General features: G+C 71.9%; 52 protein-coding genes and 1 pseudogene (2 of these 53 only partly in view). 23 read left to right on the top strand and 30 right to left on the bottom strand.

The features are described 5' to 3' along the window. From ACZ5K7_RS26540 to ACZ5K7_RS26525, 4 genes are all read left to right on the top strand, one after another. Nucleotides 1–1,184: the 3' portion of a serine/threonine protein kinase gene (locus ACZ5K7_RS26540; protein WP_468916869.1), read on the top strand. 469 nt of this gene lie to the left of the window's left edge; only the last 1,184 of its 1,653 coding nucleotides appear in the window; its start codon lies off the left edge, out of view; its stop codon occupies nt 1,182–1,184. A gap of 150 nt (nt 1,185–1,334) precedes the next feature. After that, nucleotides 1,335–2,408 carry a hypothetical protein gene (locus ACZ5K7_RS26535; protein WP_468916867.1) on the top strand — a complete coding sequence of 358 codons (1,074 nt, stop codon included), beginning with the start codon at nt 1,335–1,337 and terminating at the stop codon, nt 2,406–2,408. 63 nt (nt 2,409–2,471) lie between these two features. Beyond that, on the top strand, nt 2,472–2,897 hold the full coding sequence (locus tag ACZ5K7_RS26530) for an SsgA family sporulation/cell division regulator (protein ID WP_468916865.1): 426 nt from the start codon (nt 2,472–2,474) through the stop codon (nt 2,895–2,897). An 89-nt stretch (nt 2,898–2,986) separates the two neighbouring features. Next, nucleotides 2,987–3,655: a DUF2238 domain-containing protein gene (locus ACZ5K7_RS26525; protein WP_468916864.1), complete on the top strand. Its 669-nt coding sequence runs from the start codon at nt 2,987–2,989 to the stop codon at nt 3,653–3,655. On the opposite strand, the gene ACZ5K7_RS26520 is transcribed toward ACZ5K7_RS26525, so the two are convergent. Both ACZ5K7_RS26520 and ACZ5K7_RS26515 read right to left on the bottom strand, forming a co-directional pair. After that, the gene (locus ACZ5K7_RS26520) at nt 3,640–4,125 is read right to left on the bottom strand and encodes a DUF6328 family protein (protein WP_468916862.1); all 486 of its coding nucleotides are present in this window, start codon (nt 4,123–4,125) and stop codon (nt 3,640–3,642) included. The two genes, ACZ5K7_RS26525 and ACZ5K7_RS26520, sit on opposite strands and share 16 nt — an antisense overlap. 84 nt (nt 4,126–4,209) lie before the next feature. Continuing rightward, nucleotides 4,210–5,193 (bottom strand): aldo/keto reductase, encoded by a 984-nt coding sequence (locus ACZ5K7_RS26515; protein ID WP_450973481.1) that lies wholly within the window; start codon nt 5,191–5,193, stop codon nt 4,210–4,212. Between the two features lie 138 nt (nt 5,194–5,331). Between ACZ5K7_RS26515 and ACZ5K7_RS26510 the strand changes: the two genes are divergently transcribed. Then, complete coding sequence (locus ACZ5K7_RS26510; protein ID WP_468916859.1) at nt 5,332–7,038, top strand: cholesterol oxidase substrate-binding domain-containing protein; 1,707 nt, start codon at nt 5,332–5,334, stop codon at nt 7,036–7,038. Nucleotides 7,039–7,155: 117 nt separating this feature from the next. Here ACZ5K7_RS26510 and ACZ5K7_RS26505 read toward each other — a convergent pair whose 3' ends face one another. After that, a complete protein-coding gene (locus tag ACZ5K7_RS26505; protein ID WP_468916856.1) occupies nt 7,156–8,043 on the bottom strand; it encodes an SDR family oxidoreductase in 888 nt (295 codons plus the stop codon). A gap of 135 nt (nt 8,044–8,178) precedes the next feature. On the opposite strand from ACZ5K7_RS26505, the gene ACZ5K7_RS26500 reads away from it, so the two are divergent. Then, on the top strand, nt 8,179–9,075 hold the full coding sequence (locus ACZ5K7_RS26500; RefSeq protein WP_468916853.1) for a LysR family transcriptional regulator: 897 nt from the start codon (nt 8,179–8,181) through the stop codon (nt 9,073–9,075). Here ACZ5K7_RS26500 and ACZ5K7_RS26495 read toward each other — a convergent pair. The 3 genes from ACZ5K7_RS26495 to ACZ5K7_RS26485 form a co-directional block, all read right to left on the bottom strand. Next, on the bottom strand, nt 9,072–9,677 hold the full coding sequence (locus tag ACZ5K7_RS26495) for a TetR/AcrR family transcriptional regulator (protein ID WP_468916850.1): 606 nt from the start codon (nt 9,675–9,677) through the stop codon (nt 9,072–9,074). The genes ACZ5K7_RS26500 and ACZ5K7_RS26495 overlap by 4 nt on opposite strands. Beyond that, nucleotides 9,674–11,167, bottom strand: a complete 1,494-nt coding sequence (locus ACZ5K7_RS26490; RefSeq protein ID WP_468916848.1) for an MFS transporter — start codon at nt 11,165–11,167, stop codon at nt 9,674–9,676. Before ACZ5K7_RS26490 ends, ACZ5K7_RS26495 begins: the two co-directional genes overlap by 4 nt. Before the next feature lie 97 nt (nt 11,168–11,264). Beyond that, on the bottom strand, nt 11,265–12,458 hold the full coding sequence (locus ACZ5K7_RS26485) for an FAD-dependent monooxygenase (protein ID WP_468916845.1): 1,194 nt from the start codon (nt 12,456–12,458) through the stop codon (nt 11,265–11,267). A 342-nt stretch (nt 12,459–12,800) separates the two neighbouring features. Between ACZ5K7_RS26485 and melC1 the strand changes: the two genes are divergently transcribed. Both melC1 and melC2 read left to right on the top strand, forming a co-directional pair. Next, entirely contained in the window at nt 12,801–13,232 is a 432-nt protein-coding gene (gene melC1, locus ACZ5K7_RS26480; RefSeq protein WP_468916842.1) for an apotyrosinase chaperone MelC1, read from the top strand. A gap of 36 nt (nt 13,233–13,268) precedes the next feature. Continuing rightward, nucleotides 13,269–14,090, top strand: coding sequence for a tyrosinase MelC2 (gene melC2 / locus ACZ5K7_RS26475; RefSeq protein WP_351707715.1), 822 nt, complete (start codon nt 13,269–13,271; stop codon nt 14,088–14,090). A gap of 58 nt (nt 14,091–14,148) precedes the next feature. Here the strand turns inward: melC2 and ACZ5K7_RS26470 are convergent, their stop codons facing one another. Both ACZ5K7_RS26470 and ACZ5K7_RS26465 read right to left on the bottom strand, forming a co-directional pair. Next, nucleotides 14,149–14,850 carry a ribonuclease H family protein gene (locus ACZ5K7_RS26470; protein ID WP_351707712.1) on the bottom strand — a complete coding sequence of 234 codons (702 nt, stop codon included), beginning with the start codon at nt 14,848–14,850 and terminating at the stop codon, nt 14,149–14,151. Nucleotides 14,851–14,897: 47 nt separating this feature from the next. Beyond that, entirely contained in the window at nt 14,898–15,692 is a 795-nt protein-coding gene (locus ACZ5K7_RS26465) for a VOC family protein (protein ID WP_468916837.1), read from the bottom strand. A 150-nt stretch (nt 15,693–15,842) separates the two neighbouring features. On the opposite strand from ACZ5K7_RS26465, the gene ACZ5K7_RS26460 reads away from it, so the two are divergent. The 4 genes from ACZ5K7_RS26460 to ACZ5K7_RS26445 all read left to right on the top strand — a co-directional run bounded on the left by ACZ5K7_RS26460 (nt 15,843) and on the right by ACZ5K7_RS26445 (nt 20,527). After that, entirely contained in the window at nt 15,843–16,850 is a 1,008-nt protein-coding gene (locus tag ACZ5K7_RS26460; protein ID WP_468916934.1) for a zinc-binding alcohol dehydrogenase family protein, read from the top strand. Nucleotides 16,851–17,078: 228 nt separating this feature from the next. Further along, the gene (locus tag ACZ5K7_RS26455; RefSeq protein WP_351707706.1) at nt 17,079–18,521 is read left to right on the top strand and encodes a family 2B encapsulin nanocompartment shell protein; all 1,443 of its coding nucleotides are present in this window, start codon (nt 17,079–17,081) and stop codon (nt 18,519–18,521) included. 20 nt (nt 18,522–18,541) lie between these two features. Next, entirely contained in the window at nt 18,542–19,594 is a 1,053-nt protein-coding gene (locus ACZ5K7_RS26450; RefSeq protein WP_468916835.1) for a family 2 encapsulin nanocompartment cargo protein terpene cyclase, read from the top strand. Between the two features lie 48 nt (nt 19,595–19,642). Next, entirely contained in the window at nt 19,643–20,527 is an 885-nt protein-coding gene (locus tag ACZ5K7_RS26445) for a geranyl diphosphate 2-C-methyltransferase (RefSeq protein WP_468916832.1), read from the top strand. Nucleotides 20,528–20,587: 60 nt separating this feature from the next. On the opposite strand, the gene ACZ5K7_RS26440 is transcribed toward ACZ5K7_RS26445, so the two are convergent. Next, complete coding sequence (locus tag ACZ5K7_RS26440; protein ID WP_468916830.1) at nt 20,588–21,070, bottom strand: VOC family protein; 483 nt, start codon at nt 21,068–21,070, stop codon at nt 20,588–20,590. A 182-nt stretch (nt 21,071–21,252) separates the two neighbouring features. Between ACZ5K7_RS26440 and ACZ5K7_RS26435 the strand changes: the two genes are divergently transcribed. Further along, complete coding sequence (locus ACZ5K7_RS26435) at nt 21,253–22,458, top strand: epoxide hydrolase family protein (protein ID WP_468916827.1); 1,206 nt, start codon at nt 21,253–21,255, stop codon at nt 22,456–22,458. A gap of 7 nt (nt 22,459–22,465) precedes the next feature. Here the strand turns inward: ACZ5K7_RS26435 and ACZ5K7_RS26430 are convergent, their stop codons facing one another. Further along, nucleotides 22,466–22,825: a helix-turn-helix domain-containing protein gene (locus tag ACZ5K7_RS26430; protein WP_351707690.1), complete on the bottom strand. Its 360-nt coding sequence runs from the start codon at nt 22,823–22,825 to the stop codon at nt 22,466–22,468. Between the two features lie 55 nt (nt 22,826–22,880). On the opposite strand from ACZ5K7_RS26430, the gene ACZ5K7_RS26425 reads away from it, so the two are divergent. Together ACZ5K7_RS26425 and ACZ5K7_RS26420 are read left to right on the top strand one after the other, a co-directional pair. Continuing rightward, nucleotides 22,881–23,693, top strand: a complete 813-nt coding sequence (locus tag ACZ5K7_RS26425) for a class I SAM-dependent methyltransferase (RefSeq protein WP_468916824.1) — start codon at nt 22,881–22,883, stop codon at nt 23,691–23,693. A 204-nt stretch (nt 23,694–23,897) separates the two neighbouring features. Continuing rightward, nucleotides 23,898–24,785: an RNA polymerase sigma factor SigF gene (locus ACZ5K7_RS26420; protein WP_450973486.1), complete on the top strand. Its 888-nt coding sequence runs from the start codon at nt 23,898–23,900 to the stop codon at nt 24,783–24,785. Nucleotides 24,786–24,916: 131 nt separating this feature from the next. Here the strand turns inward: ACZ5K7_RS26420 and ACZ5K7_RS26415 are convergent, their stop codons facing one another. Next, a complete protein-coding gene (locus tag ACZ5K7_RS26415; protein ID WP_351707684.1) occupies nt 24,917–25,369 on the bottom strand; it encodes an ATP-binding protein in 453 nt (150 codons plus the stop codon). Nucleotides 25,370–25,807: 438 nt separating this feature from the next. Then, nucleotides 25,808–27,091 (bottom strand): annotated as a pseudogene (locus tag ACZ5K7_RS26410) (DUF6777 domain-containing protein); the annotation flags it as partial. 169 nt (nt 27,092–27,260) lie between these two features. Here ACZ5K7_RS26410 and ACZ5K7_RS26405 point away from each other — a divergent pair. Then, a complete protein-coding gene (locus tag ACZ5K7_RS26405) occupies nt 27,261–28,559 on the top strand; it encodes a streptophobe family protein (protein WP_468916820.1) in 1,299 nt (432 codons plus the stop codon). Between the two features lie 3 nt (nt 28,560–28,562). Here ACZ5K7_RS26405 and ACZ5K7_RS26400 read toward each other — a convergent pair whose 3' ends face one another. The 3 genes from ACZ5K7_RS26400 to ACZ5K7_RS26390 all read right to left on the bottom strand — a co-directional run bounded on the left by ACZ5K7_RS26400 (nt 28,563) and on the right by ACZ5K7_RS26390 (nt 32,044). Next, nucleotides 28,563–29,162 carry a hypothetical protein gene (locus ACZ5K7_RS26400; protein WP_468916817.1) on the bottom strand — a complete coding sequence of 200 codons (600 nt, stop codon included), beginning with the start codon at nt 29,160–29,162 and terminating at the stop codon, nt 28,563–28,565. An 8-nt stretch (nt 29,163–29,170) separates the two neighbouring features. Further along, nucleotides 29,171–31,510 (bottom strand): FHA domain-containing protein, encoded by a 2,340-nt coding sequence (locus ACZ5K7_RS26395; protein WP_351707673.1) that lies wholly within the window; start codon nt 31,508–31,510, stop codon nt 29,171–29,173. Between the two features lie 123 nt (nt 31,511–31,633). Continuing rightward, nucleotides 31,634–32,044 (bottom strand): hypothetical protein, encoded by a 411-nt coding sequence (locus ACZ5K7_RS26390; RefSeq protein ID WP_351707670.1) that lies wholly within the window; start codon nt 32,042–32,044, stop codon nt 31,634–31,636. Nucleotides 32,045–32,354: 310 nt separating this feature from the next. Here ACZ5K7_RS26390 and ACZ5K7_RS26385 point away from each other — a divergent pair, with 310 nt between their 5' ends. After that, complete coding sequence (locus tag ACZ5K7_RS26385) at nt 32,355–32,738, top strand: nuclear transport factor 2 family protein (RefSeq protein ID WP_351707667.1); 384 nt, start codon at nt 32,355–32,357, stop codon at nt 32,736–32,738. A 76-nt stretch (nt 32,739–32,814) separates the two neighbouring features. Further along, nucleotides 32,815–33,102, top strand: coding sequence for a DUF1905 domain-containing protein (locus ACZ5K7_RS26380; RefSeq protein WP_351707664.1), 288 nt, complete (start codon nt 32,815–32,817; stop codon nt 33,100–33,102). Nucleotides 33,103–33,114: 12 nt separating this feature from the next. Here ACZ5K7_RS26380 and mgrA read toward each other — a convergent pair whose 3' ends face one another. After that, a complete protein-coding gene (mgrA, locus tag ACZ5K7_RS26375) occupies nt 33,115–34,107 on the bottom strand; it encodes an L-glyceraldehyde 3-phosphate reductase (RefSeq protein ID WP_351707661.1) in 993 nt (330 codons plus the stop codon). A 110-nt stretch (nt 34,108–34,217) separates the two neighbouring features. Between mgrA and ACZ5K7_RS26370 the strand changes: the two genes are divergently transcribed. From ACZ5K7_RS26370 to ACZ5K7_RS26360, 3 genes are read left to right on the top strand one after another with little or no spacing between them, the layout of a single operon-like run. Continuing rightward, nucleotides 34,218–35,132: a LysR family transcriptional regulator gene (locus ACZ5K7_RS26370; protein WP_351707658.1), complete on the top strand. Its 915-nt coding sequence runs from the start codon at nt 34,218–34,220 to the stop codon at nt 35,130–35,132. Nucleotides 35,133–35,192: 60 nt separating this feature from the next. After that, nucleotides 35,193–36,686: a carotenoid oxygenase family protein gene (locus tag ACZ5K7_RS26365; RefSeq protein WP_468916811.1), complete on the top strand. Its 1,494-nt coding sequence runs from the start codon at nt 35,193–35,195 to the stop codon at nt 36,684–36,686. 27 nt (nt 36,687–36,713) lie between these two features. Further along, a complete protein-coding gene (locus ACZ5K7_RS26360) occupies nt 36,714–37,229 on the top strand; it encodes a mycothiol transferase (protein ID WP_468916808.1) in 516 nt (171 codons plus the stop codon). On the opposite strand, the gene ACZ5K7_RS26355 is transcribed toward ACZ5K7_RS26360, so the two are convergent. From ACZ5K7_RS26355 to ACZ5K7_RS26340, 4 genes are all read right to left on the bottom strand, one after another. Continuing rightward, nucleotides 37,211–38,281 carry an adenosine deaminase gene (locus tag ACZ5K7_RS26355; protein WP_468916805.1) on the bottom strand — a complete coding sequence of 357 codons (1,071 nt, stop codon included), beginning with the start codon at nt 38,279–38,281 and terminating at the stop codon, nt 37,211–37,213. The two genes, ACZ5K7_RS26360 and ACZ5K7_RS26355, sit on opposite strands and share 19 nt — an antisense overlap. A gap of 39 nt (nt 38,282–38,320) precedes the next feature. Next, nucleotides 38,321–38,713, bottom strand: a complete 393-nt coding sequence (locus ACZ5K7_RS26350; RefSeq protein ID WP_468916802.1) for a VOC family protein — start codon at nt 38,711–38,713, stop codon at nt 38,321–38,323. 177 nt (nt 38,714–38,890) lie between these two features. After that, nucleotides 38,891–39,820 (bottom strand): M56 family metallopeptidase, encoded by a 930-nt coding sequence (locus tag ACZ5K7_RS26345; protein WP_468916799.1) that lies wholly within the window; start codon nt 39,818–39,820, stop codon nt 38,891–38,893. Next, nucleotides 39,817–40,200 carry a BlaI/MecI/CopY family transcriptional regulator gene (locus ACZ5K7_RS26340; RefSeq protein ID WP_351707640.1) on the bottom strand — a complete coding sequence of 128 codons (384 nt, stop codon included), beginning with the start codon at nt 40,198–40,200 and terminating at the stop codon, nt 39,817–39,819. Before ACZ5K7_RS26340 ends, ACZ5K7_RS26345 begins: the two co-directional genes overlap by 4 nt. 203 nt (nt 40,201–40,403) lie before the next feature. Here ACZ5K7_RS26340 and ACZ5K7_RS26335 point away from each other — a divergent pair, with 203 nt between their 5' ends. Next, a complete protein-coding gene (locus tag ACZ5K7_RS26335) occupies nt 40,404–40,862 on the top strand; it encodes a pyridoxamine 5'-phosphate oxidase family protein (RefSeq protein ID WP_468916797.1) in 459 nt (152 codons plus the stop codon). 9 nt (nt 40,863–40,871) lie between these two features. Here the strand turns inward: ACZ5K7_RS26335 and ACZ5K7_RS26330 are convergent, their stop codons facing one another. The 5 genes from ACZ5K7_RS26330 to ACZ5K7_RS26310 all read right to left on the bottom strand — a co-directional run bounded on the left by ACZ5K7_RS26330 (nt 40,872) and on the right by ACZ5K7_RS26310 (nt 45,799). Next, nucleotides 40,872–41,777: an oxidoreductase gene (locus ACZ5K7_RS26330; protein WP_468916794.1), complete on the bottom strand. Its 906-nt coding sequence runs from the start codon at nt 41,775–41,777 to the stop codon at nt 40,872–40,874. Between the two features lie 35 nt (nt 41,778–41,812). Then, nucleotides 41,813–42,523, bottom strand: coding sequence for a chitinase (locus ACZ5K7_RS26325; protein ID WP_351707632.1), 711 nt, complete (start codon nt 42,521–42,523; stop codon nt 41,813–41,815). A 256-nt stretch (nt 42,524–42,779) separates the two neighbouring features. After that, nucleotides 42,780–44,207 carry an aldehyde dehydrogenase family protein gene (locus ACZ5K7_RS26320; RefSeq protein ID WP_468916791.1) on the bottom strand — a complete coding sequence of 476 codons (1,428 nt, stop codon included), beginning with the start codon at nt 44,205–44,207 and terminating at the stop codon, nt 42,780–42,782. A gap of 48 nt (nt 44,208–44,255) precedes the next feature. Then, nucleotides 44,256–45,449, bottom strand: coding sequence for an RNA polymerase sigma factor (locus tag ACZ5K7_RS26315; RefSeq protein WP_468916788.1), 1,194 nt, complete (start codon nt 45,447–45,449; stop codon nt 44,256–44,258). Then, a complete protein-coding gene (locus ACZ5K7_RS26310) occupies nt 45,449–45,799 on the bottom strand; it encodes a YciI family protein (protein ID WP_351707623.1) in 351 nt (116 codons plus the stop codon). The genes ACZ5K7_RS26315 and ACZ5K7_RS26310 overlap by 1 nt, the downstream gene beginning before the upstream one ends. 99 nt (nt 45,800–45,898) lie before the next feature. On the opposite strand from ACZ5K7_RS26310, the gene ACZ5K7_RS26305 reads away from it, so the two are divergent. Next, nucleotides 45,899–46,939 carry an acyl-CoA dehydrogenase family protein gene (locus tag ACZ5K7_RS26305; RefSeq protein WP_468916785.1) on the top strand — a complete coding sequence of 347 codons (1,041 nt, stop codon included), beginning with the start codon at nt 45,899–45,901 and terminating at the stop codon, nt 46,937–46,939. Nucleotides 46,940–46,961: 22 nt separating this feature from the next. On the opposite strand, the gene ACZ5K7_RS26300 is transcribed toward ACZ5K7_RS26305, so the two are convergent. The 5 genes from ACZ5K7_RS26300 to ACZ5K7_RS26280 form a co-directional block, all read right to left on the bottom strand. Continuing rightward, the gene (locus ACZ5K7_RS26300; protein WP_468916782.1) at nt 46,962–47,564 is read right to left on the bottom strand and encodes a sarcosine oxidase subunit gamma; all 603 of its coding nucleotides are present in this window, start codon (nt 47,562–47,564) and stop codon (nt 46,962–46,964) included. Beyond that, entirely contained in the window at nt 47,557–50,874 is a 3,318-nt protein-coding gene (locus ACZ5K7_RS26295; protein WP_468916779.1) for a sarcosine oxidase subunit delta family protein, read from the bottom strand. Before ACZ5K7_RS26295 ends, ACZ5K7_RS26300 begins: the two co-directional genes overlap by 8 nt. A gap of 11 nt (nt 50,875–50,885) precedes the next feature. After that, nucleotides 50,886–52,118, bottom strand: coding sequence for a sarcosine oxidase subunit beta family protein (locus tag ACZ5K7_RS26290; protein WP_468916777.1), 1,233 nt, complete (start codon nt 52,116–52,118; stop codon nt 50,886–50,888). Then, entirely contained in the window at nt 52,115–53,398 is a 1,284-nt protein-coding gene (gene glyA, locus ACZ5K7_RS26285; protein WP_351707609.1) for a serine hydroxymethyltransferase, read from the bottom strand. Before glyA ends, ACZ5K7_RS26290 begins: the two co-directional genes overlap by 4 nt. Nucleotides 53,399–53,546: 148 nt before the next feature. After that, nucleotides 53,547–55,608 carry the 3' portion of a GcvT family protein gene (locus tag ACZ5K7_RS26280; protein WP_468916774.1) on the bottom strand. Its footprint extends 377 nt past the window's final position, so the window shows 2,062 of its 2,439 coding nt (coding positions 378–2,439); its start codon lies off the right edge, out of view; its stop codon occupies nt 53,547–53,549.

Here is a 55,608-nt window from a genome sequence, read left to right as displayed (position 1 = left end):
GCCCGGTCGTGATCACCGGGTTCGGCCTGGCGGGCGCGACCCTGGCCCCCCGGGTCACCGCACCGTCGTACGCCTCGCCGGAGCAGGCCAGGGACGAGCGCATCGGGCCGGCCGCCGACCTGTGGGCGCTCGGCGCGATCCTCTACACGATGGTCGAGGGCCGGCCGCCGTTCCGGGACCGCGGCCGCGCCGACGCCACGCTGAAGGGCGTGGACCGGCTGCCGCTGCGCACCCCGCTGCGGGCCGGTCCGCTGACCCAGGTCGTGCAGGGGCTGCTTCGCAAGAACTCCCGGGAACGGCTGAGCAGGCCGGTGGTCCGGCAGGCGCTGACACGTGTCCTGGACGAGGACCCCGACGCGATCGGGCAGCCCGCCCCGGTACCCCGGCTGCGCGGCGCCTACGTGGCGGCTCGGGCCTCGGGGTGGAGCAGGACCACCATGATCGGGGGGACCGCGCTGGCCGTGGTGACCGTCTCGGTCGCGGTGCTCGCCGCCACCCAGGGGCTCCCGGGCGTCGGCTCCCTGGCCGGTTCGGCGCCGAGCGCCTCCGCGACGGCCGCCGAGCCGGGCAACCGCACGGACGGCAACGGGCCGACCCCCTCCTCCCCTTCTTCCACTTCTTCTTCCGCCCCTTCTTCTCCCTCTCCCACCCCCTCTCCCTCGAAGACATCGCCGACATCGCCGTCGCCCTCCCCGTCGGCCACGGCCGGTGCCCTCCCGGCCGGGTTCCACCGCTACACCGCCCCGGAGGGCTTCTCCGTGGCACTCCCGAAGGGCTGGAAGCGCCTCGACACCTCGCGGGTCGACGACGTCGCCTACCGGATCACCTTCGGCCCGGGCGGCGGCGACCTGCGCACTCTCGCCGTCACCTACAGCACCCAGGCCGGCCCGGACCCGGTCGCCGTCTGGCGGGACGACGTGGAACCCCAGCTGGAACAGCTGGACGGTTACCGGCGGATCGGCCAGATCAAGGCGACCACCTACCAGGGGTACAAGGCGGCGGACATGGAGTGGCTGTCCGGCACCGGTGCCGACCAGGTGCGCACCTTCGGCCGCGGCTTCCTGCTGGGCGGCGGCCGCAGCTTCTCGCTGCGCGTCACCGCCCCGGCCGCCACCTGGGACGATGCCGCGAACACGCTGGCGCTGAAGACGTTCCTGGCCACGTTCCGGGGGTCGGCGAGCTGATCCGTGCTCCGGACAGGCGGCCCCGCGTGACCTCGTGGACCGCCCGGTGCGCCCGGCCGGTCTTCGACCGTGCGGCAAACCCTGGCCAATGGGTCGATATAGGCTGCCGTCGGTACGTACGCAGTTCGGCAGCCTTCAGGAGCGTCCTCCGTGACCCTAGCGATCGACCCGTCCGAGACGTCCAGCGCGTCCCCGGCTCCCCTGTCCGACCTCGTGGCGCGGGACGCCCGGGAGTTCGGCGCCTATGTGCGCACCGGAGGCTGGACGTTCGGGCTGATGGTGGCCCGCAGTGTGCGGCCCGGAGGGCAGGGCGCGGACGAGACGCCGAAGGTGTCGGCGAGGGAGTTCGCCGAGTTGGCCGGCTGCTCCCCGGAGCGGGTGATGCGCTACTACAAGGCGTGGGACCGGGCCGCCGACGACGGTGTCGTCCCGCACTTCGAGGCGCTCGCCCCGGGCCAGGAGGTCGAACTCCCGGACTCCGACCTCTGGCTGGACTACTACGTCTCCCGCAACAGCGCCACCTCCGAGCGCGGCACCGCCATCTCCGAGGCCGCCGAGGCCGAGGGCATCCGGCCCACCAAGGCCCTCGAAGTGGCCGAGAACCCCACCGCGCTGCGGGCCGCGATCCTCGCCGACCCCTCCACCGCCCGCGCGGCCCGCTCGGCGCTCCTCGACCGCATCAAGGAAGACCCGGACCTGCAGACGGTGCTGGCCCGCGACGTGGTCCGCACCGCCGACCTGAAGAAGGCCGTCGCCACCGAGAGCCGCTCGGCCGACCGCATCGGATACGTCCGCCAGATCGCCGAGTCCGGCCAGATCAAGACACCTGCCGGGCAGACCGTCGACGCGCCCGTCGAACTGCGGCAGGAGGCCGAGCGCCATCTGTCGCTCCTCGACGAGCTGGACGAGGACGAGGACACCGGCGAGTGGGCGACCGAGGCCTACGACACCATGAAGAACCTGGTCGTCGAGACGGTCGAGGCGGACCCCGAACTCCGCGTCCAGGAGAAGCGCACCAGGTTCTACAGCAGCCTCCAGAAGGCGACCAAGGCGTTCGAGGAGCTGACCTTCGACGACGCCCAGGACTTCTACGAGGACGACATGGTCCAGCGCCTGGAGGAACTGCAGCAGGCCATCGGCACCTGCCTGGCCGCACTGCGGGGGACGACGGGCGGATCCGGCGGTCCGGCGGTGGGTTCCGCAGTGGATTCCGCTCACGGTTGAGCATTTTTCGTGTGAGAGGGGTACTAGAGGTCACCAAGCCGATCGTTCTCGGAGGGCTCTCGCGTGAACCCCATCGTGCACAGGACCCTGGTGGTACAGCTCCGCGCGGACGGGACCGCCCGCTGCCCGGTCCTCGCCCACTTGTCGTACGACGCCGAAGACCCGTTCGCCGTCACCGTGGTGTTCACCCTGGACGGCCGGGTGCTCGCCAGATGGCGGCTGGACAGGGAGATGCTCAACGAGGGGCTGAGGGAGCCGGTCGGGGTCGGGGACGTACGGCTGCGTCCGGTGCGGCAGGGGCGCTGGAGGGAAGTGCGCATGGATTTCCTCGGCGATCCCCTGCCCGGCGGCGAACGGCATCACGCGGTGGTGTTCGCCTGGGCTCCCGCGCTGGCCTCGTTCCTGAGCGACACCTACATGGCCGTCCCGCCCGGACGGGAAGAGGTCCCGGTGGATGACCTGCTGGCGGAGATCCTCGCCACCGGCTGAGTGACCGCACCGCCCGGCTGAGTAGCCGTACTCATGTCCGGGCCCGGCCGCCGCGGCCACGATGGGGCTCCCACGACGAGGAGTCCGCCATGACCGCAGTGCATCCCGCCCCGCGCCCCGTTCCGCACCGTGTGCCGCGTCGGGTTCCGCCCGTCCTGCTCGCCGGGGTGGTGGTGGCCGGCATGGCCGCGTCGGCATGGGGCGCCCGGGACCGTACGACCTGGTTCCTGGAGACGGTGTGGGTGCTGGTCGGCCTGCCGCTGGTGGTGCTCACCTGGCGGCGGTTCCCGCTGACGGGGCTGCTGGCCGGGCTCCTCACCGTGCACGCGCTGGTGCTCGCCGTCGGGGGCCACTACACCTACGCCGAGGTGCCGGTGGGCGACTGGGTGCGCGACAGCTTCGGCCTGGACCGCAATCCGTACGACCGCTTCGGCCACCTCATGCAGGGTTTCGTACCGGCGATCCTGGTCCGTGAGCTGCTCAGCCGTACCTCGCCGCTGCGCGGCAGCCGCTGGCTGGCCCCGCTGACGGTGTGCGCCTGCCTCGCCTTCAGCGCCTCTTTCGAGCTGCTGGAGTGGTTGGCCGCCGAGATCGGCGGGCACGGCGCGGACGCCTTCCTCGCCACCCAGGGCGATGTCTGGGACACCCAGTGGGACATGTTCTGTGCGCTGATCGGGGCGACGGTGTCGGTGCTGCTGCTCAGCCGGGTGCACGACCGGCAGCTGCGGGCACTGGAGGCGGCTCAGCGGTTGGTGTGACGGCGCCTCGACCACAGTGGCAGGCCGTACCAGCACACCAGGTACCAGACGACGACGGCCGCGACCACCCAGGTCACCTTGCTGCCGCCGGTGGCCACCCGGAGGATCAGCACCAGCGCGGAGGCCATGGTGGCCAGCAGCAGGAACAGTCCGATCTGGGTCAGCCCGGAGGCCAGCCGCACCGCCTGCGGCTTCACCTTGCGGCCGGCGACCAGCCGGTGCAGGGAGACCGGGCCGATGAGGGCGCCCGTGGCCGCGGCGCCCAGGACGACGGTCACGATGTAGATCGTCTGATCCACGTCGGGCAGTTCGTCGTACTTCTGTTGGAAGACCACGGTGAGCAGGAAGCCGAAGAGGATCTGCACACCGGTCTGGGCGACGCGCACCTCCTGGATGAGTTCGCCCCACATCCGGTCGGCGCGCTCCTCCTCCGTCTCGTCGCGCCCCTGCCGCCGCTCCTGGTCGGTCATGGAGTGCGTGTAACCGCCCGTCCCGTCGTTCAAACGGCCCGGGCCGGGAGCGGCACCGTGGTGGCGGTCCCGGCCCGGTGGGTGCTACCAGCGGTTCTCGACCTGGTCCTTGATCCGGCGGTCGTAGAGGTCACGGATGGCGGTAACCGTCTCCGCGGGCAGTTCCGGGAGCTTGGCGGCGGCCGCGTTGGCGCGGGCCTGCTCGGCGTTGCGGGCGCCCGGGATCACCGTGGTGACGCCCGGCTGGTCGATGATCCAGCGCAGGGCGAGCTGGGCCGGGGTGTAGCCCTCGGGGGCGAGCGCGGCGAACTCGGCGGCGGCCTCGACGCCCGTCGTGTAGTCGACGCCGGAGAAGGTCTCGCCCTGGTCGAAGGCCTCGCCGTGCCGGTTGTAGGTGCGGTGGTCGTCGGCAGCGAAGACGGTGTCCTTGGTGTACTTGCCGGACAGCAGACCGGAGGCGAGCGGCACCCGGGCGATGATGCCGACGCCGGCCTCCCGGGCGGCCGGGAGGACCTCGCGCAGCGGCTTCATGCGGAACGGGTTGAGGATGATCTGCACGCTGGCCACGCCCGGGCGGGCGATCGCGGTGAGGGCTTCCGCGCAGGTCTCGACGCTGACGCCGTAGGCCGCGATGCGCTCCTCCTCGACCAGGGTGTCGAGGGCGTCGAACACCTCGCCGGAGGAGTAGACCGGGGTCGGGGGGCAGTGCAGCTGCACCAGGTCCAGGCGGTCCACGCCGAGGTTGCGGCGGGACCGGTCGTTCCACGCGCGGAAGTTGTCCAGGACGTAGTTCTCCGGGATCTGGTCGACCCGGCGGCCCATCTTGGTGGCCACCAGCACATGCAGGTCGGGCCTGCCGCTCAGGAAGGCGGCGATGGTCTCTTCGCTGCGCCCGTCGCCGTACACGTCGGCGGTGTCGAAGAAGGTCACCCCCGACTCGGCCGCGGCCTCCAGAACAGCCAGGGCCTCCTTGTCGTCCACGTCGCCCCAGTCGGCACCGAGCTGCCATGTGCCCAGGCCGACGACCGATGCCCGCTGCTGCGATCTGCCGATTACGCGTTCGTCCATGGCGCCAGTCTGTCATCCGCCACCGACAACGGTGTCAGGGACTTATTCGCCCCCGCCCACCTGTGAATCCTTCACTCACACGGGTGATTGTGTTCGACAGAAATCGGGAGGGCGTCAACCCGGCCCTAGCGTGTCGGCGTGACTGATCGTTCAGCGAACAACTTCCCTGCCCCGGACGGCTGGAGCCGTCGGGGCTTCCTGCGGTCCGCCGCCGCGCTGGCCGCCGTACCGGTGCTGCTCGCGGCGGATCCGGCCGTGGCCGCGGCCGAGCTGCCCGGCTTCCCGGCGGATGTCGCGCTGTACCGCTCGGCGTACCGCAACTGGGTCGGCGAGATCACCGCGGACGGACTGTGGGCCTGCGCCCCGGCCGACGCCGACCAGGTGCGCACGGTCGTCGACTGGGCCTGGCGCAACGGCCGGCGGGTACGCGCGCGTGGCTCCTCGCACGGCTGGTCGCCGCTGACCGTCACGGAGGGGACGGCCGCCGACGACAACGTGCTGCTCGTCGACACCCGGACGCACCTGACGGGGCTGTCCCTAGACTCCGGGTCTCAGGTGCGGGCCGGGACCGGCGTCACCATGGAGGCGCTGCTCACCTTCCTGGAGGGCCACGGTCTCGGGCTCACGGCCACGCCCGCGCCGGGAGATCTGACGCTCGGCGGGGCGCTGGCGATCGACGCGCACGGTACCGCCGTTCCGGCCGACGGCGAGCAGCCGCTGCCCGGGCACACCTACGGTTCGCTGAGCAATCTGGTGCTGTCGCTGACGGCGGTGGTGTGGGACGGGGACGCGGAAGCGTATGTCCTGCGGACGTTCCGGCGCACCGATGCGGACTGCGCGGCCCTGCTCACGCATCTGGGCCGGGCGTTCGTGACCGAGGTCGTGCTGCGGGTGGGTAGCAACAGCAATCTGCGGTGCCTGAGCCGGACCGACATCCCGGCCGACGAACTGTTCGCCGCGGCCGGTTCCGGCGGGCGGACCCTCGACAGTTTCCTGACGCGGTCCGGGCGGGTGGAGGCGATCTGGTTCGCGTTCACCGAGTACCCGTGGCTCAAGGAGTGGAGCGTCGCCCCGGCCAGACCGCTCACCTCGCGGCATGTCACCTCGCCGTACAACTACCCCTTCTCCGACGCCGTGCCGACGGTGGTCGCCGACCTCGTGGGGCGGATGGTGTCCGACGCGGCGTGGTATCTGGCGCCGGTGCTGGGCAACGCGCAGCTGGATGTGGCGGCGCTCGGGCTGGTGGCGACGCTGTCCTCGGACATCTGGGGGGCGTCGAAGAACACGCTGCTTTATCTGAGGCCGACGACGCTGCGGATCAACGCGAACGGGTACGCGGTGCTGACTCGGCGGGCCCAAGTGCAGCGCGTCGTGCACGAGTTCACGTCGTTCTACCGGGAACGGCTCGCCGCGTACGCCGCGTTGGGGCGGTTCCCCGTCAACGGGTCGGTGGAGATCCGGGTGACGGGGCTGGACGAGCCGGGGGATGTGGAACTGGACGGCGCCCAGGTGCCGTCGCTTTCCGCCCTGCGGCCGAGGGACGGAGCGGACACGGCGGTGTGGCTGGATGTGCTGACGCTGCCGGGGACGCCTCATGCGGAGGCGTTCTTGCGGGAGTTGGAGGGGTTTCTGTTCGAGCGGTACGACGGGACTCGGGTGGAGTGGTCCAAGGGGTGGGCGTACACCGAGTCCGATGTGTGGAGTGACGAGGAGGTGCTCGGTAGGAGGATTCCGGGGTCGTTCGGGGGTGCGGTGTGGGATGCGGCGGTGGAGACGTTGGATCGCCTTGACCCACACCGGGTGTTCAGCAATGGATTTTTGGATGGGGTCGTGGTGCGCCGTTGAAGGCTGCGGGCCCGGTGGGGGCTGGTCGCGCCCACTCGGCGGTAGCCGCATGTCGAACACAGCCCCGCGCCCCTGGGGGGCGCCCCCGAACCGGTCCCTACAAGATTCCGTTTTCTTCTAGAAGTAGTGGCCCTCCCCCAAGTCCGCGAGCAGCCCCGCCTGTTCCGGCTTCCAGCCCACGAGCTCCCGGGTCCTCTCGCTCGATGTCGGATTGTCGATCGCGGCCACCATGCCAAGCCAGCCGAAGTGGGCCTCCGCCTCCGTCGGCGGGATGCTCTTCAGGGGGACGTCGAGGCCCTTGGCGATCGCCGCGGCGATGTCCTTGAAGGGGACTCCCTGGTCGGCCGCTCCATGCAGGGCCGTGCCCGCCGGGGCCGACTCCAGGGCCAGGCGGTAGAGACGGGCCGCGTCCAGGCGGTGTACGGCCGGCCAGCGGTTGGTGCCCTCGCCGACGTAGGCGGCGAGGCCCGTCCGGCGGGCGACGTCGATCAGCTGCGGTACGAAGCCCCGGTCGCCGCGGCCGTGCACCGTGGGGGCCAGTCGGACCACCGAGCTGCGTACGCCGCGCTCGGCCAGGGCCAGTGCGGCCACGTCGCAGGCGCCGCGGTGGATGCTCGGGGCCGGGGTGTCCTGCTCCGTCGCCACTCCGTCGACGGCGGCGAGCATCAGGGTGCCCGAGGTGACGACGAAGGGCCGGTCCGAGCCCTCCAGAGCGGCGCCGATCGCCTCGATCACGCGCAGGTCGGTCGCCACGGCTCGGGTCACGTCCGGGAAGTCCTCGTGATGGAAGGCCAGATGCAGCACGCCGTCGGTCCCGGCCGCCGCGCGTGCCAGGTCCTCGGGGTCGTCGAGGCTGCCACGGTGCACGTCCGCACCCGCCGACTTCAGGGCCTCGGCGGACTTGTCCGAGCGGGCGAGGGCGAGGACCTGGTGCCCGGCGCCGAGGAGCTCGGGGACGGCCGCGGAGCCGATGAAGCCGCTGCCGCCGGTGACGAATACCCGCATGGTGGGTGCTCCTTCGAGGGAGAGGGGGTGGTGCTTCCATCGTTCGGCCGGCGGGCGGCGGGCGTCCAAAGCCTGTTTCGCAATGCGCCATGCCTTTCAGGCATCGACGCAGGTAGCCGGCACTATCCTGAGGGCATGGCTGATCCGGCTTCCGCCCCTGACCTAGATCTGCGGCTCGTCCGGTACTTCACCGTCGTGGCCGAGCAGCGGCACTTCGGGCGGGCCGCCGGCGCGCTGCACATCACCCAGCCCGCGCTGAGCCGGCAGATCCAGCGGCTGGAGCAGGTACTGGGTGCGCGGCTCTTCGACCGCACCCCGCAGGGCGCCCGGCTCACCGAGGCCGGCGAGGTGTTCCTGCCGCGGGCCGGGGCGTTGCTGCGGGCCGCGAGCGAGGCCGCGGCCGTCACCCGGGCCGCCGCCGAGCCCAGCCGGATCACCGTCGGGTACATCAACGGGATCTACGTCACCCCGGCCGTGCGCGATCTGCGCCGCCGCTTCCCGGACGCCGACGTGCGGACCCTGCACCTCGACTGGAACGAGTCGCGCGAGGCCCTGCTGGCGGGGCGCGTGGACACGGCCGTGACCCGGCTGCCGCTGCGCACCGACGGGTTGTGGGTGACGGTGCTCTACAACGAGCCGCGGGTCCTGGTGGTGCCGCTGGACCACCGGCTGGCCGGGAAGGAGTCGGTCACGCTCGACGACATCGCCGACGAGCCGCTGCCCCGGGGGAAGGACCCGCTCTGGAACGCGTTCTGGCGCGTCGACCCCCGGCCGGACGGCAGCCCGGCGCCCGACGGTCCGCTGATCGGCGCGGTGGAGGACAAGTTCGAGCACGTCGCCGCCGGGCAGGCCGTGGCGATCGCGCCCCGGGTGCCCGGTGCGACCCTCCGCCCCGACCTGACCACGGTCCCGCTGCACGGTGTCGAGCCGAGCCACGTGGTCCTGGCGACCCGCGCCGGGGACAACCACCGGCTGCTGGCCGCCTTCCGCAAGTCGGCCGGGGCGCTCCTGACGGCTCCGGAGCCCGACTAGGGCGTCAACTGGGCCTGGACGACGGGGCCGTAGCGGTCGGCGAGGTCCTCGATCGCGGAGTCGCGCAGCCGTGGGCCGCGGGCGATGCCGTACATCACGCCCAGGCCGATGAGCTGGGCGACGGCCAGTTCGGCGCGCAGTCCGGCGTCGGTGCCGGTGAGCCGGGCGGCAACGCGGTCGACCACCTGGGCACGGAAGTTGGCGCGCAGCACGTCTCCGTGGTCGCCGTGCAGGGGGGCGAAGACGATCCGCAGCAGTGGGTCGGCGCCCCGGTCGCGCTGGCCCTCCAGGACGTGCCGGACCATGTGCCGGCCCAGGTCGTCCAGGGGTGCGTCGAGCAGGGCGGCCGCGTCCGTGTCGAAGGACATCACGCGGGCGAACAGGCCGTCCTTGTTGCCGAAGTACTTGAGGATCAGCGGCGCGCTGACCCCGGCCCGCTCGGCGACGTCCTTGAGGGTGATGTCGGCGTGCGCGTGCCGGGCGAGGAGGTGGCGGGCGGCCTTGAGGATGGCGGCCTTGGTGGCCTCCGCGTCCCGGCGGGCGGGCGCGGGGGTGGTGCCGGTGCCGGTGTCGGTGTCGCGTCGGGTGCTCACGGCACTCATGCTCCCTCCAGCGCGTCGTCCCGGGCGCCCTGGACGCGGGCCTTGGCGCGCGGGGCGTCGTCCGTGGCCTTGTCGCCGGGTATGGACAGCGCGGCGGCGCCGGCGGCGACCGCGATGACGCCGGCCATCGCGAACGCCAGCAGATAGCCGTGCAGCGTGGGCATCGGGGCGCCGCCGACGAGGCTGGTGTGATGGGTGAGGACGGCGGCCACTGCGGCGCTGGAGGTGGCCTGGCCGATGGTGCGCATGAGGACGTTGACGCCGTTGGCGGAGGCGGTCTGGCTCGCCGGGACGGCCCGCAGGATCAGCGTGGGCAGCGCCGAGTAGGCGAGGGTGGTGCCGGTGGCGACGACGGTGGCGCCCAGGATGATCATCCAGAGGTCGCGGCTGTCGGCGATGCGCACCACGTATCCGCAGGCGATGACCGCGGCGCCGAGGGCGAGGGTGATGCGCGGGCCGCGGGAGGCCGAGATCCGGGCGGAGAGCGGCGAGAACAGCAGCATGGTGATGCCACCGGGGAGCAGGCAGAGGCCGGTGGCCACGATGGACAGGCCCAGGCCGTATCCGGTGGCCTTCGGCGCCTGCACCAGCTGGGCGGTGACCAGGGAGTTGGCATAGAAGGCGAACCCGGTGAGCAAGGCGGCGACATGGGACAGGCCGACCCGGGGCCGGGACACCAGATGCAGGTCGACCAGCGGCTCCTCGGTCCGCAGCTGCTGCCACCACCACAGGGCCAGGACGAGGACGGTGGCGGCGAACAGCCCGAGGACGCGCGGGCTGCCCCAGCCCCACTGGCCGCCCTGGGAGACGCCGAGCAGCAGACAGGTCAGCCCGACGGCCAGCCCGAGCGCGCCGAGCACGTCGAACCGGCCCGGCTCGCGCACCGGAGACTCCCGGACCGCCCACCACACGGCCGCCACGCCCAGCGCCCCGAGCAGGCTGGTCAGCCAGAACATGGTGTGCCAGTCGTAGTACTGCACCACCAGCGCGGCCAGCGGCAGGCCCAGCGCGGCGCCGATACCGACGGTGGAGCTCATCAGCGCCACCGCCGATCCCCGACGCTCGGGCGGCAGTTCGTCACGCAGGATGCTGATCGACAGCGGTACGACGGAGGCGGCGGCACCCTGCAGGGCGCGGGCGACGATGAGCACGGTGATGTCGGACGACAGGGCGCACATCACGGAGCCCACGGTCATCAGGGCGAGCGCCCCGGTGAGCACCCGGCGCTTGCCGTACATGTCACCGGCCCGGCCCAGCACCGGGGTGAGGACGGCCCCGGCGAGCAGGGTCGCGGTGACCATCCACGAGACGGTGCCGGCCGAGGAGTGGGTGAGCTTGGGCAGGTCCGGGAGCAGGGGGACGACCACCGTCTGCATGACGGCCATCAGGATCCCGCCGAAGGCCAGTACCGGGATGGTCAGCCGCTCCCGCAGTCGGGGTGGTGCGGCGGGCGAGCCCGAGGGGCCGGCTGTCGGGGCGGGGTGATCCATCGGCGCTCCTGCGGACGGCACAGATATGAAGGTGAATACACATTCACCCTATCGAGTGAATGACCTTTCACCAACTCGTGCCGCCGTCAGCGAGCGCCTATGACCGGGAGTGCAGGGCGCGCACCGCCCGCGGCCCGAGCCACCGCTTGAGCCGGCGCAGCGCCTCCAGTCGCCCGGCCGCCTTGTCGATGCCGTAGTAGAGCTGCGGAGGAACGTACGGCAGCAGCGGCGAGTGGCGCTGGCCGAGCAGGGCGAACATCCGGTGCGGGGGGAGGTCGATGTAGCGGGGCAGGTTCTCGTACCACTGGGCGCTGAGGCGGGCGGCGCTCTGGGCGGAGACCAGTTCGGCCTTGCGCTGCCGCTCGTAGGCGGCGAGGGCCTGGGGTCCGGTGCCGTGCCCGCGCAGGGCGTCGGCGAGGCACATCGCGTCCTCCAGAGCGAGGGTGGTGCCGGCGCCGATGGAGTAGTGGGTGGTGTGGGCGGCGTCGCCGAGCAGGACGAGGTTGCCGTGGTGCCAGGTGCGGTTGCCGAGGGTGCGGAAGGTGGGCCAGGCCGCCGCCGAGGAGCCGGTGACCAGCGGCCGGCCGTCGAGGATGCCGGCGAACAGCTTCTCCAGCAGGGCCAGTTGGTCGGCCTCGTGCAGCGTGTCGAGGCCGAGGCCGGTGAGGGTCTCGGGAGCGCACTCGATGACGCAGGTGCTGTGGCCGTCGTCGTAGGGGTAGCCGTAGCACCAGACCCAGCCGTGCTCGGTCTCGGCGAAGGCGAAGGTGAAGGAGTCGAAGGCCTTGGGGGTGCCGAGCCAGACGTAGTGGTTGCGGCCCTCGGTGGCCTCGACGCCGAAGTCGTCGGCATGCCGGGTGCGCAGGGCGCTGTGGATGCCGTCGGCGGCGACGACCAGGTCGGCCTCGGGGAGGTCGTCGGGCGTGATCTCGCTCTCGAACTCCAGCCGTACGTCCAGGGACCGGGCGCGTGCGGCGAGGATCTCCAGGAGGCGGTGGCGGCCGATGCCGTGGCCCGGGTCGCCGGGCTGCCGGGTGACCTGGTCGCGGACATGGGCGACGCCCTGGTGCCAGCGCACCGAGCTCTCCTCGACGGCGCGTGCCGACTCGGGGTCGTACGCGTGCAGGCGGTCCATCAGGGCACGCCAGTAGGTGACGCCCCAGCCGTAGGTCGAGCCCTCGGGGTTGCGTTCATGGACGGTGATGTCGTGGGACGGGTTCTGCCGCTTGAGCAGGATCGCTAGATACAGGCCGGCGGGCCCGCCTCCGACGCAGACGACCTTCACACGCACCCCTGGATTTCACCGAACGTGGTCAACTGGAACCGCAGGGTAGCAGCGGAGGCGAGCTCGGCCGGGGTTTTCGAATCGCGCCAGATTGACGGCGTGAGCCACGACACCCGGACGGCGGACCCGCGCCAAAGATCGACGAAAACACCCCCGCCCGGGCAAGGAATTCCCCGTTCCGGTACCGGCGGACCCTTCAGCACGACAAGATCATCTTCGTTCAATCTTGTATGACATGTAGTCAATTGTCCTGATCGCAGCCAACCCGATCCGGGCGATTTCTCCCGCGCGGAAACCGGCGGATAGGCATACGGAGTCATCACCCGCACCCAGCACAGGAGCATCCGTATGCCCGAACTCACCCGCCGTCGCGCGCTCACCGCGGCGGCCGCCCTCGCGGCCGCGGCCGGTGCCCAGACCCTGCTCACCCCCGGCACTCCGGCCTCCGCCCACCCGCAGGAGGGATCCCTCGAACCCTTCGACGAGGTCTACAAGGGCCGCCGGATACAGGGCCACCCGTCCGGCATGGACGGCATGGGCGGCATGACGGGCATGACGGGCATGAAGGGCGTGGACGGCACGGGCGGTCACCACCACGGACACGGCACCGGGTACGCGGTCTTCGTGGACGGGGTGGAGCTGCACGTCATGCGGAACGCGGACGGCAGCTGGATCAGCGTGGTCAGCCACTACGACCCGGTGCGCACCCCGCGGGCCGCCGCCCGCGCGGCGGTCGACGAGCTGCAGGGCGCCGCGCTGCTGCCGTTCCCCGCCAACTGACCGCCCCCCACCAGGACTTCCGGAGCCTCGAAGCACATGACCATACGCAAGAACCAGGCCAGTCTGTCCGCCGACGAGAAGCGGCGGTTCGTCGCCGCCGTCATCGAGCTGAAGCGCAGCGGGCGTTACGACGACTTCGTGCGCACGCACAACGCCTTCATCATGTCCGACACCGACGACTCGGAACGCACCGGCCATCGTTCGCCGTCGTTCCTGCCCTGGCACCGCAGATTCCTGCTCGACTTCGAGCAGGCGCTCCAGTCGGTGGACTCCTCGGTGGCACTCCCCTACTGGGACTGGAGCGCCGACCGCACCGTCCGTGCCGCGCTGTGGGCGCCGGACTTCCTCGGCGGTACCGGGCGCAGCTCCGACGGGCGGGTGACGGACGGTCCGTTCGCCGCGGCGGCCGGGAACTGGCCGCTCAACGTCCGCGTGGACGGCCGCACCTACCTGCGCAGGTCGCTCGGGACCGGCGTGCGCGAACTGCCGACCCGGGCCGAGGTCGACTCGGTACTGGCCATGGCGACGTACGACATGGCGCCCTGGAACAGTGCCTCGGACGGCTTCCGGAACCATCTGGAGGGCTGGCGCGGGGTCAATCTGCACAACCGCGTCCATGTCTGGGTCGGCGGCCAGATGGCCACCGGGGTCTCCCCCAACGACCCGGTGTTCTGGCTGCACCACGCCTTCATCGACAAGCTGTGGGCCGAGTGGCAGCGCCGGCACCCGCAGGCGGCCTATGTACCGGGCGGCGGGACGCCGGACGTCGTCGACCTGGACGAGACGATGAAGCCGTGGAACGACGTGCGGCCGGCGGACCTGCTCGACCACACGCGGTTCTACACGTTCGACGTCTGATGGCAGCTGAGGCGGTTGAAGACGGCTGACGTCGCCGCCGTCGGCTGACGTCGGCTGATCAGGCCTCCGCCGTACGGCACTCCGGGTGGCCCCAGCCCTGCCCGTTCTTCGCGATCGCCTCGCCCGCCGCGTAGGAGCGGCCGCACAGGCAGCGGCCGGGGAACTTGGCCTTGATGGTGCGCGACGAGGCACCGCCGGCGGCGGTCTTGCGGGGTGCCGCCTTGCGGCGCGGCGCCCCGCCGGAGGCGGCGGACGTGGGTGACGGCGGCGGTACCGGGGATCCGAGGGCGCTGCCCGCGGCCTCCTGGACCGTCGCCGCTTGGCTGGCCGCGCGGTCGGCGAAGTCGTTCAGCGGGTCGCCGTCGACCTGGTGGGCGGGGACGTACCGGAAGTCGACCGTGCGACCGTCGAGGAGTGCGTCGATGCGGACGACCAGGTCCTGGTTGGCGACCGGCTTGCCCGCCGAGGTCTTCCAGCCGTTGCGCTTCCAGCCGGGCAGCCAGGTGGTGACCGCCTTCATCGCGTACTGCGAGTCCATCCGCACCTCGAGTGGCACGTCCGGGTCGACGGCCGTCAACAGCCGCTCCAGTGCGGTCAGTTCGGCCACGTTGTTGGTGGCCTTGCCGAGCGGGCCGGCCTCCCAGCGGGCCGGCGTCGCCGCGTCGTCGGACATCACCCAGGCCCAGCCGGCCGGTCCCGGGTTCCCCTTAGAGGCCCCGTCGCACGCGGCCACCACTCGTTCACGCATGGGCCCGATCATGCCACGGCCGGGTGGGGGGCCCGGCCCTGGCCCGGTGTCCGTCCTGGTCAGACGTCCTTGACCGGGGGCTGCTCGCCCTCGGTGGTGGTGATGTCGATCACCGAGAAGTTGGCGCCCTGCGGGTCGGTGAGCGCCGCGAACCTGCCGAAGGGGCTGCTCATCGGACCGAAGCGCAGCACCGCGCCCTGCTTGGTGGCCTTGGCGACGGCCTCGTCGCAGTCGTCGACGGTGAAGTAGACGTTGATGTACGAGGGCACCTCGGGCGGGAACTCGTCGGTCATCCCCATCCGGCCGAGAACCGTGTTCCCGTCCACGTCGAACATCCGGAAGTCGACGTTGTCGTCCTCGACCTGCCTGGCCGTGTAGGAGAAGAGGGCGGTGAAGAAGGGGTCGGCCTTCTCGGGTTCGCGGGTGAAGACCTCCGCCCAGCAGTAGGCGCCGGGCACGGCCGTGGCCTCGAAGCCCTCGTGGACGCCGCCCTGCCAGATGCCGAACACCGCCCCGCTGGGCTCCCGGGCCAGGCACATCGTGCCGAAGTCGCCGACCTGCATCGGCTCCATCAGCACCTCGCCGCCGTTCTCCCGGATCCGCTCGGCGGTGGCCGCCGCGTCCGGCGAGGCGAAGTACAGACACCACTGCGACTGCCCCTCCTGACCGGGCATGGGCGGTACGACGGCGGCGACGGCCTTGCCGTTCGCGTAGGCCTGGGTGTAATTGCCGTACTCCGACGTCGACTCGCCGAACGTCCAGCCGAGGACCTCGCCGTAGAAGTTCTTGGCCCCCTCCAGGTCGCTGAACATCGCGTCGGCCCAACAGGGGGTTCCTTCAGGTTGTACCGCCATGGCCGCGGCCCTTCCGATCGAGCGGATTCTCCCGCTTCCTCACGCTAGTCATCCGGTTGTCCGCCCGCGCGCCGAACGCCGGACTCCGTCGGACACTGGGGAGGGTGAGCCGGCGGCCTTCGGCGGATGGGGCACGACATGACGGACACGATGCGGGCGTGGTCGGTGGCACGGCCCGGACCGGTCGAGGAGGACCCGCTCCGCCTGGTCGAACGTCCGGTGCCGGCACCCGGAGCCGACGAGCTGCTGGTCCGGGTGCGCGCCTGCGGGGTGTGCCGGACCGATCTGCATGTCACGGAGGGCGATCTGCCGGTGCGCCGGCCCGGGGTGACGCCGGGGCACGAGGTGGTGGGCGTGGTCGCGGGCCTGGGCGCCGGGGTGGCGGACTTCGCGGTGGGCGACCGGGTGGGGGTGGCCTGGCTGCGGCGCACGGACGGGACGTGCGCCTACTGCCGACGGGGCGCCGAGAACCTGTGCCCGCACTCGGAGTACACCGGCTGGGACGCGGACGGCGGCTACGCGGAGTACACCACCGTGCCGGCGGACTTCGCCTACCGGCTGCCCGGCGCCCTCGACGACGTGGCGCTCGCGCCGCTGCTGTGCGCCGGGATCATCGGCTACCGCGCGCTGCGCCGGGCATCGCTCCCGCCGGGCGGCCGGCTCGGCCTGTACGGCTTCGGGGGCAGCGCCCACCTGTGCGCGCAGGTGGCCCTCGCGGAGGGCGCGACCGTGCATGTGCTGACCCGGGGTGCCGAGGCCCGGCGGCTGGCCCTGGAGCTGGGCGCGGCCTCGGCCCGGGACGCCTCCGAGGCGCCGCCCGAGCCACTGGACAGCGCCGTCCTGTTCGCCCCGGTCGGCGATCTGGTACCGGTCGCGCTGCGCGCCCTGGACCGGGGCGGGGTGCTGGCGGTCGCGGGCATCCACCTCAGCGACGTACCGACGCTCAACTACGAGCGGGAGCTGTTCTACGAGCGGGAGCTGCGCAGCGTCACCTCCAACACCCGTGACGACGGGCGGGAGTTCCTGGCCCTGGCCGAGCGCCACCATGTCCACGCGACCACCCACACCTACGCGCTGTCCGAGGCCCCCCAGGCCCTGCGGGACCTGAAGGCCGGGCGCTTCGACGGGGCCGCGGTGCTGGTCAACGACCTTTCCTGAGCCCAACCCGGGCTGGACCCGGGCATCGGAGCGGATCACCGGCGCACGATCAGCGAACGCAACCTTTTCCACCCCGAACACCAGGTTTGCGCAACTAAGGCGCGCAACCGCCCCTTTCGCGCCGTACCCGTAGATCACCAAGGCTGTTTGGCTGGTCCTCGCGCATCGCCACCTCGCACACCACCGACCCTCCGGGTCACCCCTGTTCGCTTCTCTGCTGGAGGGAATGTGTCCACACCGGACAGCGTCATCGGTTCCGCCGTCGACGAGCCCGAGCCGGATCCGACCACCGACGGGCAGCTCACCAGTCTGAGCACCCGGGCGGCGCGTCAGCTCGCCACGACCACCAAGTCCGAACCGCAGATGCAGGCCATCACCTCGCGCTGGCTGCTGAAGACACTGCCCTGGGTGGACGTCAAGGGCGGCGCCTACCGGGTGAACCGGCGCCTCCAACTGCGCACCGGACGCGGCCGGGTCAGCTTCGAGCAGAACGGCGGTGACGACATCCGGGTCATCCCGGGGACCCTCACCGAACTGCCCGTCCTGCGGGGTTACGACGACCTGGACGCGCTGACCCAGATCGCCGAGCGGTTCCAGGCCCGCGAAGTGCGCGCCGGGCAGGTGCTGTTCGAGGCCGGGCAGCCGGTGACCGAGACCTACCTGGTCGTACACGGCCGGTTCATCCGGTTCGCGGCCGGCAAGTACGGCGAGGAGGAGGTCGTCGGGGTCGTCACCGACGGCGACCAGATGGGCGACGAGGCGGTCGGCCAGACCGACCCGCTGTGGCTCACCTCGGTCCGGGCGGAGACGGCCGGCGTGGTGCTGGCGCTGCCCTGGACGGTCGTCGAGGAGGTCATGGACCGGGTGCCGTCGCTGGGCGCACATCTCCAGGCGTATGTCGACCGGCAGCGGCTGCCGATGAACCGCAAGGGCGAGGCCGAGGTGCCGGTACAGGCCGGCCACCGGGGTGAGCCGACCCTGCCGGGCGGCTTCGTGGACTACGAACTCGCGCCGCGCGAGTACGAGTTGTCGCTCACCCAGACCGTGCTGCGGGTGCACTCCCGGGTCGCCGACCTCTACAACAACCCGATGGACCAGACCCAGCAGCAGCTGCGCCTCACGGTCGAGGAGATCCGTGAGCGCCAGGAGTGGGAGCTGGTCAACAACCGTGAGTTCGGCCTGCTGCACAACATCGACTACGGGCAGCGGATCAGCTCCTTCACCGGCCCGCCGACCCCGGACGACATGGACGAGCTGATCTCCATGCGCCGCAAGACCAAGGTGATCCTGGCGCACCCCAAGGCGATCGCGGCGTTCTTCCGGCAGTGCAACCGGCGCGGACTGGTGCCCCCCAGCGCGAACATCGACGGGCACGAGATCCCGGCCTGGCGCGGGGTCCCGATCTATCCGTGCAGCAAGATCCCGATCACCGACGACCACACCAGCAGCATCATCGCGCTGCGCACCGGCGAGGCCGACCAGGGGGTCATCGGCCTCTACCAGACCGGGATCCCGGAGGAGTTCCAGCCCGGCCTGAACGTCCGCTTCATGGGCGTCAACGAGCAGGCCATCGTCAACTACCTGGTCACCGCCTACTACTCGCTGGCCATCCTGGTCCCCGACGCGGCCGGGATCCTGGAGAACGTCCAGCTCGGCCGCACCGCCGACTGACGGCCTGGAGCACAGTCATCATGACCACACCCACCACCTCCTACGTCCTGCCCGGGCCGCCGAACATCGCGCGGAGTCTGCGCCCGGCCAGGCGCACCGGGGCGGTCCCCGGACTGCACTACCGGCCGGCCGTGCCCGCCGACCCCGCCAAGACCGCCGAGCTCGACCGCCGCCTGGAGGCCTGGGCCCGGGAGCTCGACCTGTTCCCCGAGGCATGGAAGGGGGACTTCTCGGGCTTCCAGTTCGGCCGGGCCGTCGTACTCCAGCATCCGGGCGGTCTCGACCTGGACCGGCTCACCGCCGCCGGCAAGCTGCTGCTCGCCGAGAACATCGTGGACTCCTGCTACTGCGAGGAGGACGAGGGGCGCGGCGGATCCCGGCGCGGGCTCGGCGGCCCGCTGATCATCGCCCAGTCGGCGCTCGACCCCTACCACGGCATCCCGGAGCTGGAGGAGGAGTGGCGTGAGGGCATCCGGGCCGACGGTCCGCTGCGCTCGTACCACTTCGCCCTCGCGGACTTCGCCGGGTTCGCCACCCCGAGCCAGACCGACCGGTTCGTGCACGACATCGCCCGGCTGCATCTCGGGTACCTGGGCGAGGCCGCGTGGATGGAGACCAGGTACGTGCCGCGGGTGTGGGAGTACCTGGTGATGCGGCAGTTCAACAACTTCCGGCCGTGTCTGTCGATCGTCGACGCGGTGGACGGCTACGAACTGCCCGAGCCGCTGTACGCCCGCCCGGAGGTCCAGCGGATCACGGCGCTGGCCTGCAACGCGACCACGATCGTCAACGACCTGTACTCGTTCACCAAGGAGCTGGCGAGCGACCCGGACCACCTCAACCTGCCCCAGGTGGTGGCGGCCAACGACCGGTGCGGCCTGAAGGCGGCGTATCTGAAGTCCGTCGACATCCACAACCGGATCATGACGGCCTTCGAGGAGGAGTCGGCCGCCCTGGCCGCCACCTCGCCGCTGGTCGCGCGCTACGCGGAGGGCCTGGCCGCCTGGGTCTCGGGCAACCACGAGTGGCACTCCACCAACACCAACCGCTACCACCTGCCCGACTACTGGTAGCACCCAGCCCATCCGAACCACCGTCAGAAACACTTCGAGGAGCAACTGTTGACCACCGCCCCTGTCGCTCGGAAGACCACCACGTCAGCCCCGGTGCCGACCCAGTCCAGGTACCAGAACAGCGTCGCGGAGTACTGGAACGCCGAGGAGAACCCGGTCAACCTCGAACTCGGAAAGATCGACGACCTTTACCACCACCACTACGGCATCGGCGAGGCAGACTGGTCGGTCCTCGACGAGACAGACCCCGAGCTGCGCAAAGAGCGCGTCACCGGCGAGCTGCACCGCCTGGAACACGCCCAGGCCGAGCTGCTCGCCGGGCATCTCGGCGCGCTCACACCGAACGACCGGGTCTTCGACGCCGGCTGCGGCCGGGGCGGTGGCAGCGTCGTGGCGAACCTGCGCTACGGCTGCCACGCCGACGGGGTCACCATCTCCGCCAAGCAGGCCGACTTCGCCAACGGCATGGCCCGCAAGCGGGAGGTCGGTGACAAGGTCCGCTACCACCACCGGAACATGCTGGACACCGGCTTCGAGACCGGCGCGTACGCGGCCTCCTGGAACAACGAGTCCACGATGTACGTCGAGCTGGAGCTGCTCTTCGCCGAGCACGCCCGGCTGCTGCGCCGCGGCGGACGCTACGTCACGATCACCGGCTGCTACAACAACGCCTACGGACAGGCCTCGCGCGAGGTGTCCCTGATCAACGCCCACTACATCTGCGACATCCACCCGAGGTCGGAGTACTTCCGGGCGATGGCGAACAACCGGCTGGTCCCGGTCCATGTGGAGGATCTCACCGAGGCGGCCATCCCGTACTGGGAGCTGCGCAAGCAGGCCGACCACCTGGTGACGGGGATCGAGGACGCCTTCCTCACCGCGTACAAGAACGGCAGTTTCCAGTACCTGCTGATCGTGGCCGACCGGATCTGACCCGGCGAGGCGCAGGCGCGGGGCGGTGTCCGGGGACACCCCCCCGCGTCGCCGTGCGGGTCACGCGCCCGCGTACGCCTTCTTCAGCACGGCGATGTCGAGCTTGCCCATCGTGTACATCGCCCGGGTGGTGCGGGCCGCCTTCTCCGGGTCGGCGTCGCCGATCATCTCGATCAGCCCCTCCGGGATGACCTGCCAGGACACGCCGTACCTGTCCTTGAGCCAGCCGCACGGACCGGGCTCGCCGCCGTTCTCGGTGAGCTTGGCCCAGTAGTAGTCGACCTCCTCCTGGCCGTCGCAGTAGATCTGGAAGGAGATCGCCTCGGTGAACTTGAACTGCGGGCCGCCGTTGATGGCGACGAACTTCTGACCGTTGGCCGTGAAGTCGACGGCCAGCACGGAGCCCGCCTCCCCCGGTCCGGCCTCGTTGTAGCGGCCGACCTTCCCGATGCTGGAGTTCTTGAAGATGGACACGTAGTGGTGGGCGGCCTCCTCGGCCTGGCCGTCGAACCAGAGACACGTGGTGAATCCGTCGGTGGTCATGGACATCTCCTGGGAGCGGGGAACGCGGTCATGTGTACCGACCCCTGCTCGTCGAGAAACTCATCGGTCATCGCGCCCCGTCAGGGGCGTGGGGCTGTGCCGCATATGCGGCTCCGCCGCGTGGGTGCGACCGGCCCCCACCAAGCCGCGGACGACGGGCAACCGCGCCTAGCATCACCGACATGACCTCTTCGTCGCCGGACATCGCTCCCTTCCGTATCTCCGTCCCCCAGACCGACCTCGAAGACCTCCACACCCGTCTGGACCGCACTCGCTGGCCGGCCGAGCTCCCCGGCGCCGGCTGGGAGTACGGCGTACCGACGCCGTACCTGCGGGAACTCGCGGACTACTGGCGGCACGAGTACGACTGGCGGGCCGCCGAGGCGGAGCTCAACGCGTGGCCGCAGTTCACCACCACGATCGACGGCACGAACGTGCACTTCGCCCACATCCGCTCCCCCGAGCCGGATGCCACCCCGCTGGTCGTCACCCACGGCTGGCCGGGCTCGATCGTGGAGTTCCTGGATGTGGTCGGCCCGCTCACGGATCCGGCGGCGCACGGCGGGGACCCGGCCGACGCCTTCCATGTGGTGGTGCCGAGCGTCCCGGGTTTCGGTTTCTCCGGTCCGACCGCGGAGCCCGGCTGGGAGGCGGGGCGGGTCGCGGACGCGTGGGCCGAGCTGATGGCGCGGCTGGGCTACCAGCGGTTCGGTGCGCAGGGCGGTGACTGGGGCGCGGCGATCTCCCGTGAGCTGGGGCGCGCCCATCCCGAACAGGTGATCGGCGTGCACCTGAATCTGCTGCCGGGCGCCCAGCAGGCCACCGAGCCCACCGCCGAGGAGCTGGCCGCGCTCGACCCCGAGGAACAGGCGAACACCCTTGACTCGTGGCGCCGCTGGGCCGCCTGGTCCCGGGAGAGCACGGGGTACGCGATCCTGCAGAGCACCCGCCCGCACACCCCCGGATACGCGCTCACGGACTCACCGGTCGGGCAACTCGCCTGGATCGTCGAGAAGTTCCGGGAGTGGACGGACTCCGAAGAACTGCCGGAGGAGGCGGTGGACCGGGACCGGCTGCTGACCAACGTGATGCTGTACTGGCTGACCGGTACGGCCGCCTCGTCCGCCCGCATCTACTACGAGCGGGCGCACGCCGTCGGCCCCCGCGCCACCGCGCCCTCCCAGCGGTCGACTGCACCGACCGCCCTCGCCCTGTTCCCGGCCGAACCCCAGCGTCCGCTGCGGCACAAGGCGGACCGCACGGAGAACATCGTGCGCTGGACGGAGTTCGACCGGGGCGGACACTTCGCGGCGATGGAGGAGCCGGACCTGCTGGTGGGCGACGTCCGGGCGTTCTTCCGGCAGCTGCGGGAACAGGGCGAGCGCTGAGCGGCTGTCAGGCGACCAGGCACAGCCCGTTGTAGGGCCGGGGCACGGGCCTGCCGACAGCGGTCTTGCGGGCGAACTCGGACTGGACCAGGGACAGCAGGCCGCCGAGGTCGAGGCCGAGGGCCTGGGCGGCGGCCGCGAGGACCTCGGAGGAGGCCTCCTTGCGGCCGCGCTCGATCTCCGAGAGATACGGCATGGAGATCCGGGCCGCCTCGGCGACGTCCTTGAGGGTGCGTTCCTGGTCCAGCCGCTCCCGCCGCAGGACGTCTCCGACCAGGTCGCGCCAGAGGGGTTCCCTGGGCTTCGGGGCCGGCTTCTGCGGGCGCAGGGGGATGACACGGGCGTCGTTCGGCGGTTGGCTGCTCACCCCCACAGCCTAAAAGCAGTGGCACCCCGTGGCAGGGGATCGGCATTCTCCCTGCATGGAAGCGCTGGAGTTCATGGGAACGGGGCCGGAACTGCGGGACACCTTCGACCAGGACGCGGAGCGGTACCAGCGCGCACGGCCCGGCTATCCCCCTGCCCTGATCGAGGAGCTGAGCCGGGTCACGGGCGCCGGCCCGGGTGTCCGCATGCTGGAGATCGCTCCGGGCACCGGCCAGCTCACCGTCGACCTCGCCCGGTCCGGCTGTGCGATCACGGCCGTGGAGCTGGGCCCGTCCCTGGCCGCCGTGGCCCGCCGGCAACTGGCCGCGTTCCCCGCGGTGGACGTCGTGACCGCGGACTTCGAGCGGTGGGAACTGCCGCCGGAACCGTTCGACGCGGTGGTGTGCGCGACCGCGTTCCACTGGATCGACCCGGCGGTGCGGGTACCCAGGGCGGCCCGAGCGCTGCGCCCCGGCGGACTGCTCGCCGTCGTCGTCACCCACCATGTGGCGGGCGGCACGGAGGACTTCTTCGCCGACGTCCAGGACTGCTACGAGCGTTGGGACCCGGCCACACCGCCGGGACTGCGGCTGACCCACGAGTCGGAGATCGCCACCGACACGGCCGAGTTCACCGGCTCCCCCTACTTCACGGACGTCACCATGCACGGCCACGCCCAGGAGATCACCTACACGACCGACGCCTACCTGGACGTACTCCTCACCTACTCCAACCACCGCGCCCTGCCCGAGGCTGCCCGAAAGGGGTTGCTGGCCGGTATCCGGGAACTCATCGACTCGCGGTACGGCGGTACGGTCACCAAGCGGTACTGGCACGAGCTGATCACGGCCGTACGCGTCGGAGTGTGATCAGCTCTCCGCCGACCGTCACCGGCTGTTTTCCGCCACCCCGTGAACGGTGCGCATGCGGCGCGTCACCCCGGGTACCCGTCCGTCAAGCACGCATGGGATGTCCGATACCGGGTACCCGGGCCAGGGTGAGGAACTGGGCAGGGCCGGCACGACACAGGCCGAAGCGGCCGAGCTGAACCGTGACGTTCGTGGGGAGAGGTAATGACTACCGCCGGGATCCGGTCGGAAGCAGTGAACACCGCGCAGTCCGCCGAGGAGTGCATGACGGAGGGGGAACTGCCCGGAATCGAGGACCCGAAGACGGTCGCCCCACGTGACGCACGGGCGCTGTCCCGCCAGTTCTTCCAACGGCTCGGTGAGCTGGAGGAGGGCACACCGGAGTTCCAGTACGCCCGCAACACGCTCATCGAGATGAACATGTCGCTGGTGCGGTTCGCGGCCGGACGGTTCCGCAACCGCGGCGACGACATGGAGGACATCGTCCAGACCGGGATGATCGGCCTGATCAAGGCCATCGACCGGTTCGAGCTGTCGCGCGAGGTCGAGTTCACCTCCTTCGCGCTGCCGTACATCGTGGGCGAGATCAAGCGGTTCTTCCGGGACACCACCTGGGCCGTGCATGTCCCGCGCCGGCTCCAGGAGCTGCGGGTCGAGCTGGCCAAGGCGCGCGAGGAACTCTCCAGCCGCCTCGACCGGGACCCGACGGTCGCCGAGCTCGCCACGCTGATGAACCTGTCCGAGGACGAGGTGGTCGAGGGCCAGCTGGCCTCCAACGGCTACAACTCCTCCTCCCTGGACGCCGCGCTCACCGGGGACGGCCCCGAGGACGGCGAGTCCGTGCTCGCGGACTTCATCGGCGTCGAGGAGGACGGGCTCCGGCTCGTCGAGGACTTCCAGTCGCTGGCTCCGCTCATGGCCGAGCTGAGCGAACGGGACCGGGAGATCATCCATCTGCGGTTCGTGGAGGAGGCCACGCAGGCGGAGATCGGCGAGCGGCTCGGCTGCTCCCAGATGCATGTCTCCCGCCTCATCAAGCGGATCATCGCGCGCCTGCGTCAGGGGATGCTGGGCGAGCTCGGCTGCGCCTGACGGCGGGACTCACGGGCGCTGCCCCCACACCGGCGCGTGGGGGCGGCGCCCGTGGTGATCCCGTGTCCGGGTGACCCGATGTCCGGCATCCGTGTGCGGTGCGCGTCCAGTGCCAGAGGTTCGGTACGCGTTCAGTGCGCGAGGGGTACCAGCGCGCGGACCCGCTTGCCGACCGGCACCCGCTCGGCGGTGACCTCGGCGGCCAGGGCGTGCACGATCTCCAGGCCGTGCCGGCCGACCCGCTCGGGATCCCGGGGAAAGCGCCGGGGCAGGGCGGCACTGCTGTCGTACACGGAGACCAGGACCGCGCTGTCCGTACCCTCCAGTTCGAGGATGTACGGGCCGTTGCTGTGCCGGTCCGCGTTGGTGATCAGCTCGCTCACCACCAGGAGCAGCTCACCGTCGGCCCGAGGGTCGATCGTGGCGCACCACTCGGTCCTCAGCTGCTCCAGGAAACGTGCCGCGAAGTCCCGCGCCTCGGCGATGCAGCCCGGTTCACCGGTGTAGTGCGCTGTCCGCCGCAGCGGCTCCACGGGTACGTCGAAGCCAGTCGGTATCACTGCCCCGCCCAGGTGTTCGATCATGCGTGTCTCTCCAGGAAGCCGGTCACGGCCCGGTCGCTGTTGCAACCATGCTCGTACCCCGAGTGTCGTCCGGCAGTCCCCAGGGTGTTCGCCGACCGCGCAGAAAAGGCGTCGCGCTGGTCACAGCGCCGGGGAACCGGGGCTTTCGGGCTCCTGGGGCGCGGGGGGAGCCGAGCTGGGCGGGACCTGCGGGGACACCGGGGCCGCGGAGGACACCGCGGACTCGGGGCCGGGCGACGCCGGGGAGGGCGGGGCCGCTGACCTGGGCGATTCCGGCGCCGGCGCTTCGGACTTCGGGGCTTCGGTCCTGGGCGATTCAGTCTTCGGCGCCTCGGACTTGGGCGCCTCGGACCGGGGGGACTCCGTCTTGGGCGACTCCGTCCGGGGAGATTCGGTCTTCGGGGATTCGGTCTTCGGGGATTCAGACTTCGGGGATTCAGACTTCGGGGATTCAGACTTCGGGGATTCAGATGTCGGCGGTTCGGTCTTCGGGGATGCGGACGTCGGCGACGCGGACTTCGGAGGTTCCGACGAGGGCGGCTTCGACGACGACGACTCGGACGAGGGCGGCTTCGAGGACGGCGACTCGGACGAGGACGGCGAGTTCGACGACGGGGACTTCGAGGCGGTGCCGGGGCTGGACGGCCCCGACGGGCCGGTGGAGGTCGGCGGGCACGGCGTGGCGCCGGGGCTCCCGGTCCTGCCGGAGGTGGGCGGGCAGCCGTGGTGGACCGGCGGGTTCATGGGGTTCGGATCGGCCGGGGGCTTCGCCGGGCGGTCCTGGTGCCCGGTGTGGTCACCCCGGTGACGGCCGAACCAGTCGGCGTGCCGGTGGTCGAAGAGGACGAAGACGTTGACGATCCGCACGGCGGGTGCGACGACGACCACGTTCGAGGGCCGGTAGCCGGACCAGGCGGCGCCCGTGGTCCTCGGGGTGTTCTTCTGCGCCACCGGCGGGGTCAGCGGGTTGCCGCAGGCGCAGCGCACCCTGGGCACCCCGTGCCCGTCGACCAGGACGGCGGTGCCCGTCTGGAGGACGGACTGGTATGTGGTCGAGCCGCCGTCACGGTAGCCGTGGGCGCTGACCCGGGTGTCCGCGCGCAGCTGTACGGGGGTGAGGGAGCGCAGGTAGGCGGGGACGCCGGAGGGGCGCACGCCGACCTGCGCGGCGAACGCCTTGTTGCGCGACGGCGAGGCCTGGAAGTACCCGACCTGTTTCTCGATGTCACAGCTGCCGCTGCCCTTCGCGCCGCTGTAGAGGCCAGGCGCTCCGCCGTCCACCCCGCGCACCTCGTTCGCCGGCACCGCCGCCCCGGCAGAGGCGGCCGAGGTCGCCGAGGTGGCCGAGGTGGCCGGTCCCACCGCTGCGGAGGATGCCGGTGCGACGGAGCTCTTCGTCGCACTGGACTCGGTGAACGGGTCCTGCCCGGAGCTGTTGGCGGCCTGGAGGAAGACCTCGCCGCCCTTCCCTGAGCCTGAGCCGCCACCCGGACGGGTGAAGACCACGGCCAGGACCGCGGCGACCACGACGGCGGTGGTGAGCATCGCGATCCGGGGCGCTGACCTCCACCACGGCTGGTGCGGCTGTCCGCCCTGGCTGCCGCCGCCTCCTCCGCCGCCGGGCGGCTGCGAGGGCGGACCGGGAGGCGGGCCGGAGGGCCCGGACAGCGGGCCGGAGGGCGGTCCTGTGGGGCGGCCGGATGACGGCGGTCCGATGCTCACGCTCATCTCCCCGTTGTGAGGGACGGCATTCACGGCAAACGGCTTTTGCGAAAAATGCTTCATTTGATGCACAACGAGCCCAATGTGCGCCGGACCCGAACCGTCCGCAAGCCGACGCGGACGGCTCACCCGGCAGGCGGAGCGACAAGGTGTTGCTTAGCGTGACAGCGTGAGCCCCCGAATCGCCTCCGCGCGGCCGGTGGCCGCGCCCGCCGGCCGGCCCGTCGCCCGGCACGGCTGGCCGCCTGCCCTGGCCGTGGTACTGGCCGTGCTGGTCGCCATGGCGGTGGTCGCCGCCGCGGGGCTGTGGGCGGCGGGTGCTGCGGACCTGCCGAGCGGCGCGTTTCTCCCGGTGGTGCTCGCGACCGTGGTGACGGCTGTCGGCGGCACCGTCGAGCTGTCGGGCGACGCGGGCGACCTGGCCCGGACGAACGCCGGGCTGACCGTCGTACCGCTGTCGGTCACGCTGGTCGGGGCGCTGGTCGTCGCCGGGGGCTTCCTGCGGCCACTGCGGCACCGGGCGGTGGCCGGCGCCCGGGAACTGGCCGGCTGGGCGGCGCGGATCGCGGTGCTGTGGCTGCTCGCGCTGATCGGGCTCGCGCTCGGCGCCCGGCACACCTTCGCCGTGAACGTGGGCAACGGCACGCTCAGTGGCCTCACCGATCTGCTGGACGCCTCCCCGAAGGTGGGCTTCACGACGGACGTGCCGCTCAGCGTCGTGTTCGGGCTGCTGTGGCTGGCCGGGATCCTGCTGCTGGCGCTGCTGGTGTCGCGCGGGGCGCCGCTGCCGGGGCGGCTGCTGCGCTTCCAGGCGTCGGTGCGCCCCGCGGCGTTCGCGATGGTCGCGCTCGTGCTGGCGTACGTCGCGCTGGCCCTGGTGGCCGCGCTGGTCGCGATGGTGACGCGCGGGCACGCCAAGGAGACCCTCGCGGTGATTCTGCTCGGGCTGCCCAACCTGGCGTGGCTGGCGCTCACGCTCGGTCTCGGCGCCACCTGGCGGGGCCGGGTGGACGGGCCGTTCGGGCTGCCGGTGCCGCACGTCCTCGCCGAGGTGCTGCGCACCCCGGACGTCTCGACCCTGAACATTCGTACGATCACCGCCCACGACAGCCGGTGGTGGTGGCTGGTGTGGATGGCCGCGGTGCTGCTGCTGGCGGCCGCGTTCCTGATGGCGGTGCGCTCACCGGCCCGGGTCCCCGCCTGGCGGCACGCCCTGCATCTGGCGATCGCGCTCGCGCTGACGATGCTGACGCTCTGCCTCACCGGCCGGATCTCCGCCCATTACGGTCTCTCCCTGCTCGGCATCGGCGACCTGGGCGGCAATCTCTCCGGCGAGCTGCTGCTGAGGCCGCAGCTGTGGTCGGCGGTGGGTCTGGGCGCCCTGTGGGGTCTGGTCGCCGGGTACCTGGGCGCGCTGCTGGCCGGCCCGGTACGCCGGCGGGGCGAGGTGGCGGCCGAGAGGCCCTGAGACCTACCGCCCGCGGTCACCTTCCGGGGTGACCACCCGGGTCGGGTAGTGACGGGGACCATCGCCGCCCGGCTCAGCCCGGTCGGTGAGGTGCCGGTCGGTGAAGTCCCCGTCAGTGACGTCCCGGTCGGTGAGGTAGGTCGACAGCCGCCGCCCGTCGCCGTAGAGCCAGCACCCCTCGGCCGGGTCGTACAGCCACATGGACTCCCCGTCGACCACCAGCCCGATGCGCAGGCCGTGGGTACGGCCCCGGAAGGTCTCGCCGTCGAGGCCGCCGCCGGCCAGGTCCTCGACGGCGTCCCGGTAGTCGGCGAGGGCCTGCGCGGCGCGGGCCAGCAGGGGGCGCGGGTCGGTGGCGTCGGCGGACGGGCCGCCGGTCAGGGGCGGGTCACGGGGTACGGCGACGAGGTAGCGGCCGTCGACCCAGGCCGCCCAGCCGTTGGCGCAGCTGATGTGGGCCCAGTCGCCGCGCCGCTCCACGAGCTGCACCGGAAGCAGCGGGTCCAGGGGCACGGTCGGCCGGGCGGGGTCGGGTGACTCCCAGGCGGGCATGCCGTCGGCCGGGACGACGTGAGTGGGCCGGAACCCTGGGCTCGTGGTCATCGTGTCGCCTACTTCCGCATCACGGCGGGTTCGTGCCGGCGCAGCAGCCGGGAGAGGAGACAGCCGAAGACGGCGGACAGCACCACCAGCATGACCATGTTGCGCAGCCAGACGCCCGCCGAGTGCCGGAAGAACGGGTCGGCGGTGAGCTTGCCCGGCACGATCCGGTGCAGTTCGACGGTGCCGGCCATGGCACCGAGCGCCCATCGCGAGGGCACCAGCCAGGCGAGCTGTTCGAGACCGGGCACGCCGTCCAGTTTCAGCAGGGTTCCGCAGAAGACGACCTGGACGACGGTGAGCAGCACCAGCAGCGGCATCGTCACCTCCTCCTTGCGGACCAGGGCGGAGATCAGCAGGCCGAGCATCATCGCGGTGAACGAGAGCACGGCCACGGCGACGGTGATCTCCAGCAGGGGTGGCATCAACACCCCTTCGCCGCCGGGCGCGTTGAGGTCGACGCCGGCCAGGCCCACCTGGGTGAGCACGATCGCCTGGAGCACGGTGATGGTGCCGAGGACGACGACCTTCGACATCACGTACGCCGATCTGGGCAGGCCGACGGCTCTCTCGCGCTGGTAGATGACACGTTCCTTGACCAGTTCGCGCACGGCGTTGGCGGCGCCGGTCAGCACCCCGCCCACGCACAGGGTGAGCAGCGCGTTCGTCGCGGTGTCGAAGGTGAGCTTGTTGCCGGCGACGGCCCGGGCCATCGCGCCCATGACGAACGGCAGCCCGATCATGATGGCGAGGAACGTCCGGTCGGCGAGGAGGGCGGCGGTGTAGCGGCGCACCAGGGTCGAGAACTGGGCGCCCCAGCTGCGCGGGCGCGGCGGCGGGGGCGCGGTCACCGGGCCGCTGCGCGGCACGACGGGCTGCGCGCTGGAGTTCACGATGTACTTCCGGTGGTACGACGAGCCGCGGAACTCCCCCGCCCAGTCCCGGCCGGTGTCCCGCTCGAACGCCTCGAAGGCCTCGGGCCACTCGTCGAAGCCGAAGAAGCCGAGGGCGTCGCCCGGCGGGCCGAAGTAGGCGGTCCGCCCGCCCGGGGCAAGGACCAGGAGGCGGTCGCAGGCGTCGAGGCTGAGCACGCTGTGGGTGACGACGATGACGGTGCGGCCGTCGTCGGCGAGGCCGCGCAGCATGTTCATCACCGAGCGGTCCATGCCCGGGTCGAGTCCGCTGGTCGGCTCGTCGAGGAAGAGCAGGGAGGGCTTGGTCAGCAGCTCCAGGGCGACGCTGACCCGCTTGCGCTGCCCGCCGGAGAGGCTGTGCACGGGCTGCTCGGCGCGCTGTTCGAGGCCGAGTTCCCGGATGACCTCCTCGACCCGTTCCCGTCGCTCGGTCTTCGCGGTGTCCTCGGGGAAGCGCAGTTCGGCGGCGTAGGTGAGGGCGCTGCGCACGGTCAGCTGGACGTGCAGGATGTCGTCCTGCGGGACCAGGCCGATGCGCTGGCGCAGCTCGGCGTAGTCGCGGTAGAGGTCGCGGCCGTCGTAGAGGACGGTGCCGTGCTCGGCGGGGCGCTGTCCGGTGAGGGCGCCGAGCAGGGTGGACTTGCCGGCGCCGCTCGGCCCGACCACGGCGAGCAGGCACTTCTCGCCGACCGGGAAGGAGACGTGGTCGAGCAGGATCTTGCGGCCACGGTCGACGGCGACGGTGAGTTCCTGGACGTCGAGGGAGACCTCGCCGGTGTCGACGTACTCCTGCAGCTGGCCGTCGACCAGGCAGAACGCCGAGTGGCCGATGCCGACGACGTCCCGGGGGCCGAGCGGGGCGCGGATGACGGCGCGGCCGTTGAGGTAGGTGCCGTTGTGGCTGTCGAGGTCGACGATCTCGTAGCTGCCGTCGGGGTGGGCGCGGAGTTCGGCGTGGTGACGGGAGACGACCAGGTCGTCGACGACGACGTCGTTGTCGGTGGCGCGGCCGATGCGGATGGTGCGGGCGTGCAGCCGTCGTACCGAGGACGGCTGCCGGAAGGTGCCGGTGCGGCTGGGCATCGAGACGGAGGAGGGGCGGTCCGTGGCGGGCGGCGGGCGGCCGACGAGGACGGCGCTCGGCCCGTCTGCGGGGCTGCCGAAGCGGATGACCGTACCGGGGCCCACTTCCCCTTCCCGGATGCGGCGGCCGTCGGCGTAGGTGCCGTTGGTGCTCTGCTCGTCCTCTAGGGTCCAGTGGCCGTCCACGGGCCGCAGCACCGCGTGGTGCCAGGAGACCCGGGAGTCGTCGATGACGATGTCGCTGTACGGGTCACGCCCGACGTGGTAGTCGCGGCCCGGGCTCATCACCGTGGATCCCGTGTCGGTCTCCAGGACGAGTTCGGGCGCCGCCGAGGTGACCGGCCGCTCCGCCATGGCCAAAATTCTACAGATTTGTCAGCTTATACGCCCGACTGTGGCGACCCGACTACGACTGCCCTACGACTGCCCGACCACGACTGGCCGGCTATGGCCGCCCGGCCCGGCGGCTGTCACGTGTCAGGCCACGGGGACGACGAGGGCGGGGACGGTGCGCTGCATACGGAGGGCGTCGACGGACTCGGCCAGCAGTTCGTACTCGGTGGTGTCGTCCTGGACGGCGATCCGCACCAGCCGTCCGCCGGCCAGTTCGTCGGCGACGAGTTCCTGCCGGACCACGTCGGCACACCAGACGCGGAGCAGGCCGGGCACATCCGAGACGGTGGCCCCCACCGGGACGAGGGCCCCCTGCGGATATCTGGGGTTCTCGGGTAAGGGGTCCAGCCGATCCGCGATCCACGAGGCCCGGTCCCGTAACCACCACAGCGCCAGGGCCAGCGTCGGCGCACGGTAGGTGCCGAGGGGAACGCCGATGCGCTGCCCGCCGCAGATGCCGTATGCCGTGACATGGCACAGGAATTCGTCGTGCACGATCACTCCCCCGTAGCTCGCCGGTGTGCCGTCGCGGCCGGTTTTCCGTGCGGCTCCTGTGCGGTGAAGTGCTCCTGACATTTGAGTATGTTCACTTTCGAAACACTGTCACCACACCTTTCCGGCCAGTCTCTTGGCATATTCGCCCTCCGAATTGGCCGGAATGCGCCAGCTGTACGGCCCTGCCTTCATTACCCGAGGGGTAATCGACCCGTCACGCGGATCCGGGCATGGTGGTGTCAACGGATCGCCGCAAGCCGCGATCCACCCTCTGACCAGCAGTGACACCTTCGATGGAGGCTGATTCGCCATGTCCGTGAACACCGACCGTTACCAGATCGCCGCCGCCCGCTACTTCGAGGCCTGGAACGCCACCGAGCCCGAGGCGCTGGGCAAGGCGGTCGCCGAGGCCTGGGCCCCGGAGGGCACCTACACCGACCCGCTCGCCGCGGTCTCCGGGCACGCCCAGATCACGGCCGTGATCGCGGCGGCGCACGAGCAGTTCCCGGGTTTCGTGTTCCGTCCGCTCGGGGCTGTCGACGGCCACCACGACACCGCGCGCTTCGGCTGGGAGCTGGTGAACGAGTCCGACGGCACCGCACCGGTGGCCGGTTTTGACGTGGTCACGCTCAGTGAGGACGGCCGGATCCGGCAGGTGCTGGGTTTCCTGGACCGGGTGCCCACCGGGGCCTGAGCCGGCGTCCACGATGAGTTCCCGCGCTCGCGGCGGTCTCCTGTGCAGGAGAGACCACCGCGAGCGGAGGACCGCCATGAGCACGACCGCACGACTGGACGTGGAGTTCACCGCCGTCCTGCGCAGGAGCCCGGAGAAGGGCGGCTGGACCTACGTGGTGTGGCCCGGGTCAGCGGAGTTCTTCGGCACCCGGGGGCTCGTGAAGGTGCGCGGGACGGTGGACGGGCATCCGTTCCGGAGTTCCTTCATGGCCCTGGGCGACGGCACCCACAAGCTGCCCGTGAAGGCCGAGGTCCGCGCGGCGATCGGCAAAGGTGAGGGGGACGCGGTGCGCGTCCGCCTCACCGAGCGCGTCACCGGTTGACGACGGCGTCGCTCACCGCTTGACGATCGCGTCGATACGGGCCAGTTCCTCGGCGTCGAAGTCCAGGTTGCCGATGGCGCCGACGCAGTCCTCGACCTGCTGCGGGCTGCTCGCGCCGATCAGCGCGGAGGTCACCCGGCCGCCGCGCAGCACCCAGGACAGGGCGAGCTGGGCGAGGGTCTGGCCGCGGCCCTTGGCGACCTCGTCGAGGGCGCGCAACTGGGCGACCAGGTCCTCGGTGACCGCGTCCGAGTTCAGGAACGGGCTGTCGCTCGCGGCCCGGGAGCCCTCCGGGATGCCGTCCAGGTAGCGGCCGGTGAGCAGGCCCTGCTCCAGCGGGGAGAAGACGATGGAGCCGACCTGGAGCTCGTCGAGGGCGTCCAGGACGCCCTCGGTCTCCGGGCGGCGGTCCAGCATCGAGTAGCGCGGCTGGTGGATGAGGAGCGGGGTGCCCAGCTCGCCGAGGATGCGGGCCGCCTCGCGGGTCTGCTCCGCCGAGTAGTTGGAGAGGCCGACGTAGAGCGCCTTGCCCTGCTGTACCGCGGAGTGCAGGGCACCCATCGTCTCCTCCAGGGGAGTCTCCGGGTCCGGGCGGTGCGAGTAGAAGATGTCGACGTAGTCCAGGCCCATCCGGCTCAGGGACTGGTCCAGCGACGACAGCACGTACTTGCGCGAACCCCACTCGCCGTAGGGGCCGGGCCACATCAGGTAGCCGGCCTTGGTGGAGATGACCAGCTCGTCACGGTAGGAGGCGAAGTCCGCCTTCAGCGCCTCACCGAACGCGGACTCGGCGGCGCCGGGCGGCGGACCGTAGTTGTTGGCCAGGTCGAAGTGGGTGACGCCGAGGTCGAAGGCGCGGCGCAGGATGGCGCGCTGGGTCGTCACGGGCCGGTCGGGCCCGAAGTTGTGCCACAGGCCGAGCGACAGCGCGGGAAGCTTCAGACCGCTGCGGCCGCTGCGGCGGTACGGCATGTCGGCGTAGCGGTCGGGGTGTGCGGTGTACAACGCGACTCCAGAGGGGTTGGCACACGGTCTACCTGTGCCACCTTTCCCGAGCCGCGGGCAGTGGTCCAACAGAAGAATCCGATGGAATTGTGCGGTTAGGCTTCTCAGTCATGGAACTGCGCCACCTCCAGCACTTCGTCGCCGTCGCCGAGGACCAGCACTTCACCCGGGCCGCGGAACGGCTGCTGGTGTCCCAGTCGGGCCTGTCCGCCTCGATCCGGGCCCTGGAGCGGGAACTGCGGGCGCCCCTGTTCGTGCGGACCACCCGCCGGGTGACGCTCACCGAGGCGGGCCGCGCGCTGCTCACCGAGGCGGAGCGCATCCTGGCGCAGGTGCGGTCGGCGCACGAGGCGGTGGCCGCCGTGCAGGGCGTGCTGCGCGGGACGCTGGCGCTGGGCACCGAGCAGTGCATCGCCGGGGTGCACGTGGCGGGGCTCCTCGCCGCCTTCCGGCGCCGGCACCCGGACGTGGAGATCCGGCTGCGGCAGGCCGGTTCGGGCGCGCTCGCCGAGGAGGTGGCGGCGGGCCGGCTGGACCTGGCCTTCGCCTACCGCACCCAGGACGACACCGACCAGCTGCGCTCGGTGGCCCTGACCGGCGAGCCGATGACCGTGCTGTGCCATCCCAGCCACCGGCTGGCGACGGCCGGCGCGGCGGTGGTCCCGGCCGACCTCGACGGGGAGGTGTTCGTGGACTTCCACCCCGACTGGGGCCCGCGTCGCACGACCGACTCGGCCTTCGCCGCCGCGGGCGTACGGCGCACGGTCGCGCTGGAGGTCAACGACGTGCACAGCCTTCTCGACCTGGTCGACGAGAACCTCGGCATCGCCGTCGTACCCCGGCACTTCCGGCACAAGCGGCCCTCGCTCACCGCGCTCGAACTCAAGGACACGGACGAGGACGCCTACGAGACGGTCGCCCTGCTGCCGCCCGAGACGGCCACCAGCCCGGCGGCCCGGGCGCTGATCACCCTCCTCGAAACAGGGGGCCTGGCAACACCCCTGGAGGGGACCCACCCCTCCTGACCTCGGCCTCCCGTCGGCGCAGACTCATGAGCGTCACAACGACGACGGGGAGCAGGGGACATGGCGGAACACACACGGCGTACGGTGCTGCGCGGCGCGGCGGGACTCGCGGCGGCCACCGCGCTGGCCGGTACGACAGGAGCCGCGACGGCGGCGGCACGTCCGGCCACGGACTCGGCCGATCACCGGTATCCGTTCCTCCAGGGCGCGTTCGCCCCGGTCACCGAGGAACTCACGGCCTTCGACCTGCCGGTCACCGGCCGCATCCCACGCGAGCTCAACGGCCGCTTCCTACGCAACGGCCCGAACGTGCTGGGCCTGGAGGACCCGCGCGCCCACCACTGGATGCTCGGCGACGGCATGGTGCACGGCGTACGGCTGCGCGACGGACGCGCCGAGTGGTACCGCAACCGCTGGGTGCGCTCCTCCCAGGTGGCCGCGAAGCTCGGCGAGTCCTACCCGGGCCCGGTCCCGCCGGACGACTTCGCCTGCAACACGCATGTGATCCCCTACCGGGGGCGGATCCTCGCGCTCCAGGAGAGCGGCCCGCTGCCGTACGAGCTGGACGGCGAGCTCAACACGGTGGGCGCCTACGACTTCCGGGGCACGCTGGAGGGCGCGTTCACCGCGCACACCAAGTACGACCCGATCGCGGGCGAGCTGCACGCCGTCAGCTACTACCCGACCTGGGACCACGTCCGGCATCTGGTCGTGGACCCCACCGGCCGGGTCGCGCGCACCACCCGGATCCCGGTACGGGACGCGCCGATGATGCACGACTTCGCGCTCACCGAGAAGCATGTGGTCCTCTTCGACATCCCCGTCACCTTCGATCCGTCGGCCGCCGAGGCCGGCGCCCTGGTGCCGTACGTCTGGAACCGGGAGCACCCGGCCCGGGTGGGGGTGATGCCCCGGTCCGGGGGCGCGGTCCGCTGGTTCGGTGTCGACCCGGTGTTCTACTCGCACACCCTCAACGCGTACGACGAGGGCGAGTCCGTGGTGATCGACCTGACGACGTATCCGGCGCCGTTCGACGTGGCCGGGACGTTCACGGACGGACCGCACGCGGTGGGCACCGCGAAGCTCGAACGCTGGACGGTCGACCTGCGCCACGGCCGGGTCCGCGGGCGGACCCTGGACGACCGGCCGCAGGAGTTCCCGCGCGTCAACGAGGAGCTGGTCTCCCGCCGGCACCGCTACGGCTACTCGGCGGCGGCCGCCGAGATGTCACTGGCCTACCTCGCCGGGGACGGCAATCCGCCGGACCACGCCTTCTCCAACGCCCTCCTCAAGCACGACCTCGCGCGCGGCACGGCCCAGGTGCACCGGCTGCCGAGGGGCGCGGCGGCGGGCGAGGCGGTGTTCGTGCCGGGCGAACGCGCGGCCCAGGAGGACGACGGTTTCACGCTCGCCTACGTCCACAACCCCGACCGCGGCGCCGCCGACCTGCTGATCCTCGCCGCGCAGGACTTCACCGGCGAGCCGCTGGCCCGGGTCCATCTGCCGGGCCGGGTACCGCTGGGATTCCACGGAAGCTGGATTCCGGACGCATGACGAGCCGTGATGGGCGATCGTGGTCGCATGCATGCAAGGGACATCCTCATCGACGGCTTCGGCCGCATCCAGGAAGAAGTCCACGCCGCCCTCGACGGCCTCGACCCCGGCCTGCTCAACAGGCCCCCGGCCGCCGGCGCCAACTCCATCAGCTGGCTGGTCTGGCACCTCACCCGGATCCAGGACGACCATGTCGCCGACGCCTTCGACCTCGACCAGGTGTGGCTGACCCAGGGCTGGGAGAAGCGTTTCGGCCTCGACCTGCCGCCCCGTGACCACGGGTACGGCCACACCCCCGCCAAGGTCGCGAAGGTCACGGTGGACTCCGGCGACCTGCTGACCGGCTACTACGACGCGGTGCACGAGCAGACCCTGGGGGTGCTGCGCGAGCTCCCCGCCAAGGACCTCGAACGGATCGTGGACACCCGCTTCGATCCGCCGGTCACGCTGGGCGTACGGCTGGTGAGCGTCCTGTCCGACGATCTCCAGCACGTCGGACAGGCCGCCTATCTGCGGGGGCTGCTTCAGAGCACGGAGGCGTAACCCGGCAGGACGACGTCCTCGATGAGGGCCCTGCGCTCGTCGAACGGGATGAAGGCGCTCTTCAGGGCGTTCACCGTGACCGTGCGCAGGTCCTCGGCCGTCCAGCCGGCCTCCTCGACCAGCAGGGACATCTCCCGGGTCATCGTCGTACCGGACACCAGACGGTTGTCGGTGTTGAGGGTGACCCGGAAGCCCAGCTCCTTCAGCGCGGTGATCGGGTGCTCGGCGATCGAGGTGGCGCAGCCGGTCTGGAGGTTGGAGGTGGGGCACATCTCCAGGGCGATCCGGCGGTCGCGCACCCAGCTCGCGAGCCGGCCGAGCTTGTCACCGGCGATGTCCTCGGTGATCCGCACACCGTGCCCGATGCGCTGGGCGCCGCACACCTGGACCGCCTGGTGGATGCTGGGCAGGCCGTGCGCCTCACCGGCGTGGATGGTGAAGGGCACGCTCTCGCGGCGCAGGTGCTCGAAGGCGGCGAGGTGGTCGGCGGGCGGGAAGCCGTCCTCGGCACCGGCGATGTCGAAGCCGACGACACCGGCGTCCCGGTAGGCGACGGCCAGCTCGGCGGCCTCGCCGACCCGGTCGAACATCCGCATGCCGCAGAGCAGGGTACCGACGCGGACCGGCGTGCCGGCGGCGGCGGCCTTCGCCATACCGGCGGCGAGCCCCTCCTGCACGCTCTCCACGACCTCGTTGAGGGTGAGCCCGCCCTTGACGTTCAGCTCCGGGGCGTAGCGCACCTCCCCGTACACCACACCGTCGGCGGCGAGGTCGAGGACGTACTCCTCGGCGACGCGCCGCAGCCCCTCCTTGGTCTGCAGGACGGCGAGCGTGTGCTCGAAGGTGGCTATGTACCGCACCAGGTCACCGGAGTTGGCGGCCTCGACGTACCAGGCGGCCAGCTCGTCCGGGTCGGTGGTGGGCAGGGTGTGACCGACCTCGGCCGCGAGCTCGACGAGGGTGGCGGGGCGCAGGCCGCCGTCGAGGTGGTCGTGCAGGACGGCCTTGGGGAGGCGGCGGATCACATCGGCGTCTACGCGCGTAGCAGTCATGGCGGGGTTTTTCCTCGGCGGGTGATTCGGGGCGGTGGGTCAGTCGGTGGGCTGGAGCAGGTCCCAGCGGTTGCCGTACAGGTCCTGGAAGACGGCGACACTGCCGTACGGCTCGTGTCGCGGCTCCTCGAGGAAGGTCACGCCCGCGGCGGTCATCCGGGCGTGGTCGCGGGCGAAGTCGTCGGTGTGCAGGAAGAACCCGACGCGCCCACCGGTCTGGTCGCCGACGCGATCGCGCTGTCGGTCGTCCTTGGCGCGGGCGAGCACCAGTCCGGTGCCGTGCCCCGCGGTCCCGGGCTCCACGACGACCCAGCGGGAGCCGTCCGGCCGCGGCGCGTCCTCGACCAGCCGGAACCCGAGGGCCTCGGTGTAGAAGCGGATCGCCTCGTCGTAGTCGCCGACGACAAGGGTGACCAGGGCGACGCGTCGCATGGGGACCTTTCGGTGGAGCGGTTAGCGGGAGAGGTTATACGTAAAACGTAATGAACGCCAGTTACCTTCTCCCAAGGGCGGCATTTTCGGGAGGCGACAGCTGGAGCGCCCCCACAGGGGCGCGGGGAACTGCGCGACCGGCCACTGCGCACCCGCACGCGTCACACGGCGCCCGCCCTACCGCTCCGCCTCCCCCTGCGCGACCTCCACCTGATGGTGAAAGTCGATCACCCCGGTCGCGGAGGCGACACACGACAGCGCGGCGCACGCCGCGAGCAGCACCGCGAACCCGGAACCGGCCCGTCGCCGCCCCCGCGGCGCCGCCAGCAGCGCCTCCACCCGCCGCGGCACCGGCCCCGACGTCGCCCCCGACACGAACGCCGGCCGCTCGGCGCCCGTGCCCTGCCCCGCCAGCGCGGCCCGGGCGATCGCGCGGGCCGTCAGCCGCCGGTCCCCCACCGCGCCGGCCGCGGCCTCGTCGGCGACCCGCTCGACGGCCAGCCGTACGACGTCCCGGACCCGCCGCAACCCCGGATGGCAGTGCGCCGCGAGCTCCGCGGCGGCGAGGAAGAAGTGGTGGCCGCCGCTGTTGTGCGCCCGTTCGTGCGCGAACAGCGCCTCTCGTTCGGCCCCGTCGAGGCTGCGCAGCATCCCCGTGGTGACGACGATCCGGTGCGGCCGGCCGGGCAGCGCGTACGCGTCCGGACTCGGCGAGTCGACCACGCACAGGTCACCCGCGGCGGGCCCCCGCCCGGCCTCCGTGCGGGCCGCGCGGAAGGCGCGCGTCTGCCGGAGCACCGACCGCGTGCCGGTCCAGGCGCAGACGGCGAGAGCGCCGGCCGAGAGGGACGCGAGCGGCAGGACGTAGCGGTGCGAGACCGTGTGCAGCGGCCGGACCAGCTCACCGAGCGCCGCGAAGAACGGCAGCTCGAACAGCCCGGTGAGGACGAACGCGCCGAGCGCGGCCAGGGTGCAGCCCGCGAGGGCGACGGCCGAGGCGGTGATCACCCAGAGCGCGGCGGTGGGCGCCAGCCGGTCCAGGGCCCGCCGGGAGAACGCCGGCAGCACGAACGGCACCAGCAGTGGCAGGATCAGCAGCGCGGTCATGACGCCCCGGGCTGTTCGCCGGCGTCCAGCAGACTCCGCAGGACGCGCTCGTCGTCGGGGCTGAGCTGGGCGACGAAGCGGGCGAGTACGGTCTCGCGGTCGCTGTCGCGGTCGAGTTCGCTGTGCATCCGTTTCGCGGTCAGGCCCTGCGCGTCCTGGACGGGGAAGTAGGCGAAGCCGCGGCCCTGACGGTGCCGGTCGACCACGCCCTTGTCGTGCAGCCGGGTCAGGATCGTCGTCACGGTGGTGCGGGCCAGGTCCGCGCCGAGGCTGCGCTGCACCTGCCCGGGGGTCCGGGGCACACCGGCCGCCCAGAGGGCCGCCATGACGCTCGCCTCCAGCTCACCGGCGGGCCGGCGTTCGTCCTTCGCGTCGGCCATGGAAGGTTCCTCACCCCTACTTCGTCCACAGTCCCAGGGACCGTCTACGGCAGTGTAGTCAGACGGGCGGCGGCCACCGCCCGTGCACCCATTATGAGAGGAGCCCCGCCGGAGGCGGAGGAAACCTCCCGCTGTGAGCGGTACCGGAGACCTAGGACGCGGGCCCGAGGTGCGCGGCGCACCCGGCCGGTAGTTTCGCGCCCATGAAGATCACCGACCCCGCCCGCTCCCCCGGGCAGCGCAAGCGCGACGTCCTGTCCCGGCTGGAGCGGGAGACGGACATCTGGGTGGCCACGGCGGACGGCACCGGGCTGCCGTGTCTCGTCCCGCTCTGGTTCGTCTGGCACGGGGAGGCGGTGTGGCTGTCCACCCGGATCACCAGCCCGACCGGCCGCAATCTGCGGGACGGCGGCCGGGCCGGGCTCGCGCTCGGCGACACCCGGGATGTCGTCCTGCTGGACGGGGAGGTGACCGTCTTCTCCTCGGCCGACGTACCGGGGCCGGCGGCCGGGGCGCTGCGGGCGAAGACGGGCTGGGACCCGCGCGAGGACAGCCCGTCGTACGCCTGGTTCCGGATCCTGCCCCGCGCGGTCCAGGCGTGGCACGGGGAGCACGAGCTGCGCGGCCGGCATCTGATGCGGGACGGGGTATGGGCGGTCTGAGCCGGACCGTCAGCCGGCCCTGGTGTGCAGGGCGTTCAGCCGCGTCAGTTCCTCGTCGCTGAACCGGATGGCGCCCGCCGCCACGTTCTCGGCCAGGTGGTCCGGGTTGCCGGTGCCGGGGATGGCGAGGACGTGCGGACCCTGGTGCAGGGTCCAGGCGAGGCGGACCTGGGCCGGGCTGGCGTCGTGGGCGCGGGCGACGGCGAGGAGTTCGTCGTCGTGGGTCTCGGCGACGCCGCGCATCGCGGCCTCGCCCCCGACGGCGAAGTACGGCACGAAGGCGATGCCGCGTTCGCCGCAGATACGGACCAGTGCGTCGCCGGCCGGGTCCGGCTTGCCGAGTCCGTAGCGGTTCTGCACGCACACCACGGGGGCGATGGCCAGCGCCTCGTCCAGGTGCCGCGGTTCGATCTCGGAGACGCCGAGGTGCCGGACCAGGCCGGCCTCGCGGAGTTCGGCGAGGGCGCCGAAGTGCTCGGCGATCGAGTCCTGGCCCATCCGGCGGAGGTTGACGACGTCGAGGTGGTCGCGGCCGAGCTGGCGCAGGTTCTCCTCGACGTGCCCGCGCAGCTGGTCGGGGCGGGCGGAGGTGGCCCACTCTCCGGAGTAGTCCCGGAAGGGGCCGACCTTGGTGACGATGACCAGGTCGTCGGGGTAGGGGGCGAGCGCGGTGTTGATGAGTTCGTTGGCGGAGCGCAGGGCGGAGAAGTAGAAGGCGGCCGTGTCGATGTGGTTCACACCGAGTTCCACGGCCTTGCGCAGTACGGCGACCGAGCGGGTGCGGTCGCTCGGTGTGCCGCGGTGGATGGCGACGTTGCCCGTCAGCCGCATCGCGCCGAAGCCGAGACGGTGGACGGGCAGGTCGCCGAGTTCCCAGGTGCCGGAGGTGTCCGCGGTGATCGTTTCGGAGGTCATCGACGGAGTCTGGCACACGGCACCCGCGGGACGGGTCAGCAGTAGAGGTTGTTGCCCGCCGCGACACCGAGAATCTGTGTGAACTTCTGGTAGGCGCTGACCCGGCTCTGCACCTGCGCCGGGTTCTTGCCGTCGCACTCCAGCGAGCCGTTGATGCTGCGGATGGTCTGGCCGAAGCCGGCCTGGTTGACCATGGCGTTGTGGCCGGTCATGGTGCCGGGTCCGGTCTGGGTGTTCCAGTACCACAGGCCGGTCTTCCAGGCGACGGAGGAGTTGTTCTCGACCTGCCAGGGGTTGTTGAGGAGGTCGATGCCGAGCGCGTCGCCGGCGGCCTTGTAGTTGAAGTTCCAGCTGAGCTGGATGGGGCCGCGCCCGTAGTAGGCGGACTGTCCGGCGGGACAGCCGTACCACTGGCTCCGGTCGCAGTACGTCGGGTAGTTGGCGGTGTTCTGCTCGACGATGTAGACCAGTCCGCCGGTCTCGTGGCTGACGTTGGCGAGGAAGGCGGCGGCCTCCTGCTTCTTGACGGTGTCGCTGCCGGTGTTGGCGAAGGCCGGGTAGGCGCTGAGCGCGGCGGTGAGGCCGCTGTAGCTGTAGAAGGAATTCCGGTTCGGGAACATCTGGTTGAACTGCGTCTCGCTGACGACGAAGCCGGCGGCGGAGGCTGTGGGGGCCGCCTGGAGCACCAGGGCGGAGCCGCCAATGGCGAGCGAGGTCAGGAGTGCGGCGATACGGCGCCTCGACACGGATCAACTCCTTTGCGGAGCACGGCCGCGCCCCACAGAGGGGGAGCGGCCGCGGTGGGGGGTGTGAGGCACACTCAACTGCTTTGGTCTGTACCAGTCAAGGGTGTAGACCAGTCATTCGACAGTCGATCTTCCACAGGTGGTTTCCTCAATTGCGCCCGGAAACTGGCATGTCGGGCTCGCCGTGTCGCCCGGCAGGGCAGCGGTCGGGCCCGGCGGCGTCCCAACGCGGCCGGGCCCAAAAGGAGTTGGCGGATCAGCCGAGCGGCTTCGCCAGGACCGCCTTGCGGTGGCTGAACGTCTCGATGGAGTAGCGGCCGTGGTAACTGCCCATGCCGCTCTCCCCCACCCCGCCGAACGGCAGGTCGGAGACGGTGAGATGGGCGACCGGAAGGCCGAGGCCGAGCCCGCCGGAGGAGGTCTCGGCGGCGATCCGGTCCCGGGTGTCGCCGGACTCGCTGAAGACGTAGAGCGCGAGGGGCTTGTCGCGGTCGTTGATGAAGCCGATCGCGCCGTCCAGGTCCGGGACGGTGACGATGGGCAGGATCGGGCCGAAGATCTCCTCCCGCATCACCGGTGACCCGGGGTCGACGTCGGCGAGCACGGTGGGCGCGATGTACTTGGCGTCGCGGTCGGTGTCGCCGCCCACGGCCACCCGGCCGGAGGCGAGCAGCCCGCTGAGCCGGTCGAAGTGCCGCTCGTTGACGATCCGGCCGTACTCGCCGGACTCCTTGGGCTCCGTGCCGTACAAGGTCTGGACGGCCTTGACCAGCTCGACCTCCAGAGCGGCGGCCGTCTCCGGGTCGGTCAGGACGTAGTCGGGAGCGACACAGGTCTGCCCCGCGTTGAGGAACTTGCCGCGCGCCAGCCGGTCTGCGACCACCGCGAGATCGACGTCCCGGTCGACGAACGCCGGGGACTTGCCGCCGAGTTCGAGGGCGACCGGGGTGAGGTGCTCGGCGGCGGCGCGCATGACGATCCGGCCGACCGTGCCGTTGCCGGTGTAGAAGATGTGGTCGAAGCGTTCGGCGAGCAGGGCCGTGGTCTCCGGGACACCGCCCTCGACGACGGCGACGGCCTCGGTGTCGAGATAGGCCGGCAGCAGCCGCGCCAGTGCGGCCGAGGTCGCCGGAGCCAGCTCGCTGGGCTTGGCGACGACCGCGTTGCCCGCGGCGAGGGCGCCGGCCAGCGGGGCGAGCAGCAGCTGGGCGGGATAGTTCCACGGGGCGATGACGAGGACGACGCCGAGCGGGTCGTACTGCGTCCAGGCGGTCGCGTCGGCGCCCAGGTGCGCCGGGACCGGGGCGGACTCGGGGCGCAGCCACTCCGCCAGGTGGTCGAGGCTGTGGTCGATCTCCCGGACGGTGAAGTCGATCTCCGTGCGGTAGGCCTCGCCGGCGCTCTTGCCCAGGTCCGCGTGGAGGGCGGCGGCCAGCTCGTCGCCGCGCTCCGTCAGCATGGCGCGCAGCCGGCGCAGCTGGCCGGTACGCCACTCGACGGGCTTGGTGCGGCCGGTGCGGAAGGTGGCGCGCAGCCGGGCGACGACGTCGGCGGGCTGCTCGGGGGTGGACTGGTTCACGGATGCCTCGCTGGTGGTGCGTACGGGCCTGACGGCCCGGCCGGGTGTCGAACAGACGGATGCATACTGCAACCTTTCAGGGGCCGAAGTAAATTCCGCCGCCACGGAAGCACTCTCCGCCGTGCCCGGATCACCCTGCCGTGGACCCGCTCCTCAGGCCACGAGCTCGGCCCGCCGCCGCCGAAGGTACGCCTGTTCGGGCAGCCCGTCGGCGAGTTCGATGGCGGTGTCGTACTCCCGTACCGCCTCGTCGTCACGGCCGAGGCGGCGCAGCAGGTCGGCCCGGACGGCGTGCAGGACGTGATAGCGGTCGAGGTCGAGCGCGTCGACCAGGGCGAGAGCCTGGTCCGGCCCCTCGACCTCGGCCACCGCGACCGCCCGGTTCAGCGCCACGACCGGAGAGCGGTCGACGGCCATGAGCTGGTCGTACAGCCGCAGGATCTGCCCCCAGTCGGTGGCCTCGGCGGTCGGTGCGTCGCTGTGCACGGCGTTGATCGCGGCCTGGATCTGGTACGGCCCCGGCCGGTTGCGGCGCAGGCACCGCCGCACGAGTTCCTGCCCCTCCCCGATCAGCTCCCGGTCCCACAGCGCGCGGTCCTGGTCGGGCAGCGCCACCAGCTCGCCGCCCGCCGGGCGCCGGGCGGCCCGCCGGGCCTCGACCAGCAGCATCAGCGCGAGCAGCCCGGCGGCCTCGGGCTCGTCCGGCATCAGCCCGTACAGCAGCCGCCCCAGGCGTACGGCCTCCGTACCCAGCGCGGGATCACCGCCGTACCCCTCGTTGAAGATCAGGTAGACGACGGCCAGCACACCGCTGAGCCGGTCGGGCAGGTCGGCGTCCTTCGGTACCCGGTAGGGGATGCCCGCGTCGCGGATCTTGGCCTTGGCGCGCACCAGGCGCTGGGCGAGGGTGGGCTCGGGCACCAGGAAGGCGCGGGCGATCTGGGCGGTGCTGAGTCCGCCGAGCAGGCGCAGGGTGAGCGCGACCCTGGCCTGCGGGGCGAGGGCGGGGTGGCAGCAGGTGAAGATCAGCCGGAGCCGTTCGTCGCGCACGGGGCCCTCCTCGGCCGGTGGGTCGGACGCGTACAGCCGGGCGGCCTCGGCGTGCCGGGCGTCCCGGGAGGACTCGCGGCGCAGCCGGTCGAGCGCCCGGTTGCGGGCGGTGGTGATGATCCACCCGGCCGGGCTCGGCGGTACCCCGCTCTCCGGCCATCGGTCCAGCGCCGTGGCGAAGGCGTCCTGGACCGCTTCCTCGGCGAGGTCGATGTCGCCGAGGAAGCGGACGAGAACCGAGACCGCGCGCCCGTACTCGGCACGGAAGGCGGCCTCGACGTCGGCGGCATCCGCCATCAGATCTGGTCCATGAAGGGCCGCACCTCGATCGGCAGCCGGGTGGCCAGGGCGGCCTTGCGTCCCCACTCCAGGGCCGCGTCCAGGTCCGCCGCCCGGATCAGGCTGATCCCGCCGAGGTACTCCTTGCCCTCTGCGTAGGGCCCGTCGGTGACCAGCACGTCGCCGTCCTTCGGGCGCAGCATCGTGGCCGTCTCCGGGCCGTGCAGTCCACCGGAGAAGACCCAGGCGCCGGCCGCGCGCAGCTCGTCGTTGAACACCTCGACATCGCGCATGATCGTGGCCATCTCGGCGGGCGGCGGCGGGGTGCCGTCGGCCGGCTGGACCACGCTGAGCAGGTAGTGCTTCATGACGTTCTCCTCGGTCGTCGTGGGGTGTGCTCGCCTTCTACACGAACGGCGGGCCCCCGGATCGACACCCCGCCCCGGACAGCCGAAAGAATCTTCTCCATGACCATCTCCGCACATCCGCTCGTCGTCCGCGCCCGGGAACTCGCCGACGGTCTCCTCTCCCCCGCCGCGGAGCGCGTCGACCAGGAGGGGGTCCCGGTGAGTCACATCGAGGCGATCAGACGCTCGGGCCTGCTCGGCCTGAACGCGCCGGTGGCGTACGGCGGCTCGGCGGCGCCCGCGGCCGTGGTACGCGAGACGGCGGAGATCCTGGCCGGGGCGTGCTGCTCGACCTGGTTCGTGCAGACCCAGCACCACACGCCGGTACTGACCCTGGCCAAGGCCGAACTCCCGGTCCGTGAGCGTCTGTTGGGACCGCTGGCACGCGGTGAGCTGCTGTCCGGGGTGGCGTACGCGCATCTGCGGTCGTACCCGCGTGTCCCGGTGCGGGTCCGGCGGGAGGGGGACGGCTGGTGCTTTGACGGCACCGTCCCCTGGTACACCGGCTGGGGCCTGAACGACGTGCTGCTGCTGGCCGGGGTGACCGAGGACGACGAGGCCCTGTTCGCCTTCGTCGAGGCGCGGGAGCAACCGGGACTGCGCCCGTCGGAGCCGATGCGGCTGGCGGCGCTCACCGCGTCCCGGACGGTGTCCCTGGAGCTGGACGGCCTGCGGGTGCCGGACGACGCGGTGGCGCTCCGGACGCCGTACGAGGACTGGGCGGCGACGGACCGGCCGAAGACCCTCAACGCCAACCCGGCCGTCTTCGGGATCACGGCGGCGGCCCTGGCCCTGGTCGACGAGGAGTACGCGGCTCCGCTGCGGGCCCGGGCCGACGAGGTCCGCCACCGGGCCTACGCGCTCGCGGACCATCCGGTGCCGCGGGAGCACGCGCAGGAGCGGCTGGCGCTGCGGGCCGAGGCGTTCACGCTGATGCGTACGGCGACGACGGCGGCCGTGGTGACGGGCGGCGGCCGGGCGATGTCCGTCACCGGCCGCGCCCAGCGCCTGGCCCGGGAGGCCCTGTTCCTGCTGGTCCAGGGCCAGACCGCCGCATCACGCACGGCCCATCTGGAGCGGCTCGCGGAGCGGCCCCGCTGAGACCGCCCGGCTCCCGGGCCGCTCAGGTGTACTCCACGGCCGCGTCCAGCAGCCAGTCCACCAGGTAGCCGGCGAAGGACGAACGCACCAGTACCCAGAAACCGGCCCTGGTCTCGTCCCGGGCGACCAGGACCACCTGGGTGCGCGCCAGCGTGGTCTGGGCGCAGCGGCCGGGGCCGAAGGCACGGGGGTGCAGGTCCAGGGCGCAGCCGTGGGCGAGCAGGTCGCGGGCGCGGGGGCCGCCGACCAGCAGGGTGGTGCGCTGGGCGGAGACATCGGTGACGGCGGCCGGTTCGGCCCCGACAGCCGAGCGGATCCGGCCCTCCAGCTCCCGCTCGGTGCCGGGCCGGCCCACCACCAGCCACTCGTCCGGGCCGAGCCACATCGCGGTCACCTCCCCCGTGTGCGCCACGGTGTCGGGTTCCAGCGGCAGGGGAAGTCCCAGGGCCAGTCCGACCGCGTCCGCCGCCGGTCCCTTGGCGTCCAGGCGGACGTTCACCTGGGCCAGGAAAGGGAGTTCGGCGAGCCGGACCGCGCCCCGGGAGGAGCGCGTGACGGCGGACAGGCGGTGCGCGGCGTCGGCCAGGGGGCTGCGCCGCGCTGGGGTGGGGGCGGTGTCAGCCATCGCGGCGGGCTCCCTCGGGGTCGTAGAGGACGGGACCGGCGACGGTCACCGGCAGCAGCCGGGCACCGACGGGTGCGTAGAGGCGCTCGCCGATGCGGCCCCGGCCGCCCTTGACCAGGGCCAGCGCGAAGGTCCGGCCGAGCGCCGCGCTGCGGTAGCTGGAGGTGACATGGCCGAGCATCGGGACGGGCGGGGCGGGCAGTTCACTCTCGGCGACCAGGTGGGTGCCTTCCGGGAGGAGGGCGCCGGGATCGTCCGTGAGCAGGGCTACGAGGTGTTTGCGGTCGGGGCGGGCGGTGTCGGCGCGGGCGTGGGAGCGCTTGCCGATGAAGTCGGGCTTCTTCCTGGACACCGCCCAGCCCATGCCGAGGTCCTGCGGGGTGACCGTGCCGTCGGTGTCCTGGCCGACGATCGGGTAGCCCTTCTCGGCGCGCAGCACATGCATGGTCTCGGTGCCGTACGGGGTGATGCCGTACGGCGCCCCCGCCTCGTACAGCGCCTCCCAGAGCGCGACCGCCTGCCACGGCGACACGTTGATCTCGTAGGCGAGTTCGCCGGAGAAGCTGATCCGGCACACCCGGGCGTCGAGGCCGGCGACGGTGGTCTCCCGCCACGCCATGAACGGGAAGTCGTCGTTGGACACGGCCAGTCGGGGGGCGAGTGAGCCGAGGACCGCCCGGGACTTCGGGCCGACCAGGGCGACGGTGGCCCAGTGCTCGGTGACCGAGGTGCAGTGCACCCGCAGGTCGGGCCACTCGGTCTGCAGCCACTCCTCCATCCAGTCCAGGACGGCCGCCGCGTTGCCGGTCGTCGTGGTGACCAGGAACCGGTCCGGGGCGAGCCGGATGACCGTGCCGTCGTCGAAGACCATTCCGTCCAGGCGGCACATCACGCCGTAGCGGATCATGCCGACCTTCAGGGTGCTGATCATGTTCGTGTAGAGCCGGTCCAGGAAGAGCGCGGCGTCCGGGCCCTGCACATCGATCTTGCCGAGCGTGGAGGCGTCCATGAGGGCCACGCCCTCGCGGGCGGCGCGGCACTCGCGCAGCACGGCCGTCTCCCTGTCCTCACCGTCCCGCGGGTAGTACCAGGGCCGCTTCCACTGGCCGACGTTCTCGAACAGCGCGCCGTGCTCGACGTGCCGGCCGTGCAGGGCGGTCGTGCGGACGGGGTCGTGCAGCGCGCCGCGGTCGCGGCCGGCGAGGGCGGCGAAGGAGACGGGGGTGTACGGCGGCCGGAAGGTGGGCAGGCCGAGCGCCGAGACGTCCACGCCGAGGAGTTCGGCGACGACCCCGCTCGCCAGCACCCCGCCGGTCTTGCCCTGGTCGTTGGCGGTGCCGGCCGTGGTGTAGCGCTTGGTGTGCTCCACCGAGCGCAGGCCCGCGCCGGTCGCCCGGGTCAGGTCGGCCACGGTGACGTCGCGTTGGAGGTCGACGAAGCGGGGGGCGTCGGTGGCGGTGGGGATCGTGAAGACCTGCATGGGCGGGGTGTACGGCTGGGAGGCGACGGCGGGAAGGGCGGGGGGCTCGGCGGTCCAGCCCTCGGCCTCGACCGCGCGGGCGCCGGCCGCCGCGCCCTGGGCGAGGGCCGTGGCGAGGTCGAACGCCCCGTTCGCGGCGCCCGCGACCGCCACCGCCTGACGGCAGCCGTCGGGGACGAACGTGCCGAGCGTCTCGTCGTGGCGGAGCCTGCCGCCCGCCTGGCTGAACAGGTGCGCGACCGGGTTCCAGCCGCCGGAGACGAGGAGCAGGTCTGCGGCGAACTCCCGCTGTCCGCCGCTGCCTTGGTACGGGGCGACGGTCACGCCTTCGTACGGAGCGGCTGTCACGCCTTCGTACGGGGCGACGGTCACGGCGGTGAGCCGGGCACCGCCCGCCGTGCCGGTGACCGCGTGTCCGGCCAGTACCTCGATCCCGGCGCGGCGGGCGCGTTCGGCCCACTCCCCCGGCTCCGGCCGGGTGTCGGCGATCGCCGCGATGTCCGCGCCGGCCGCCGCCAGGTCGAGTGCGGCGGCGTACGCGCTGTCGTTGGTGGTGAACACGACCGCGCGGCGGCCGGGCAGGACGGCGTACCGGTGCAGGTACGTGCGGGCCGAGGCGGCCAGCATCACGCCGGGGCGGTCGTTGTCGCCGAACGCGAGGGACCGCTCGTGGGCGCCGGTGGCGAGGACCACGTGCCGGGCGCGGATCCGCCAGACGCGTTCGCGGGAGACGTGCGCGGGGGCATCGGCGCCGAGGTGGGCGGTGCGGCGTTCGACGGCGAGGAGGTGGTTGTCGTCGTAGTGGCCGAAGACGGTGGTACGGCGCAGGACGCGGACCTCGGGGGCCGCTTCGAGGCGGGCGTGTGTCGCGGCCACCCAGTCGGGGAGCTCGCCGGTGCCGAGCAGGCTGCCGCCTGGTTCCGGCTGGTCGTCGGCGAGGATGACGCGGGCGCCGCTGGTGGCCGCGGCCGCTGCCGCGGCGAGGCCGGCCGGGCCCGCGCCGACGACCAGCAGGTCGCAGTGGGCGTGTACGGCGTCGTAGCGGGCGGGGTCGGGGGCGGTGCCGAGGCGTCCCTGGCCCGGGAGGCCGGTGGCCACCAGGCCGTCGTGGAGCTCGACGGTGGTGGCGGGGAGCATGGGTTCGGGGAAGGGGGCCTCGATCTGGACGACCGCGTTGGGTTCTTCTGGGCCGGCGGTGAAGATGCCCCGGGGGCGGCCGAGTCTGATGCTGGTGGCGGCCTGGATGACGCCGTTGGCGAGGAGGGCGGAGGCGAGGGTGTCGCCTTGGTAGCCCTGGTATTCGGTGCCGTCGAAGGTGAAGGTGAGGGGAGTGGTGCGGTCGATTCGGCCGCCGGTGGGGGTGCGGTGGGGGTGGGCCGCGGTGGTGCCGGGGAGGGGGCCCGCGGCGGAGCCGCTGATGGACGGAGTGCCCCCGCCGCCCCTGCCCTTCCCGTCCTCCAGGGGCGCTGCCCCTTCGGCCCCGCTGGGGGCTGCGCCCCCAGACCCCCCGTCGGCCTGAACGGCCTCGTCCTCAAACGCCGGACGGGCCGCGAGGGGAGCCGTCGGGCGCGGCTCTCCCGCCCGGTACACCGTCAGGATCTCGTTCGTCGACGTGTCCCGGACCGCGTTGAACCACCTACGGCAGCCCGCCGCGTGGCTCCAGCACTCCGCGAACGGGCCCTTGGGGTTGGCGCGGAAGAAGAGGTAGCGGGCCCACTCCTCGTCGGTGAGGGACGCGGGGGTCTCCGGGTAGGGGACGTGGGCCTGGCCGCCGTAGTGGAACTCGGACTCATCGCGGGGCCCGCACCACGGGCAGGGGATGAGCAGCATGGTGGGGCTCCCTAGTGGGCCACCGCGGCCGCGCCGTGCTCGTCGACGAGCGCGCCGGTGGTGAAACGGTCGAGCGAGAAGGGGGCGTTGAGGGGGTGGGGGGCGTCGTGGGCGATGGTGTGGGCGTAGACCCAGCCGACACCCGGGGTGGCCTTGAAACCGCCTGTTCCCCAGCCGCAGTTGAGGTAGAGGCCGGCCACCGGGGTGAGGCCGACGACGGGTGAGGCGTCGGGGCTGACGTCGACGATGCCGCCCCAGGTGCGCAGGACGTGGGCGCGGGCGAAGACCGGGAAGAGTTCGAGGGCCGCCGCCATCTGTTCCTCGATGATGTGGAACGCGCCGCGCTGGGTGTAGGAGTTGTACGCGTCGATGCCCGCGCCCATCACCAACTCCCCCTTGTGCGCCTGGCTGACGTACACATGGACCGCGTTGGACATGACGACGGTGGGGTGCACCGGCTCCAGGAGTTCGGAGACGAGGGCCTGCAGGGGGTGGCTCTGGAGGGGGAGTTCGATGCCTGCCATGGCGGCGAGGACGGAGGTGTGGCCGGCCGCGCACAGGGCCACCTTGCCTGCGGCGATCGGACCGAGGGTGGTCCGGACGCCGACCACCCGGCCGGCCACCACGTCCACACCGGTGACCTCGCAGTTCTGGATGATGTCGATGCCGGCCGCGTCCGCGGAGCGGGCGAGGCCCCAGGCCACGTAGTCGTGTTTGGCGATGCCGGCGCGCGGCTGGTAGGTGCCGCCGAGGACCGGGTACCGCACATCGGGTGAGGTGTTGACGATCGGGCAGACCTCCTTGACCCCGTCCGCGTCGAGCCACTCGGCGTCCACGCCGTTGAGGCGGTTGGCCTCGACCCGGCGGACGCTGTCGCGGACGTCCTGGAGGCTGTGGGCGAGGTTCAGCACGCCACGCTGGGAGAAGAGGATCGGGTAGTCGAGCTCCTCCTCCAGGCCCTCCCAGAGTTTCAGCGCGTGTTCGTAGATGCCCGCGCTCTCGTCCCAGAGGTAGTTGGAACGGATGATCGTGGTGTTGCGGGCCATGTTGCCGCCCGCCAGCCAGCCCTTCTCCAGGACCGCCACGTCGGTGATGCCGTGGTTCTTGGCCAGGTAGTGGGCGGTGGCGAGGCCGTGTCCGCCGCCGCCGACCACGATCACGTCGTACGAGCGCTTCGGCTCGGGGGTGCGCCAGAGGAAGTCCGGGTGGTCGGGGAGGTCGGCGCCGGGGGTGCGGGGGCTCATCGGACGTCTCCGTCGTGCGCGAGGTGCGGGTAGAGCGGGTGCGAGGCGGCGAGGGACGCGGTGCGGGCGCGCAGGGCGGACACGTCCGGGTCGGGCTGGAGGGCGAGGGCGATCACGTCGGCCACCTCGGCGAAGTCCGCCTCGGTGAAGCCCCGGGTGGCCAGTGCGGGGGTGCCGATGCGCAGGCCGGAGGTGACCATGGGCGGGCGTGGGTCGAAGGGGACGGCGTTGCGGTTGACGGTGATGCCGATGGTGTGGAGGAGGTCCTCGGCCTGCCTGCCGTCCAGGGATGAGTTCCGGAGGTCGACGAGGACGAGGTGGACGTCGGTGCCGCCGGTCAGCACCCGCACTCCGGCCGCGGCGGCGTCGGGGCGGGTCAGACGTTCGGCGAGGATGCGGGCGCCGGCCAGCGTGCGGGCCTGGCGTTCGGCGAACCCGGGGGTTGCCGCGACCTTGAAGGAGACGGCCTTCGCGGCGATGACATGCTCCAGCGGGCCGCCCTGCATGCCGGGGAACACCGCCGAGTTGATCTTCTTGGCGAGGTCGGCGTCGTTGGTGAGGATGACGCCGCCGCGCGGTCCGCCGAGGGTCTTGTGCGTGGTCGTGGTGACGACGTGGGCGTGCGGGACGGGGCTGGGGTGCAGTCCGGCCGCCACCAGGCCGGCGAAGTGCGCCATGTCGACCATGAGGAGGGCACCGACCTCGTCGGCGATGCGCCGGAAGGCCGCGAAGTCCAGCTGCCTCGGGTACGCCGACCAACCCGCGATGATCATCTTCGGGCGGTGTTCCTTGGCGAGCCGCGCCACCTCGTCCAGGTCCACGAGGTTGTCCGCCTCGGAGACGTGGTACGGCACCACGTCGAGCATCTTGCCGCTGTAGTTGAGGCGCATGCCGTGGGTGAGGTGGCCGCCGTGCGCGAGGTCGAGGCCGAGGACGGTGTCGCCGGGCTTGAGCAGGGCGAAGAAGACGGCGGTGTTGGCCTGGGCGCCGGAGTGCGGCTGAACGTTGGCGTAGCCCGCGCCGAAGAGCGACTTGACGCGTTCGATCGCCAGCCGCTCGGTGACGTCGACGTGTTCGCAGCCGCCGTAGTAGCGGCGGCCGGGGTAGCCCTCGGCGTATTTGTTGGTGGCGACCGAGCCCTGCGCCTCCATCACGGCGGTGGGCGCGAAGTTCTCGGAGGCGATCATCTCCAGGGTGGACTGCTGGCGATGCAGCTCGGCGCGGAGCGCGGCGTGGACCTCGGGGTCCAGCTCGGCCAGGGGCGTGTTCAGCGCGTTCATGCGGGGTTCGCGATCCTTTCGACGGCCTCAGCGCCCCGAAGGGGCGCTGGGGGTACCCCCAGCCGAAGGCTGGGGGAGGAACTGCGCGACCAGCCACGAAGCACCCGCAGCCGACCGACGACACATCGCGGCACTCCTCTCCGATCCCTCACCCACGGAGACGACTCATCCCCGGATCGAACAACGGCTCCTCGGCCACCACCGCCGCCACGCGCTGGTCGAAGTACCCGATCTGAACGCCGGTCCCGGGCACCGCCAGCTCCACAGGCAGCCACGCGTAGGCGATCCCCTTGCCGATCGTGTAGCCGTAGGCCGCGCTGGTCACGTAACCGACCGCGCGGTCACCGTCGTACACCGGCTCCTTGCCCATGACGACGGCCCGCGGGTCATCGACGGTGAGGCAGCTCAGCCGGCGCCGTACCTCCGTCCTGCGCCGCTCCAGCGCGGCCTTGCCGACGAAGTCGCCCTTGTCGAGCTTGACGGCGAAGCCGACGCCGGCCTCGTAAGGGTCGTGCTCGTAGGTCATGTCGGTGCCGAACGAGCGGTAACCCTTCTCCAGGCGCAGGCTGTTGAAGGCGCCCCGGCCGGCGATGACGCCGCCGAGCGGTTCGGCCGCCCGCCACAGGGTGTCCCAGAGTTTCGCGCCGTGGTCGGCGGTCGTGTACAGCTCCCAGCCGAGTTCGCCGACGTACGACAGCCGCATCGCGGTGACCGGCACCGAACCGATGTAGGCGCGCCGGGCGCGGAAGTACTTGAGGCCGTCGTTGGAGAAGTCCGCGTCGGTGAGGGGTTGGAGGACCTCGCGGGCGAGCGGGCCCCACAGGCCGACGCAGCAGGTGCCGGGGGTGATGTCGCGGACCTGGACCCGTCCGTCGGCGGGGAGGTGGCGGGTGAACCAGTCGAGGTCCAGATTGCCGTTGGCGCCGACCTGGAAGTGGTCGCGGGCGAGGCGGGCGACGGTGATGTCGCTGCGGATGCCGCCGTCGTGGTCCAGAAGCAGCGTGTACGTCACCGAGCCGACGGACTTGGCGACCCTGCCGGTGACCAGGCCCTCCAGGAAGTCGGCGGCGCCGGGGCCGGTGACCTCCAGGCGCTTGAGGGCGGTCATGTCGTACATCGCGACGGTCTCGCGGGTGGCCTGGGCCTCGGCGCCGACGATCGGCGACCAGTAGCGGGCGGCCCAGTCGTTGGGGGTGGGGATCGAACGGCCTTCGACCAGGCCCGCGTTGGCCTCGTACCACTGCGGGCGCTCCCAGCCGTTCGCCTCCAGGAAGAAAGCGCCGTGTTCCTGCTGGCGGGCGTGGAAGGGGCTGGTGCGGATCGGGCGCGGCTTCCCGGACGGCTGGAGGGGGTGGAGGATGTCGTAGACCTCGACGAAGTTCTGGCAGTCGCGGGCCAGGACGTACTCGGGGGCCAGCTGGTGCGGCTCGAAGCGGTTGATGTCGCACTCGTGCAGGTCGAAGGACGAGCAGTGGCCGTCCACCAGCCATTCGGCGACGGCCCGGCCGACGCCCGCGGAGTGCGTGACCCAGACGGCCTCGGCGACCCAGAAGCCCTTTACGTCCGGGGACTCGCCGAGCAGCGGGTAGCCGTCGGTGGTGAAGGAGAACAGGCCGTTGATGCCCTCCTCGACCTTGGCCTCGCGGGTCGCGGGGAGCAGCGACCGGGTCTCGGTCCAGGCGTCCTCGAAGTCCTCCTCGGTGAACTTCAGGACGGAGGGCATCGGTTCGGCCTCGTCGACGGAGAGGATGTCGTCCGCGGAGACGGGCATCGGGCGGTGGCCGTAGGAGCCGATGCCGAGGCCGTCGAAGCGGTCGCGGTAGTAGAGGTCGGCGTCCTGGTGGCGCAGGATCGGGCGGACGGCCTCCTCGGTCTGGCCGGCGAGGGCGGGAACCGGGCCGGTCCAGGCGAGTTGGTGGGCGAGCGGGGTGAGCGGCAGGTTCATGCCGACCATGCGGGCGATCTTCGGGCCCCAGATGCCGGCGCAGCAGACGACGATGTCGGCGGGCAGTTCGCCCTGGGCGGTCAGGACGCCGGTGACGCGGCCCTCGCTCCGGTGGACGTCGAGGACCTCGTGGCGGGCGAGGAAGCGGACGCCGCGGTCGGTGGCCCGACGGATCTGGGCCTCGACGGCGAGCACGGCCTTGGCGATGCCGTCGGTGGGGACGAAGAGGCCGCCGAGGACCCGGTCCGGGTTCACCAGCGGGTGG

This window comes from Streptomyces sp. NPDC031497 (assembly GCF_055580905.1).
Note: the sequence above shows the minus strand (reverse complement) of the source record. Positions and strands in the feature narration are given on the sequence as shown.

Coding starts and splice junctions, on each gene's coding strand:
- ACZ5K7_RS26525 (WP_468916864.1), top strand. CDS start 2,987: ATGACCGCAGTGCATCCCGCCCCGCGCCCCGTTCCGCACCGTGTGCCG.
- ACZ5K7_RS26520 (WP_468916862.1), bottom strand. CDS start 4,125: ATGACCGACCAGGAGCGGCGGCAGGGGCGCGACGAGACGGAGGAGGAG.
- ACZ5K7_RS26515 (WP_450973481.1), bottom strand. CDS start 5,193: ATGGACGAACGCGTAATCGGCAGATCGCAGCAGCGGGCATCGGTCGTC.
- ACZ5K7_RS26505 (WP_468916856.1), bottom strand. CDS start 8,043: ATGCGGGTATTCGTCACCGGCGGCAGCGGCTTCATCGGCTCCGCGGCC.
- ACZ5K7_RS26500 (WP_468916853.1), top strand. CDS start 8,179: ATGGCTGATCCGGCTTCCGCCCCTGACCTAGATCTGCGGCTCGTCCGG.
- ACZ5K7_RS26495 (WP_468916850.1), bottom strand. CDS start 9,677: ATGAGTGCCGTGAGCACCCGACGCGACACCGACACCGGCACCGGCACC.
- ACZ5K7_RS26490 (WP_468916848.1), bottom strand. CDS start 11,167: ATGGATCACCCCGCCCCGACAGCCGGCCCCTCGGGCTCGCCCGCCGCA.
- melC1 (WP_468916842.1), top strand. CDS start 12,801: ATGCCCGAACTCACCCGCCGTCGCGCGCTCACCGCGGCGGCCGCCCTC.
- melC2 (WP_351707715.1), top strand. CDS start 13,269: ATGACCATACGCAAGAACCAGGCCAGTCTGTCCGCCGACGAGAAGCGG.
- ACZ5K7_RS26470 (WP_351707712.1), bottom strand. CDS start 14,850: ATGATCGGGCCCATGCGTGAACGAGTGGTGGCCGCGTGCGACGGGGCC.
- ACZ5K7_RS26465 (WP_468916837.1), bottom strand. CDS start 15,692: ATGGCGGTACAACCTGAAGGAACCCCCTGTTGGGCCGACGCGATGTTC.
- ACZ5K7_RS26460 (WP_468916934.1), top strand. CDS start 15,843: ATGCGGGCGTGGTCGGTGGCACGGCCCGGACCGGTCGAGGAGGACCCG.
- ACZ5K7_RS26450 (WP_468916835.1), top strand. CDS start 18,542: ATGACCACACCCACCACCTCCTACGTCCTGCCCGGGCCGCCGAACATC.
- ACZ5K7_RS26440 (WP_468916830.1), bottom strand. CDS start 21,070: ATGACCACCGACGGATTCACCACGTGTCTCTGGTTCGACGGCCAGGCC.
- ACZ5K7_RS26435 (WP_468916827.1), top strand. CDS start 21,253: ATGACCTCTTCGTCGCCGGACATCGCTCCCTTCCGTATCTCCGTCCCC.
- ACZ5K7_RS26425 (WP_468916824.1), top strand. CDS start 22,881: ATGGAAGCGCTGGAGTTCATGGGAACGGGGCCGGAACTGCGGGACACC.
- ACZ5K7_RS26420 (WP_450973486.1), top strand. CDS start 23,898: ATGACTACCGCCGGGATCCGGTCGGAAGCAGTGAACACCGCGCAGTCC.
- ACZ5K7_RS26415 (WP_351707684.1), bottom strand. CDS start 25,369: ATGATCGAACACCTGGGCGGGGCAGTGATACCGACTGGCTTCGACGTA.
- ACZ5K7_RS26400 (WP_468916817.1), bottom strand. CDS start 29,162: ATGACCACGAGCCCAGGGTTCCGGCCCACTCACGTCGTCCCGGCCGAC.
- ACZ5K7_RS26395 (WP_351707673.1), bottom strand. CDS start 31,510: ATGGCGGAGCGGCCGGTCACCTCGGCGGCGCCCGAACTCGTCCTGGAG.
- ACZ5K7_RS26385 (WP_351707667.1), top strand. CDS start 32,355: ATGTCCGTGAACACCGACCGTTACCAGATCGCCGCCGCCCGCTACTTC.
- ACZ5K7_RS26380 (WP_351707664.1), top strand. CDS start 32,815: ATGAGCACGACCGCACGACTGGACGTGGAGTTCACCGCCGTCCTGCGC.
- ACZ5K7_RS26370 (WP_351707658.1), top strand. CDS start 34,218: ATGGAACTGCGCCACCTCCAGCACTTCGTCGCCGTCGCCGAGGACCAG.
- ACZ5K7_RS26365 (WP_468916811.1), top strand. CDS start 35,193: ATGGCGGAACACACACGGCGTACGGTGCTGCGCGGCGCGGCGGGACTC.
- ACZ5K7_RS26360 (WP_468916808.1), top strand. CDS start 36,714: ATGCATGCAAGGGACATCCTCATCGACGGCTTCGGCCGCATCCAGGAA.
- ACZ5K7_RS26355 (WP_468916805.1), bottom strand. CDS start 38,281: ATGACTGCTACGCGCGTAGACGCCGATGTGATCCGCCGCCTCCCCAAG.
- ACZ5K7_RS26350 (WP_468916802.1), bottom strand. CDS start 38,713: ATGCGACGCGTCGCCCTGGTCACCCTTGTCGTCGGCGACTACGACGAG.
- ACZ5K7_RS26345 (WP_468916799.1), bottom strand. CDS start 39,820: ATGACCGCGCTGCTGATCCTGCCACTGCTGGTGCCGTTCGTGCTGCCG.
- ACZ5K7_RS26340 (WP_351707640.1), bottom strand. CDS start 40,200: ATGGCCGACGCGAAGGACGAACGCCGGCCCGCCGGTGAGCTGGAGGCG.
- ACZ5K7_RS26335 (WP_468916797.1), top strand. CDS start 40,404: ATGAAGATCACCGACCCCGCCCGCTCCCCCGGGCAGCGCAAGCGCGAC.
- ACZ5K7_RS26330 (WP_468916794.1), bottom strand. CDS start 41,777: ATGACCTCCGAAACGATCACCGCGGACACCTCCGGCACCTGGGAACTC.
- ACZ5K7_RS26315 (WP_468916788.1), bottom strand. CDS start 45,449: ATGGCGGATGCCGCCGACGTCGAGGCCGCCTTCCGTGCCGAGTACGGG.
- ACZ5K7_RS26310 (WP_351707623.1), bottom strand. CDS start 45,799: ATGAAGCACTACCTGCTCAGCGTGGTCCAGCCGGCCGACGGCACCCCG.
- ACZ5K7_RS26305 (WP_468916785.1), top strand. CDS start 45,899: ATGACCATCTCCGCACATCCGCTCGTCGTCCGCGCCCGGGAACTCGCC.
- ACZ5K7_RS26300 (WP_468916782.1), bottom strand. CDS start 47,564: ATGGCTGACACCGCCCCCACCCCAGCGCGGCGCAGCCCCCTGGCCGAC.
- ACZ5K7_RS26295 (WP_468916779.1), bottom strand. CDS start 50,874: ATGCTGCTCATCCCCTGCCCGTGGTGCGGGCCCCGCGATGAGTCCGAG.
- ACZ5K7_RS26290 (WP_468916777.1), bottom strand. CDS start 52,118: ATGAGCCCCCGCACCCCCGGCGCCGACCTCCCCGACCACCCGGACTTC.
- glyA (WP_351707609.1), bottom strand. CDS start 53,398: ATGAACGCGCTGAACACGCCCCTGGCCGAGCTGGACCCCGAGGTCCAC.